49 protein-coding genes, 2 tRNA genes and 4 pseudogenes (1 of these 55 only partly in view) are annotated in these 57438 nt (G+C 60.1%); 32 read left to right on the forward strand and 23 right to left on the reverse strand.

Translation table 11 applies throughout. The features are described from left to right. Positions 1-406 (forward strand): annotated as a pseudogene (locus IM764_RS08285) (3'-5' exonuclease); the annotation flags it as partial. Between the two features lie 34 nt (positions 407-440). Further along, the gene (ilvA, locus tag IM764_RS08290; RefSeq protein ID WP_099297247.1) at positions 441-1952 is read left to right on the forward strand and encodes a threonine ammonia-lyase, biosynthetic; all 1512 of its coding nucleotides are present in this window, start codon (positions 441-443) and stop codon (positions 1950-1952) included. On the opposite strand, the gene IM764_RS08295 is transcribed toward ilvA, so the two are convergent. Further along, positions 1949-2611 (reverse strand): amino acid-binding ACT domain protein, encoded by a 663-nt coding sequence (locus IM764_RS08295; protein WP_099297246.1) that lies wholly within the window; start codon positions 2609-2611, stop codon positions 1949-1951. The genes ilvA and IM764_RS08295 overlap by 4 nt on opposite strands. A 73-nt stretch (positions 2612-2684) precedes the next feature. Between IM764_RS08295 and gatC the strand changes: the two genes are divergently transcribed. From gatC to IM764_RS08320, 5 genes are read left to right on the forward strand one after another with little or no spacing between them, the layout of a single operon-like run. Further along, the gene (gene gatC / locus IM764_RS08300; protein WP_099297245.1) at positions 2685-2990 is read left to right on the forward strand and encodes an Asp-tRNA(Asn)/Glu-tRNA(Gln) amidotransferase subunit GatC; all 306 of its coding nucleotides are present in this window, start codon (positions 2685-2687) and stop codon (positions 2988-2990) included. A gap of 11 nt (positions 2991-3001) precedes the next feature. Beyond that, positions 3002-4510, forward strand: coding sequence for an Asp-tRNA(Asn)/Glu-tRNA(Gln) amidotransferase subunit GatA (gene gatA, locus IM764_RS08305; protein ID WP_194187523.1), 1509 nt, complete (start codon positions 3002-3004; stop codon positions 4508-4510). Further along, on the forward strand, positions 4500-5450 hold the full coding sequence (locus IM764_RS08310) for a hypothetical protein (RefSeq protein WP_194187524.1): 951 nt from the start codon (positions 4500-4502) through the stop codon (positions 5448-5450). Before gatA ends, IM764_RS08310 begins: the two co-directional genes overlap by 11 nt. Positions 5451-5468: 18 nt before the next feature. Further along, positions 5469-6107, forward strand: coding sequence for an NUDIX domain-containing protein (locus IM764_RS08315; protein WP_099297241.1), 639 nt, complete (start codon positions 5469-5471; stop codon positions 6105-6107). 17 nt (positions 6108-6124) lie between these two features. Then, complete coding sequence (locus tag IM764_RS08320; RefSeq protein WP_228073657.1) at positions 6125-7486, forward strand: DHA2 family efflux MFS transporter permease subunit; 1362 nt, start codon at positions 6125-6127, stop codon at positions 7484-7486. 32 nt (positions 7487-7518) lie between these two features. Here IM764_RS08320 and IM764_RS10555 read toward each other — a convergent pair. Both IM764_RS10555 and IM764_RS10560 read right to left on the reverse strand, forming a co-directional pair. Continuing rightward, a pseudogene (locus IM764_RS10555) lies at positions 7519-7719 on the reverse strand (hypothetical protein); the annotation flags it as partial. Between the two features lie 40 nt (positions 7720-7759). Continuing rightward, positions 7760-8005 (reverse strand): annotated as a pseudogene (locus IM764_RS10560) (Dyp-type peroxidase domain-containing protein); the annotation flags it as partial. Positions 8006-8044: 39 nt separating this feature from the next. Here IM764_RS10560 and IM764_RS08330 point away from each other — a divergent pair. The 3 genes from IM764_RS08330 (at position 8045) to gatB (ending at position 12038) form a co-directional block, all read left to right on the forward strand. Further along, positions 8045-9073, forward strand: a complete 1029-nt coding sequence (locus IM764_RS08330) for an ATP-dependent 6-phosphofructokinase (RefSeq protein WP_099297240.1) — start codon at positions 8045-8047, stop codon at positions 9071-9073. Positions 9074-9531: 458 nt separating this feature from the next. Beyond that, entirely contained in the window at positions 9532-10470 is a 939-nt protein-coding gene (locus IM764_RS08335) for a bile acid:sodium symporter family protein (protein ID WP_099297238.1), read from the forward strand. Between the two features lie 50 nt (positions 10471-10520). Beyond that, the gene (gene gatB / locus IM764_RS08340; protein WP_194187525.1) at positions 10521-12038 is read left to right on the forward strand and encodes an Asp-tRNA(Asn)/Glu-tRNA(Gln) amidotransferase subunit GatB; all 1518 of its coding nucleotides are present in this window, start codon (positions 10521-10523) and stop codon (positions 12036-12038) included. Here gatB and IM764_RS08345 read toward each other — a convergent pair. Then, complete coding sequence (locus IM764_RS08345) at positions 12035-13024, reverse strand: glutathione S-transferase family protein (RefSeq protein WP_194187526.1); 990 nt, start codon at positions 13022-13024, stop codon at positions 12035-12037. The genes gatB and IM764_RS08345 overlap by 4 nt on opposite strands. 134 nt (positions 13025-13158) lie before the next feature. Here IM764_RS08345 and IM764_RS08350 point away from each other — a divergent pair, with 134 nt between their 5' ends. Continuing rightward, positions 13159-14049 (forward strand): DoxX family membrane protein, encoded by an 891-nt coding sequence (locus IM764_RS08350; protein WP_194187527.1) that lies wholly within the window; start codon positions 13159-13161, stop codon positions 14047-14049. Here the strand turns inward: IM764_RS08350 and ilvD are convergent. From ilvD to IM764_RS08365, 3 genes are read right to left on the reverse strand one after another with little or no spacing between them, the layout of a single operon-like run. Beyond that, on the reverse strand, positions 14046-15896 hold the full coding sequence (gene ilvD / locus IM764_RS08355) for a dihydroxy-acid dehydratase (protein WP_194187528.1): 1851 nt from the start codon (positions 15894-15896) through the stop codon (positions 14046-14048). The genes IM764_RS08350 and ilvD overlap by 4 nt on opposite strands. A 4-nt stretch (positions 15897-15900) precedes the next feature. Beyond that, entirely contained in the window at positions 15901-16473 is a 573-nt protein-coding gene (locus tag IM764_RS08360; protein WP_099297231.1) for a PH domain-containing protein, read from the reverse strand. A 44-nt stretch (positions 16474-16517) separates the two neighbouring features. Next, positions 16518-17990, reverse strand: coding sequence for a mechanosensitive ion channel family protein (locus IM764_RS08365; RefSeq protein WP_099297230.1), 1473 nt, complete (start codon positions 17988-17990; stop codon positions 16518-16520). 340 nt (positions 17991-18330) lie between these two features. Here IM764_RS08365 and IM764_RS08370 point away from each other — a divergent pair, with 340 nt between their 5' ends. The 5 genes and pseudogenes from IM764_RS08370 to serA all read left to right on the forward strand — a co-directional run bounded on the left by IM764_RS08370 (position 18331) and on the right by serA (position 24882). After that, the gene (locus IM764_RS08370; RefSeq protein ID WP_099297229.1) at positions 18331-20241 is read left to right on the forward strand and encodes an acetolactate synthase large subunit; all 1911 of its coding nucleotides are present in this window, start codon (positions 18331-18333) and stop codon (positions 20239-20241) included. Continuing rightward, positions 20241-20747 carry an acetolactate synthase small subunit gene (ilvN, locus tag IM764_RS08375; protein WP_099297227.1) on the forward strand — a complete coding sequence of 169 codons (507 nt, stop codon included), beginning with the start codon at positions 20241-20243 and terminating at the stop codon, positions 20745-20747. The genes IM764_RS08370 and ilvN overlap by 1 nt, the downstream gene beginning before the upstream one ends. 134 nt (positions 20748-20881) lie before the next feature. After that, complete coding sequence (gene ilvC, locus IM764_RS08380; RefSeq protein ID WP_099297226.1) at positions 20882-21898, forward strand: ketol-acid reductoisomerase; 1017 nt, start codon at positions 20882-20884, stop codon at positions 21896-21898. 237 nt (positions 21899-22135) lie between these two features. Further along, positions 22136-23186, forward strand: a pseudogene (locus tag IM764_RS08385) (GTP-binding protein). A gap of 100 nt (positions 23187-23286) precedes the next feature. Continuing rightward, the gene (serA, locus tag IM764_RS08390; RefSeq protein WP_370551578.1) at positions 23287-24882 is read left to right on the forward strand and encodes a phosphoglycerate dehydrogenase; all 1596 of its coding nucleotides are present in this window, start codon (positions 23287-23289) and stop codon (positions 24880-24882) included. Here the strand turns inward: serA and efeB are convergent. The 3 genes from efeB to efeU are packed head-to-tail and all read right to left on the reverse strand — an operon-like array spanning position 24879 to position 28121. Further along, entirely contained in the window at positions 24879-26135 is a 1257-nt protein-coding gene (efeB, locus tag IM764_RS08395; RefSeq protein ID WP_194187529.1) for an iron uptake transporter deferrochelatase/peroxidase subunit, read from the reverse strand. The two genes, serA and efeB, sit on opposite strands and share 4 nt — an antisense overlap. A gap of 2 nt (positions 26136-26137) precedes the next feature. Next, a complete protein-coding gene (gene efeO, locus IM764_RS08400; protein WP_194187530.1) occupies positions 26138-27277 on the reverse strand; it encodes an iron uptake system protein EfeO in 1140 nt (379 codons plus the stop codon). After that, positions 27270-28121 (reverse strand): iron uptake transporter permease EfeU, encoded by an 852-nt coding sequence (gene efeU / locus IM764_RS08405; protein WP_194187531.1) that lies wholly within the window; start codon positions 28119-28121, stop codon positions 27270-27272. The genes efeO and efeU overlap by 8 nt, the downstream gene beginning before the upstream one ends. Before the next feature lie 214 nt (positions 28122-28335). Here efeU and IM764_RS08410 point away from each other — a divergent pair, with 214 nt between their 5' ends. The 4 genes from IM764_RS08410 to IM764_RS08425 are packed head-to-tail and all read left to right on the forward strand — an operon-like array spanning position 28336 to position 32754. Then, complete coding sequence (locus IM764_RS08410) at positions 28336-29358, forward strand: 3-isopropylmalate dehydrogenase (RefSeq protein WP_099297217.1); 1023 nt, start codon at positions 28336-28338, stop codon at positions 29356-29358. Positions 29359-29397: 39 nt separating this feature from the next. Next, entirely contained in the window at positions 29398-31260 is a 1863-nt protein-coding gene (locus IM764_RS08415) for a DUF294 nucleotidyltransferase-like domain-containing protein (protein WP_194187532.1), read from the forward strand. Further along, positions 31260-31916, forward strand: a complete 657-nt coding sequence (locus tag IM764_RS08420; protein WP_194187533.1) for an exonuclease domain-containing protein — start codon at positions 31260-31262, stop codon at positions 31914-31916. The genes IM764_RS08415 and IM764_RS08420 overlap by 1 nt, the downstream gene beginning before the upstream one ends. Before the next feature lie 31 nt (positions 31917-31947). Then, positions 31948-32754 carry a fumarylacetoacetate hydrolase family protein gene (locus IM764_RS08425; protein WP_099297213.1) on the forward strand — a complete coding sequence of 269 codons (807 nt, stop codon included), beginning with the start codon at positions 31948-31950 and terminating at the stop codon, positions 32752-32754. On the opposite strand, the gene IM764_RS08430 is transcribed toward IM764_RS08425, so the two are convergent. The 3 genes from IM764_RS08430 to IM764_RS08440 all read right to left on the reverse strand — a co-directional run bounded on the left by IM764_RS08430 (position 32751) and on the right by IM764_RS08440 (position 35122). After that, on the reverse strand, positions 32751-33935 hold the full coding sequence (locus tag IM764_RS08430) for an isochorismate synthase MenF (protein WP_099297589.1): 1185 nt from the start codon (positions 33933-33935) through the stop codon (positions 32751-32753). The two genes, IM764_RS08425 and IM764_RS08430, sit on opposite strands and share 4 nt — an antisense overlap. A 31-nt stretch (positions 33936-33966) precedes the next feature. Then, a complete protein-coding gene (locus tag IM764_RS08435) occupies positions 33967-34272 on the reverse strand; it encodes a hypothetical protein (protein ID WP_099297211.1) in 306 nt (101 codons plus the stop codon). 124 nt (positions 34273-34396) lie between these two features. Then, a complete protein-coding gene (locus tag IM764_RS08440; RefSeq protein WP_099297587.1) occupies positions 34397-35122 on the reverse strand; it encodes an SDR family oxidoreductase in 726 nt (241 codons plus the stop codon). 51 nt (positions 35123-35173) lie between these two features. Here IM764_RS08440 and IM764_RS08445 point away from each other — a divergent pair, with 51 nt between their 5' ends. The 5 genes from IM764_RS08445 (at position 35174) to IM764_RS08465 (ending at position 38792) form a co-directional block, all read left to right on the forward strand. Then, complete coding sequence (locus IM764_RS08445) at positions 35174-35905, forward strand: TIM barrel protein (RefSeq protein WP_159460933.1); 732 nt, start codon at positions 35174-35176, stop codon at positions 35903-35905. 60 nt (positions 35906-35965) lie between these two features. Then, positions 35966-36928 carry a PHB depolymerase family esterase gene (locus IM764_RS08450; protein WP_370551579.1) on the forward strand — a complete coding sequence of 321 codons (963 nt, stop codon included), beginning with the start codon at positions 35966-35968 and terminating at the stop codon, positions 36926-36928. Between the two features lie 52 nt (positions 36929-36980). Further along, positions 36981-38471: a glutamate--tRNA ligase gene (gltX, locus tag IM764_RS08455; RefSeq protein WP_099297207.1), complete on the forward strand. Its 1491-nt coding sequence runs from the start codon at positions 36981-36983 to the stop codon at positions 38469-38471. Between the two features lie 175 nt (positions 38472-38646). Continuing rightward, positions 38647-38718 (forward strand) — tRNA-Gln (locus tag IM764_RS08460). A 1-nt stretch (position 38719) separates the two neighbouring features. After that, positions 38720-38792 (forward strand) — tRNA-Glu (locus IM764_RS08465). Between the two features lie 3 nt (positions 38793-38795). Here IM764_RS08465 and IM764_RS08470 read toward each other — a convergent pair. The 4 genes from IM764_RS08470 to IM764_RS08485 all read right to left on the reverse strand — a co-directional run bounded on the left by IM764_RS08470 (position 38796) and on the right by IM764_RS08485 (position 42224). Then, positions 38796-39791 carry an SGNH/GDSL hydrolase family protein gene (locus IM764_RS08470; protein ID WP_099297205.1) on the reverse strand — a complete coding sequence of 332 codons (996 nt, stop codon included), beginning with the start codon at positions 39789-39791 and terminating at the stop codon, positions 38796-38798. 71 nt (positions 39792-39862) lie between these two features. Then, on the reverse strand, positions 39863-40756 hold the full coding sequence (locus IM764_RS08475; RefSeq protein WP_099297203.1) for an SGNH/GDSL hydrolase family protein: 894 nt from the start codon (positions 40754-40756) through the stop codon (positions 39863-39865). A gap of 77 nt (positions 40757-40833) precedes the next feature. Continuing rightward, the gene (locus tag IM764_RS08480; RefSeq protein WP_099297201.1) at positions 40834-42006 is read right to left on the reverse strand and encodes a type II toxin-antitoxin system HipA family toxin; all 1173 of its coding nucleotides are present in this window, start codon (positions 42004-42006) and stop codon (positions 40834-40836) included. 2 nt (positions 42007-42008) lie between these two features. Next, entirely contained in the window at positions 42009-42224 is a 216-nt protein-coding gene (locus IM764_RS08485) for a helix-turn-helix domain-containing protein (protein WP_099297199.1), read from the reverse strand. A gap of 253 nt (positions 42225-42477) precedes the next feature. On the opposite strand from IM764_RS08485, the gene IM764_RS08490 reads away from it, so the two are divergent. Further along, entirely contained in the window at positions 42478-43386 is a 909-nt protein-coding gene (locus tag IM764_RS08490; protein WP_099297197.1) for a VOC family protein, read from the forward strand. A 147-nt stretch (positions 43387-43533) separates the two neighbouring features. Further along, positions 43534-44118, forward strand: coding sequence for an LGFP repeat-containing protein (locus tag IM764_RS08495; protein WP_194187534.1), 585 nt, complete (start codon positions 43534-43536; stop codon positions 44116-44118). Between the two features lie 76 nt (positions 44119-44194). On the opposite strand, the gene IM764_RS08500 is transcribed toward IM764_RS08495, so the two are convergent. Continuing rightward, positions 44195-44482 (reverse strand): Rho termination factor N-terminal domain-containing protein, encoded by a 288-nt coding sequence (locus IM764_RS08500; RefSeq protein ID WP_194187535.1) that lies wholly within the window; start codon positions 44480-44482, stop codon positions 44195-44197. A gap of 209 nt (positions 44483-44691) precedes the next feature. Here IM764_RS08500 and IM764_RS08505 point away from each other — a divergent pair, with 209 nt between their 5' ends. Both IM764_RS08505 and pntB read left to right on the forward strand, forming a co-directional pair. Further along, entirely contained in the window at positions 44692-46248 is a 1557-nt protein-coding gene (locus tag IM764_RS08505) for a Re/Si-specific NAD(P)(+) transhydrogenase subunit alpha (protein ID WP_194187536.1), read from the forward strand. Between the two features lie 2 nt (positions 46249-46250). Continuing rightward, a complete protein-coding gene (pntB, locus tag IM764_RS08510; protein WP_194187537.1) occupies positions 46251-47732 on the forward strand; it encodes a Re/Si-specific NAD(P)(+) transhydrogenase subunit beta in 1482 nt (493 codons plus the stop codon). A gap of 39 nt (positions 47733-47771) precedes the next feature. Here pntB and malP read toward each other — a convergent pair whose 3' ends face one another. The 3 genes from malP to IM764_RS08525 all read right to left on the reverse strand — a co-directional run bounded on the left by malP (position 47772) and on the right by IM764_RS08525 (position 53531). Continuing rightward, entirely contained in the window at positions 47772-50156 is a 2385-nt protein-coding gene (gene malP, locus IM764_RS08515) for a maltodextrin phosphorylase MalP (protein WP_194187538.1), read from the reverse strand. A gap of 45 nt (positions 50157-50201) precedes the next feature. Further along, positions 50202-52139, reverse strand: a complete 1938-nt coding sequence (locus IM764_RS08520; RefSeq protein ID WP_194187539.1) for an OPT family oligopeptide transporter — start codon at positions 52137-52139, stop codon at positions 50202-50204. Positions 52140-52334: 195 nt separating this feature from the next. Further along, positions 52335-53531 carry an MFS transporter gene (locus IM764_RS08525; RefSeq protein ID WP_194187540.1) on the reverse strand — a complete coding sequence of 399 codons (1197 nt, stop codon included), beginning with the start codon at positions 53529-53531 and terminating at the stop codon, positions 52335-52337. Positions 53532-53670: 139 nt separating this feature from the next. On the opposite strand from IM764_RS08525, the gene IM764_RS08530 reads away from it, so the two are divergent. The 3 genes from IM764_RS08530 to IM764_RS08540 all read left to right on the forward strand — a co-directional run bounded on the left by IM764_RS08530 (position 53671) and on the right by IM764_RS08540 (position 55476). Beyond that, positions 53671-54210, forward strand: a complete 540-nt coding sequence (locus IM764_RS08530) for a MarR family winged helix-turn-helix transcriptional regulator (RefSeq protein WP_228073658.1) — start codon at positions 53671-53673, stop codon at positions 54208-54210. A 123-nt stretch (positions 54211-54333) separates the two neighbouring features. Beyond that, positions 54334-55005: an SDR family oxidoreductase gene (locus IM764_RS08535; RefSeq protein WP_194187541.1), complete on the forward strand. Its 672-nt coding sequence runs from the start codon at positions 54334-54336 to the stop codon at positions 55003-55005. Between the two features lie 39 nt (positions 55006-55044). Continuing rightward, complete coding sequence (locus IM764_RS08540) at positions 55045-55476, forward strand: carboxymuconolactone decarboxylase family protein (RefSeq protein WP_194187542.1); 432 nt, start codon at positions 55045-55047, stop codon at positions 55474-55476. On the opposite strand, the gene IM764_RS08545 is transcribed toward IM764_RS08540, so the two are convergent. Together IM764_RS08545 and IM764_RS08550 are read right to left on the reverse strand one after the other, a co-directional pair. After that, on the reverse strand, positions 55463-56629 hold the full coding sequence (locus tag IM764_RS08545) for a YihY/virulence factor BrkB family protein (protein WP_194187543.1): 1167 nt from the start codon (positions 56627-56629) through the stop codon (positions 55463-55465). The genes IM764_RS08540 and IM764_RS08545 overlap by 14 nt on opposite strands. 73 nt (positions 56630-56702) lie before the next feature. Next, positions 56703-57438, reverse strand: partial view of a winged helix DNA-binding domain-containing protein gene (locus IM764_RS08550; protein WP_194187544.1) — the 3' portion only. 326 nt of this gene lie beyond the right edge of the window; 736 of the gene's 1062 nt are visible here — the last part of the coding sequence; the start codon falls outside the window, past its right edge; the stop codon is at positions 56703-56705.

Consider the following 57438-nt stretch of genomic DNA (forward strand, 5'->3'; position numbering starts at 1 on the left):
GTGGGAGGGCGGGGCAACTCTCATCGTCTACAACGCGACATATGACCTCAGCGTCCTACGGGCACTCGAACCCTCCTTCACGGTAGATGGGCCGGTGTTTGATCCGTTTGTCGTCGATAAGGAAAAGAACAAGTTCCGTAAGGGCAAGCGCACGCTGGAGAATGTGTGCGCACACTACAACGTGCCTCTGGACAATGCGCACGAGGCCACGGCCGATGCCGTTGCGGCGGCTCGCGTGGCGTGGAAGCTCACCCGGGAATTTCCTGAGCTTGTGGAGATGACTTCGGACGAGCTGACGCTGGCGCAATCCACGTGGTACTACCAATCGCAAGTGGAGCTGCAGGCGTGGTTCGAAAAGCAGGGGAAAAATACATCTGTTAATAACAATTGGCCGATTGCGAGTTAACGCTCACTAAGCCACGTAGCTAAGATTGTCTTCCATGACAGGCGCAGACTACTTGAAGAGCATCGTGGCAGCTCCCGTGTATCGGGTCGCCAAGCACACGCCCCTGGAGAGCATGAACAGTTTGTCCATGCGCAGCGGCAACTCGGTGTTGATTAAGCGCGAAGACTTGCAGACCGTGCACAGCTTCAAGATCCGCGGCGCGTTCAACCGGATGGCGCAGCTCAGCGAGTCCGAGAAACAGCGCGGGGTAGTAGCCGCATCTGCTGGTAATCACGCGCAGGGCGTGGCTTTGTCCGGCACCGAGCTGGGCATCCGGACCATTATCGTGATGCCGGTTACTACGCCGAGCATCAAGGTAGACGCGGTGCGCGGCTTCGGGGGAGAAGTGCTGCTGCACGGCAACAACTTCGACGAGGCCAAGGCCAAGGCCATGGAATTGTCCGAAACTGACGGCATGGTCTGGGTCGCTCCTTTCGACGACGAAGCCGTCATCGCTGGTCAGGGCACGATCGGCCTGGAGATCTTCCAGGACCGTTCGGATGTGGACCGCGTATTCGTCCCCGTTGGCGGCGGCGGGTTGGCCGCAGGCATCGCCGTGCTGCTCAAGCAACTGCGCCCCGAGATCCAAGTCATCGGCGTGGAGCCGGTGGAGTCCGCGTGCCTGAGCGCCGCCCTCGAGGCCGGACATCCCGTCCCGCTGGATCATGTGAGCCTGTTCGCCGAGGGCGTGGCCGTGCGCGAGATCGGTGCGGAGACGTTCCGGGTGTGCCAGGAGTTTCTGGACGACGTCATCACCGTCACCTCCGATGAGATCAGTGCCGCGATCAAGGATATTTTCGACGACACCCGCGCCATCGCCGAACCAGCCGGCGCAGTCGCACTGGCTGGCCTCAAGCGCTACGTGCACGAGCATGGCATCCAAGGCGAGACGCTCGCCGCAGTGCTCTCTGGCGCCAACATGAACTTCCACTCCCTGCGCTACGTCTCCGAGCGTGCGGAGATTGGCGAAGGAGGGGAGGGCATCTTCGGCGTGACCATCCCCGAGCGCGAAGGCGCGTTCTTGGAGTTCTGCCAAGTCCTGGGTGGACGCGCGGTCACGGAGTTCAGCTACCGCGTTGGTTCCCGCAATTCCGCGCGCATTTTCGTGGGCGTCCAGCTCAAGCAAGGCTCCCAGGAGCGCGAGGCCATCACGAGGGACTTGGAGGCCGCAGGTTACGGGGTAGTGGACCTCTCCACAGATGAGATGGCCAAGGAGCACGTTCGCTACATGATCGGTGGGCAGCCGCCGGTAGAGGTATCAGAAAACACGCTGAGCTTTGAGTTCCCAGAGCATCCCGGTGCTCTGCAGCACTTCCTGGAGATCCTCGGCACCCGATGGAATATCACGGCGTTCCACTACCGTAGCTTCGGCATGGACTACGGCCGTATCCTCGCCGCGTTTGAGAACGTGGAGAATGATCCCGAGTTCCAACATCACTTAGAGCAGCTGGGATACCACTTCAAGGATGTCACGGACTCCCCGGCGTACCGCTTCTTTATGCGCTAGTTGAAGAACGCGCCCACGATGGTGCTCAGCTGTTCCAGTCCCTCCAGTTCGGAGAGCAGGAAGTCCGGACCACCCGGGCGGCCGATGACCAGCAGCAGGTCCGTTCCCTTTATGGGGGTCGCGGCCAAGGATGAGTCCATGACCGTCCAGTTATCCGGGATCCATTCCTCGCGCTCTGGGTTGAGCACGCGGGTCTCGGTCACGGGGGCAGAATCCAACACCTTGCCGTTATCAGCTGGTGCCGCAGCGGAAGCCGCCACGCGGGTGGTGGTGGGCTCGCTGCGCAAAACAATCGCCCAGCCCGCAGTCATGGACTTAGGCAAACCGTCCATCATGATGTCCAGCGCTTGATTGACATCGTGGCGTCGGGAAGCAACGGCAGCAAGCATCTGCACCTGGCCGCGACGATCCACCGTTCCCGAATACGGACGGATGGAATCCACGTACACACCGGCGATTTCTTGGGAGGCCGTGATCAGTGCGTCCGGGAGATGCTGGCTGGGCAGCTGGACGATGATGTCATCGACAACCACGCCGTCAGCATCGTGCCCCACGATATCCACGCCAATAATATTGGCGCCCACGTTGCCCAAAGCGACAGCCAGCAGTCCCAGAGAACCGGGGGCATCGGGCATACGTACGCGCATGAGGTAAGACATGCGCCCGAGTTTAGCCATCTCCCAGACACCCCGTGAGACCGCACCCCAACCAAGTATCGCTAAACTAAAACGCATGTCTGAGATTTCGCGCGATGACGTAGCACACTTGGCCCGCCTGGCCCGCCTGAGCTTGAGCGATGCCGAACTAGAGGAATATGCCACCCAGATCGACGGAATCGTCGATCACGTGGCCGCCATTCGGGACGTGGACACTGCCGATGTGCAGCCACTGAGCCACCCCACGCAAAACGTGGACGGCGACGTATCCGTGATGCGTGACGACGTGGTGATCCCCTCGCTGACCGCCGAGCAGGCCCTGGACCAGGCGCCCGCCAGCGACCAGCAGCGTTTCCAAGTTCCCCAGATCCTCGCCGACTAACAGGAGATTCCATGACTGCCCAAAACCAGTATGTCGTCGGCGCACAAGATAGCGCGGACTACACCACGTGGACTGCCGCTGACCTGGCGGAAAAGATCCACGCTCGCGAAATCAGCTCCGTCGAGGTAACCGAAGCGCACCTCAACCGCATTAGCGAGATCGACGGAGACATCAACGCTTTCCTGCACGTCGGTGCGGACGAGGCCATCGCCGCAGCGACCTCCGTGGACGAAGCCCTGGCGGCGAGGGAGACCCCTACTAGCCCGCTGGCCGGTGTGCCGCTTGCGCTGAAGGACGTCTTCACCACCACGGATGCGCCCACTACCTGTGGCTCCAAGATGCTCGAGGGCTACATGAGCCCTTATGACGCGACCGTCACCATGTCGCTGCGCGCCGCCGGAATTCCCATCCTGGGCAAGACCAACATGGACGAGTTCGCGATGGGTTCCTCCACGGAGAACTCCGCATACGGCTCCACCAAGAATCCTTATGACCTCGAGCGCACCCCAGGTGGCTCCGGCGGCGGTTCGTCCGCAGCGCTGGCCGCAGGTATGGCTCCGTTGGCTATCGGCACGGACACGGGCGGTTCCATCCGCCAGCCGGCCGCGCTGACCAACACCGTGGGTGTGAAGCCCACCTACGGCACAGTGTCCCGCTATGGCTTGGTTGCTTGCGCTTCCTCCCTGGATCAGGGTGGCCCCACCGCGCGCACGGTGCTGGACACCGCGCTGCTACACTCTGTCATTGCAGGTCATGACCGTAACGATTCCACCTCCTCCCAGCGCCCCATCGCGGACGTGGTGGGTGCCGCTAAGGCTGGCGCCTCCGGCGACCTCAGCGGCGTGAAGCTGGGCGTGGTCAAGCAGTTCGAGCGCACCGAGGCAATGCAGCCAGGCGTGCTGGAGGCCTACCATGCCAACCTCAAACAGCTGGAGTCCCAAGGCGCGGAGCTGGTGGAGGTCGATTGCCCGAACTTCGACCACGCCATGAACGCCTACTACCTGATCCTGCCGTGTGAGGTCAGCTCTAACCTGGCCCGCTTCGACGGAATGCGTTACGGCCAGCGCGTAGGCGATGACGGAACGCACTCCGCCGACGAGGTCATGAGCCTCACCCGCGCCCAAGGCTTCGGCCCCGAGGTCAAGCGACGCATCATGCTGGGCACCTACGCTCTGTCCGTGGGCTACTACGATGCCTACTACCTGCAGGCACAGCGCGTGCGAAATCTCATCGCCCGCGATTTCCAGGAGGCCTTCAACAAGGTCGACGCCATCGTGGCACCGACCACCCCGTCCACCGCGTTCAAGCTCGGCGAGAAGATCGACGATCCCCTAGCGATGTACATGTTCGACTTGTTCACCCTGCCGCTAAACCTCGCTGGAGTATGCGGAATGTCCGTTCCTGGCGGCATGGCCAGCGATACCAACATGCCAACCGGCCTGCAGATCATGGGTCCGGCACACGGCGACGATCGTCTGTACCGCGTCGGTGCTGCGTTCGAGGCTGGTCGTGGACGATAAAGTCCAGGAATTCTGGACCTGGTGGAACGGCAGTGGAGCGGAACAGCTCGCGAAGATGTTTCGCGAGGAGATCCCGCAGGATGAGGCAGTGTTCGCCGAATTAACCGACCGCGTCCAGGCCATCGCTCCGGGCTTGACGTTCGAGTTTTCCTCCGGCGAGAGTTCCGAGTTTGTGCTCACGGTGACCTCCGAAGGCGTGGCCGAGTTCCGCGGCCCCGCGCGTCGATGGTTGGACGCCGCCCCCGCACCGGATGCCACGTGGGCATATTCCGATCTACGCCTGCCCAAGGATGACTTCGGCATCCTCATGGGCGATCTCGATGTAAAATCCAGCGACCTCCGCTTCACCATCGAACCCGGCCAATCGGTACTCAACATCGGCATGTATCACCCGGCATTCGAGCAGCTCAGCGAGGACACCCAACCGTCGCTAGCACAGCTGGGATTCGTACTGTTAGATAGCGTGCTCGGCGAGCGCAACGTGGAACTGTGGGTCGGGCAGATCGACTGGCTCCAGCACCCTGGTCCGGAGCTTCTTGTTTCCGACGCCAAGGCCGTCGTCGCCCAGCTGGAAGCCCGATTCCCAGTAGAAGGCGAAGGCAACTGGGTGGTATTCGAGTCCCACCAGGGCGAAGAGCATTACGTGGCGCGCGTTCGCCCACCCTTGAAGCCGCTCGCAGATCCCCTCAAAGACATTCACGTTCGTATTGAGGTTCCTTGCGTCGAAAATGAACTCGATGACCTCTTCGAACTCGAAGATCGGCTCATGGAGGTTCAGGGGGCGCGGCTCGTGGCCGTGGAGACGTTGGCAGGGGTGCGCACGTTCCATCTCTACACCTCGGGCGAACACATCGAATCGCTTCACGGCCTGACGCAGGAGCACTCTGGCGAGGCCGTTGTAGATCCCGGCTGGGTGCGCGTTTCCCACTTACATTTTTAAGTAGCTACGCTGGCGGGCATGGACAATCACGCTCACGATTATCGAGGCGATGGCTGGGCAGTCATGGCAGATGGAACGCGCTTTTGGGGCGTGCTTGGAGCCGCCGGGCTTTTTTTGGTCTCGCCGGATGACTACGTGCTGGTGCAACTTCGCGCCGCATGGACCAACCGGGGCGGCACATGGGCTGTTCCCGGCGGAGCGCGAAACCCGGGGGAGAGCGCAGCAGAGGCAGCTTTGCGTGAAACGTGGGAGGAAACGTGTGTGGAATCCGGGCACGTGAAGATTCTCGGAGAGTGTGTGACTGCGGAGTTCCCGCTCTCGCACGTGCTGCGACGGGAGCCGTTGACGGAAAAGGCACTGTTGGAGCGTGTGGAATTGGGCGACGAGGTCTTCCACCCAGACCACGGCGGTCAGGGAATCATCGGACTGGGCAACCACGGCTGGTGGGAAATCAAAGATGAGAACTTCGCCGAAGAGTGGACTTACACCACAGTGATCGCGGAGTGCGATGAGCAGCTGGCGTTCACCGCGACCAGCGAGTCTTCGGATCTGGCGTGGTATCACATCGACAAGCTGGAGGAGCTGGATCTTCTTCCCGCGTTCAAGGACGCGCTGCCCACTCTGCGCCGGGAGCTGAAGCGGCTGAGTGCCAAGTGACGTATCCCGCTCTACCTTTGGCTTTGCCCCAGGCATGGCGTTGTGTCATCGCGCTGTGCATCGGCTTTTTCATGATCCTGCTGGATCAGACAATCGTCACGGTGGCCACGCCTGCGATTCAGAAAGACCTTGGAGCTGACTACGGGCAGATCGTATGGATCACATCGGTATACCTTCTGTGCTTTGCCGTTCCGCTACTGGTCACGGGACGTTTGGGGGACAGGTGGGGGCCGAAACGCCTCTACATCGCGGGCATGACGCTCTTCACGGTGGCTTCTCTGTGGTGCGGCCTAGCGGGCTCTATCGAACAACTCATAGCTGCTCGCGCGGTGCAGGGATTGGGCGCCTCATTGTTGAGCCCCCAGACGATGAGCGTGATCAATCGGGTGTTCCCGCGCGAGCGACGCGGTTCCGCGCTGGGTGTGTGGGGTGCGACTGCCGGTCTGTCCACCCTGCTCGGGCCCATTCTGGGTGGCGTGATCACCAGCGCGGCCAGTTGGCACTGGATCTTCTTCATCAACGTGCCCATCGGTGTGGTATCCGTGGTGATGGTGTACCTGTGGGTGCCGCGCTTTAAGCCTTCGGACAAGCCCATCGATGGGGTCTCGATTGGGCTATCGATCCTGGCGATGAGCGCGTTAATCTTTGCGATCCAAGAGGTGCAGCGGGCGTGGTGGATCTGGATTCTGTTCCCCGTTGCTGCGGTGTGTGCCTTCTTTTTCATTCGACGCCAAGCTCGTGTCACCGGCAGGGATCCTTTAGTTCCACTGTCGCTATTTGAGCGGCGTTCGTTTACCTTCGGCAACGTGTCCATCTTCACAATGGGCTTTGCGATTGCCGGAATGATGATCCCCATCATGCTCTACGTACAGCAGGTGCGCGGTTTGGATCCGCTGTACGCGGGATTGTTAATGACCCCAATGTCCGTGCTGAGTTTCCTGCTCAGCCCGTTGGTGGGGCGGGCGACTGACCGGATGAGTCCGCGGCCGTTGGCGATGACTGGTTTTGGGCTGATGGCCGTGGGCGTGGCGATGATCGCAGGAATGATTGCAGCAGGAATTAACGTGTGGTGGATTTTGCTGGCCAACGTGGTCTTAGGCGTGGCAAGCCCGCTGATCTGGGCACCGAATTCCACCTCTACCTTGCGGGACTTGCCCGGCTCCATGGCTGGTGCTGGCTCTGGTGTCTATAACTCCACGAGGCAGCTAGGTTCCGTGACGGGCGCTGCGGTCATCGGTTTGATTTTGCAACTGCCCATCGGAGATTCACCCGGGATTGCCTTCGCCGTTTCGCTTGTGCCTGCCGTGATTCTGCTGGCTGTTGGCATGTGGGGCGCTACAGCGAGCCGAGAAATTCCTAAGAACAACCCGCCGGTGTGAGCAGTGGAGAAATCCAGAATGCGGTCGTGATCAGGATTGCCAATGAACATGTTCCGAAGCATCCGCTCGATGCGGCCAAGGTTCTTGGTATAGCCGATGAAGTAGGTACCGAACTCCTTGTCGCCGATGGATCCGAACGGCATGTTCGGCCGCAGCGAATTCTGGATTCTCCGAACCATCCACGACACCCAGCAGGTCTCGATCATCGAATAACTTAAAGCCGTGCGCCTCATCCACAACCTCTGCACGGCCTTCCAAGCGTTGGCTGATCAACGTTGCCAACTGGAAACACAGATCCAAGTGATTGGTTCGCAAGTGGGCTAGCAGGTCACCCAGCGTGGATACGGCGGCGTGTTCGGCGTCGGGAAAAAGACGGTCCCACAACCCACTACCGATTCCCACCACGCTCAAAAGATTGTCCGCAGGAGCGCGGAACTCTACGCTACGGGTGAGACCAGGCAGAGCGCGCTGGGGCGGGGCAGGCCTTTTGCGATGGTGTGGCGGGAGTATAACTTGCATACCCAGCGAAGGCAGAGGGTTGTCGCTAGACTGAAAAGTATGCGAATTGCGACCCTGACCAGTGGTGGAGATTGCCCCGGCCTCAATGCAGTGATCCGCGGCATCGTACGAACGGCAACTGGTTACGGTGCCAACGTGGTGGGGTTTGAAGACGGTTGGCAAGGGTTGCTGGAGGACCGTCGAGTGCAGTTGTACGACGATGACTACATCGACCGGATCCTCCGACGTGGCGGAACCATCCTCGGTACGGGTCGCCTGCACCCGGACAAATTCAAGGCCGGCATTGAGCAGATCAAGGCCAACCTGAAGGACGCGGAGATCGACGCGCTGATCCCCATCGGCGGCGAGGGCACACTCAAGGGGGCGAAGTTCTTAGCGGACAACGGCATCCCTGTGGTGGGGGTGCCGAAGACTATCGATAACGACGTCAACGGAACCGATTACACCTTTGGTTTCGACTCCGCTGTGGCGGTTGCCACGGATGCCATCGACCGTCTGCATACCACCGCAGAATCCCACGACCGCGTGATGATCGTGGAAGTCATGGGGCGGCACGTGGGATGGATCGCTCTGCACGCGGGCATGGCCTCCGGTGCGCACGACATTCTGATTCCCGAAGTGCCCTTCGATATCGACGACGTGTGCCGGAAGATGGCTCGCAGGTTCCAGCTGGGCGAGAAATACGGAATCATCGTGGTGGCTGAAGGCGCACTTCCTAAGGAAGGCACACTAGATGTGGCCGAACGCGAGGTGGACCAGTTCGGTCACGAGAAGTTCGAGGACATGAGCGGTCTGATCGCCCGCGAGATTGAAAACCGCCTGGATACCGAAGTGCGGTCCACCGTGCTGGGGCACGTGCAGCGCGGCGGCACACCCACCGCATTCGACCGCGTTCTGGCGACTCGCTTTGCCGTCAATGCCACCAAGGCGTGTATTCGCGGGGACTTCAACAAGGTGGTCGCACTCAAGGGTCAACACATCGAGATGATTGGCTTTGACGAAGCAATCGGCTCGCTGAAGCAGGTGCCGATGAAGCGCTACGAGACAGCGCAGTCACTGTTTGGCTAAAAGTTACCGGCAGTTTACTCGCGGAATCCCGTGGGCCATTACCTGCGGCAACCGCGACGAAGATTCCAACGAAGATGCAGGTACCGGCGTGTACGAACGCCACATGGTAGATTTCGTTCGCCAGTACAAGCACAACCTGAACCCGGAAGCACCTGACAGGGAATACGGTCACTCTGATGCCCAACTGCTTGTGGGTTCCTCCAGGCATGGCAACCGTGCCGCGTTTGCCATATGGTTGCTAGATTCCGGCAACTACTTGCCCGGGCACGGGCTTCGCTCCATACGGGTTGCACGACGGCACGTGACAGCAGAACACCTTGCGCGGGGCGCGCGTGTTCGAGCTCAACGAGAACTCGGAGCGCGTTTACGAGTCCCACCCGCGTGGACATGAACCCCAAGAAGCAGCCAGTGGATAGCCCTGCGGAACTTCCGGAGTACGTGAAGCTACCCTGAGTCTCATGACGTCTTCAGGTTCTACTCAGCCCAGTATCTTAAGCTCTCTTGGTTTTCCCATCCTGGTAATCATCGGGGGAGTAATTGGTTACTTGACGGGAGACGGGGCCGCATCCCTGAGCTCGTGGGTCACTCCGCTGCTGGGACTGATCATGTTTGGCATGGGGCTAACCATCAAACCTGGAGACTTCGTGGTGGTTGCCAAGCGTCCCTTGCCGGTGCTCATCGGCGTAGTGGCACAGTTTGTCATCATGCCGCTGGTGGCGGTTCTCGTGGTGTGGATGCTGAGTTTGCCTCCGGAGATCGCCGTGGGCGTGATTTTGGTGGGCTGCTGCCCAGGCGGAACCAGCTCGAACGTGGTGAGCTACTTGGCTAACGGCGACGTGGCGCTATCGGTAGCGATGACCACCGTGTCCACTCTTCTAGCACCCCTGCTGACACCTGCGCTGATGCTCATGTTGGCAGGGCAGTACATGGATGTATCCGTGCAGGCGATGGCACTGAGCATTCTGCAGGTGGTCCTCCTGCCGGTGGTTGCAGGGTTGGTGATCGCACGCTTTGCTCCGCGGGTAGTGGAACTGGTGGGGCCGGTATTGCCCTGGGTATCCGCGCTAGCTATCTCCACGATCGTGGCGATCGTGGTGGGCGGAAGTAAGAGCAACATCGTTACCGCGGGCGCGCTGGTGTTCGGTGCCGTGATTTTGCACAACGCGATTGGTTACCTGCTGGGATACCTGACTGGCGTTGCTACCAAACAGCCGATTCCGGCACGCCGCACCATGGCTGTGGAAGTGGGAATGCAGAACTCCGGGCTGGCGGCTTCCCTGGCCAGCTCGTACATCAATCCGCTGGCAGCCCTTCCCGGTGCCGTGTTCTCCGTATGGCACAACATCTCCGGCGCGATCCTTGCGGCCACGGTTCGCTATAGCGATATGCGCAAGTAACAGTTGGGCGCTGCATTACAAGATGTAGCCGACGTATTAGGATGGCTTGCATGACTGCGCCTGTCTACGACTACTCCGATGACGTGATGGACTTCGACGAAGTGCTGGAGCGCTTCGACCCAGTAATGGGTATGGAGGTCCACGTTGAGCTCGCAACGAAGACCAAGATGTTTTCCACGTCTTCCGCCGAGTTTGGCGACGAGCCAAACACCAACGTGGACCCCTGCAGCCTGGGCCTTCCAGGCGCGCTGCCCGTGGTGAACAAGCAGGGCGTGGAGTGGGCTATCAAGATTGGCCTGGCTCTGAACTGCGATATCGCGCCGTTTTCTCGCTTCGCCCGCAAGAATTACTTCTACCCGGATCAGCCGAAGAACTACCAGATCAGCCAGTACGATGAGCCCATCGCTCACGACGGCTACCTAGACGTCACCCTCGAAGACGGCACCGAGTGGCGCATAGAGATCGAGCGCGCGCACATGGAGGAAGACACAGGCAAGCTCACCCACCTCGGTGGCGCCGGTGGCCGCATTCACGGCGCTACCGCGTCTCTGGTGGATTGCAACCGTGCTGGCGTGCCGTTGATCGAGATCGTCACCAAGCCCATCGAGGGTGCTGGGGAACGTGCTCCCGAGGTGGCCAAGGCGTACGTGTCCGCGCTGCGTGATTTGGTTAAGGCGCTGGGTGTTTCCGACGCCCGCATGGACCAAGGATCAATGCGCGTAGACTCCAACCTCTCCCTCCGGGAAAATGGCACCACCGAGTTCGGTACCCGTACTGAAACCAAGAACATCAACTCGTTGAAGTCTGTAGAGCAGGCTGTGCGTTTCGAGATGCAGCGCCAAGCCGCCTGCCTGGTTAATGATGTAGAGATCATCCAGGAGACCCGTCACTACCAAGAGACGGACGGAACCACCTCCAAGGGTCGCCCCAAGGAGACCATGGCGGATTACCGCTACTTCAACGATCCGGATCTGCCACCCGTGCTGGCTCCTGCAGAATGGGTAGAAGAAATTCGTTCTACTCTGCCCGAAATGCCATGGATTCGCCGTGCCCGAATCCAGAAGGAGTGGGGACTCAAGGATGAGGAGATGCGTGACCTTGTCAACGCTGGTGCGCTGGATCTCATCATCGAGACCGTAGAAGCTGGTGCGGCTCCCGGCGAAGCTCGTTCGTGGTGGGTTTCCTACCTGGCAGGCAAGGCCAACGAGGCAGGTGTAGAGCTCACGCAGCTGCAGATCACTCCTGCGCAGGTGGCTCTGGTAATCGCTCTGGTCAGCGAAGGAAAGCTGACCACCAAGCTCGCCCGTCAGGCGGTGGACGGAGTGATTGCCGGGGAGGGTGACGTCGATAAGGTCGTTGCTGAACGTGGACTGGAAGTTGTCCGCGACGACGGCGCCATCGAGGCGGCAGTTGACGAGGCCCTCGCCGCTAACCCAGACGTGGTGGAAAAGTACAAGGCCGGCAACACAAAGGTCACCGGCGCTATTGTGGGAGCGGTCATGAAGGCAACCCGCGGTAAGGCAGACCCAGCGCAGGTCAACCAGCTGATCGCCAAGAAACTGAGCTAGGCGAAAGCGCCCTTCTCATCATCGGAGAAGCTCTCTTCTGACGGGTTAGGGCCAGGCGCGGTGCCGTTGGCACCCCAGGTCTCGCCCGGGAGTTCGGTGCGATCGTGCACCGCATAGTAGCTCGCAGGATTCGGCCCCACGGGAACCACACCCGTGGGGTTGATGTCTGTGTGGACCAGGAAGTAGTGGTCTTTGATCTGCTGGAAATTGGTGGTATCGCCGAATCCAGGAGTCTGGAACAGGTCACGGAGGTATCCCCACAGGTTGGGCATCTCGGCGATCTTGTTCCGATTGCACTTGAAGTGGTTGTGGTAAACCATGTCGAAGCGAATCAGGGTGGGGTAGAGGAAAACGTCTGCCAAAGTGAGTTGGTTGCCCACGAGGTAACGACGATCGCTGAGGCGCTCCTCGAGCCAATCGAGGGATTCAAAGAGCTCGTTGAATGCCTTTTCGTAGGCCTCCTGGGAGCCTGCAAAGCCTGCCTTGTACACGCCGTTGTTGACAGTGTGGAAGACGCGATTGGCTACTTCGTCGATTTCCTCACGGAGTTCTTCTGGGTACAGGTTCGGGGCGCCTTCGCGGTGGAAATGAGTCCACTCAGTGCAGAAGTCCTTGACCATGGTGCGGAAATCATTAGTGACGACTGCCTGGGATTCGATCTCCACGAGCACCGGAACTGTGATGCCCTTGGGGTAGTCCGGGTAGCGATTGAGGTACGCGCTGCGCAGCTGGCCCATCTTCAGGACGGGATCGATGCTGTTGGGGTAGAGGTCGAAGGTCCACGACTTCCAGTCGTGAGTGGGCCCGGTCAAACCCAGGCTGATGGATTGCTCGAGGCCGAGGAGCCTGCGAGTGATAATCGCGCGGTGGGCCCACGGGCAGGCTCGGGCGCCGATGAGACGGTACGTGTCCGCTGCAGGCTGTGCGCGGTCGTCGATGTAGTTCATGTCGCGGTCGTAGCTACCGCCGGTGGCAACGTAGGCCATGGGGGACTCCTTGTGGTTGAGGTGATGTAGTTCCAGCCTACGTAGGATTTAGTTGATACGTCAACCATTTGCGAGTTTCGACGCGCCGACCTTGCTTCCTGCCACTGTACAAATGTGGCACTTAGGCTAGGGGCGTGAATAATTCATCGAATTCCCGTGACAGCAATCCGAACTCGACGCAGGCGGACAGCGAATTTTTCGATGACGCCAACTCTGACATCGATGTCCCCGTCTACCGCCGTGACGCCGAGCGCGAGAAGAAGCCGGAGCCACGCGACCCGTACACCATGACCGGACGAGCCCGTCCCCAGCGCATCGAGGCGGCGAAGCCGGAACCTCAATCAGTGGAGGTAGCGCCAGCCGCTGAACCGGAGCCAGCGCCAGAACCAGTCATCCGTGAGGATCCGGCGTTCGCGGAGCCTGCGAAGGCCGTCCCGGTCAGTGCAACAGAGACCACGGGCGAAACTCCCGTGGTACCCGCTGCTGCTGCGGAGCCAGAGGTTGCCACCGACAAGCCCGTGCGGGAAAAGCGCGGCACCCTCGGCTTTGGTCTGCTGCTCCTGCGCCTCGTTGTGGGCGGCTTGCTGCTGGTCCAAGGCTTGCAGACGCTATTCGCATTCGGCGGCAACGGCGGCCTGAACGTTTTGGAACGTCACCTGACGGATCACTCCCATGCGGATCTGTTGGCCGTGGGACTCTCCGCGGGTGCGGTGGTTGCCGGCGGACTATTGATCCTCGGCCTCCTGACCCCGTTTGGTGCCGCGATCGGGGCCGTGGTTGCCGGTTTCTTCGCCCTGCACTTCCTCCGCAAGTGGGACGGTGGCTACTGGCCATCCGCTCTCGATACAGAAGTACAGATGTGGGCAATGCTCGCTGCGGTCGCCGTGGCTATCCTATTCACCGGCCCTGGGCGAATCTCCTTCGATCGCTCCCGTGGATGGGCCACTCGACCACTGGCATCCGCTTGGCTTTTTGCCATCATCGCCGGCGGCGCGCTGGCTGCGCTGTGGTTCCTAACCGCTTAGTTAACTTCGCGGACTGCGCCGCGATCAGCAGACGTAGCCATAGATGCGTAGGCGCGCAGAGCCTTGGTCACCGTGCGCTGGCGAGTGGTAGGAGACCACGGCTTGCCGCGAGACTCCATCTCTTCCTTACGACGCGCGATTTCCTCGTCAGAGACCTGCAGCTCCAAGCGGCGCTCGTGGATGTCGATCAGGATCGGATCGCCGTCCTGAACCAGACCGATGAGTCCGCCGTGAGCAGCCTCGGGGGAGATGTGGCCCACGGAGATTCCCGAGGAGCCTCCTGAGAAGCGACCATCGGTGATCAGCGCACACTTCTTGCCCAGGCCAGCGCCCTTCAAGAAAGCGGTGGGGTGCAGCATCTCCTGCATGCCCGGGCCACCGGCGGGACCTTCGTAGCGCACAACCACCACGTGGCCAGGCTGAACCTTTTTGTCCAGGATCACGCGTACTGCTTCTTCTTGAGATTCCACGACCAACGCGGTTCCCTCGAAGTGCCACACCGATGGATCCACACCAGCGGACTTAATCACAGCGCCGTTTTCCGCGAGGTTGCCGCGGAGGATGACCAAGCCGCCGTCGGACGTAAAAGCATGTTCGACGTCACGAATGACACCTTCAGCTGCATCCGTGTCCAAAGACGACCAGCGGTTGCTCGTGGAGAATGGCTTAGTAGTGCGCACACCACCTGGCGCGGCGTGGAAGAGCTCGATGGCTTCCTCGGACGCCTCACCGGAACGGATGTCCCAGTTCAGCAGCCATTCCTTCAGCGTGTTGGAGTGCACGCTGTGCACACCCTCGTTGAGCTTTCCGCCCCGGTAGAGCTCGCCCAAGATGGCGGGGATGCCACCACCGCGGTGCACGTCTTCCATGTGGTAATCGGAGTTCGGGGAGACCTTGGACAAGCATGGAACACGCTTGGACAGATCGTCGATGTCCTGCAGGTTGAAGCCCACTTCACCCTCTTCGGCAGCGGCCAAGATGTGCAGCACGGTATTGGTGGAACCGCCCATGGCCATGTCCAGAGCCATGGCGTTCTCGAAGGCCTCGCGCGTGGCGATGTTGCGAGGCAACACGGAGGAATCGCCCTCGCCGTAGTAGCGCTTACACAGATCCACGATGGTGGTTCCGGCCTTACGGAAAAGCTCCTTGCGGGCCACCTGAGTTGCCAGAGTAGAACCATTGCCCGGCAGGGAAAGCCCCAGAGCCTCGGTGAGACAGTTCATGGAGTTTGCCGTGAACATACCGGAACAGGAACCGCAGGTAGGACAAGCGGCGGATTCCACATCTAACAGTCCTTGCGCATCCACCTTGTCCGATGCAGAAGCAGAGATGGCGGTGATCAGGTCAGTGGGAGCCTGCACCACACCATCAACAGCCACGGCTTTGCCGGCCTCCATCGGTCCGCCAGAGACGAACACCACGGGGATGTTCAAGCGCATTGCGGCATTGAGCATACCCGGGGTGATCTTGTCGCAGTTGGAGATGCACACCAGTGCGTCCGCGGCATGACCGTTGACCATGTACTCCACGGCGTCGGAAATGACCTCACGAGAAGGCAGGGAGTACAGCATGCCCGCGTGACCCATGGCGATGCCGTCATCCACGGCGATGGTGTTGAATTCGCGTGCCACGCCACCGGCTTCAGTGATGGCCTCTGCCACGATGTCGCCAACGTCCTTGAGGTGCACGTGACCCGGCACGAACTGCGTGTACGAGTTCGCGATGGCGATGATGGGCTTGTTGTCGAAGTCCGCGTCGGTCATGCCCGTGGCGCGCCACAGTGCGCGTGCGCCTGCAGCGTTACGGCCCTGGGTGGTTACAGCGGATCTCAATGGGATTGCGTTCATCGTTTTAGTCACTCTTCTCTACTTCGGCGCGACGCTGAGCTTCGTATTCAGCGTATTCGTCCTTGTCCATCAGCACTGCGTGGCCATCCTTGTGGACAACCTGCACCTTGCGATCTGCGGCTTCTCGTCCCGGGGTCACCGGATCGGGAATTCGGCCGTCAGATGCCACGCTGAGGGTGATCAGCGAATTAAAGGTTACTCCCGGGAGCCAGAATCGGGTGTCGTCGGCTCCGTCTTCGTGAGTAACCGCGTAGGCCTTACCTGCCTTATTAAACTGCACACCGGAAAATTTATTCCAGCTCATCTTCCGGTTCTTGCGCAGGGCGTAGCGGGTAGCGATGCCCTGAGGCCCCACCGTGGTTCGCACGTAAAAAGTCCACGCCAGGAAGATCAGCGGTAGCAGTGGAACCCAGAAGAACCAAGAGAACTTGAATCCCGCAAAGATCAGACACAGCACCACCATGAAAGCCACGCCGAGCAAATGCTCGCGGCTCGGGGAGAGGTACACCGTGTCGCCACGCCACTTCACTCCAGGCCCTGCAGTAGGTGGAGTGCTTCTTTTTGCCTTTGCGCTCATGGTTGCTATTTAAACAGGTTGGTCTGTGGTTGTTGAATCAGGTGCTATTGCGAGGGCTGGGTGTTGTCCGCCGTCGATTGCTCTTGGGTGGACGAGTCAGGCTGTTGCTGGCTCGATTCGCTCTGAGGCGTCTGTTCATAGGTCTGTTGGTTAGTTGTGTCCGTTGGTTGCTCGGTGTACTGAGGTTGTTCCTCGGTCGGCGTCTCCATTACCTCAGACTCAGTAGCAGAAGGGGTGGTCTCGGAAATCTCCGTGGTTTCCTCTGTGGACTGCCAGCGAGCTGGGTTGAGCAGGCCTGCCTGGCCGCCTTCTGGATTCGACGCCGCCAGTGCCAGCCCGCCCACGAAGATCAGCGCAATGAACAGCAGGGTAGTAGACACGCGAGTGCGACCACCGATGCTCAAGAAGTTTTTGAGCTTCGTGTCGTAATCATGGCGCTCGAAGGCTGCCTCGTCGAGGGAATCGCCGAAGTCTTCCTCGCCAACAATAATGTCGCCGCGCTCGTCACGTCGCCGACCGGGACGCTGCGGATCGAACGTGTGATTTGACGGGGAGCCTGGGCCATCGTCCTTAGGCTCAGAACCGCTTGCCTGCTCAGTAAGGGCAGCGTTCTCGTCTCGGTTGGCGGAGACGGAATCGGCGGGGGTGGTGGCGTCGGAAAAAGAAGAAGGACCGAACGCGGGCGCATGCTGCATACGCTCCCAGAACTCATTGGCCACCGCGGCACGAATAGCACGCTCCACGGCCCACTGGCGCGCAGGATTGACGTCAGCCGTGATACGGAACTGCACCGACCACGGCTGACCGGCGGTCGCGGGCTGAACCAAGCTCATGGCAGGCAAAACGTCCAGCTGATCGGTGACATCCTTGGCGACCTCAGGATCGCGGACGGCATGCTGAGCGGCCTGCTCCACGCCGCGGGTGAGCTCGGCCATGGACTCGCCGTGCTTCATTGGAATTTCGATGTCCACAACAGCACGGGACCACTCCTGAGAGAAGTTAGTGATCACGCCGGTGGTGCCGTTAGGGACGTTGACCATCTCGCCGGACGGGGTGCGCAAGCGGGTGGCGCGGAGGGTGATCGCTACCACCGTGCCCTCGACGGGATTGCTGGGTCCATCGAAGCTGACGTAATCTCCCAAACCGAACTGGCGTTCCGAGATGATGAAGAAACCAGCCAGGAAGTCACCAATAACGTTCTGCGCGCCGAAACCAATGGCAGCAGAAACCACAGTGGCGGGCAATGCCGCGCCCATGGCGGGAACGCCCAAGTTAGTGAGGCCGACCATGACGATGAAGAAGAAGGCAACAGCTTCTACCACGTAAACCAGCGCGCCAATCAGCGCCAGGCGGGTCTTGGTTGCCTCTTCGCCCTTGGAGAGCTGGCGCTCGGCCATGCGCATCGCCAAGCGTCCCAAGCGTGGGATGAGGATCGCTGTAAGCACGAGAGCAGTGAGGGGAATGCCGTGGTGGATTAACCATCCCCAGACCTCGTAGAGGAAAAACTTCACATTCATGCGCTCCACCGTAATGAAAAATTTCAGTGAGTCACACTCTTGGAATGAGCTTGGCAAACGCTGAATTTCACGGTGTTAAGTGGTCACCTAGTGGGATAGTGACGTTCATAGTTTGGGAAAGTTGTGCTCAGTGACTTGCATGACACAGCACCGCTAGTTATGATGACAACCATGATGAGCAACCTAGTTATTCGCGTACTCGTAGGCTGAGGGGCGCAACCCTCACTCGAGATCCTCGAATACACACCGCGCCCTCGGTACCGACTCGCTCGGTTACTCGGGGGCTTTTTGATTGCCGTCCTCTTCGACAAAGACCATTGACCCAAGGAGCGAATGACACGTGACTGACACATCACGCTCGCAACCCACACCAGCCATCCTGGCGAACAACTCTCGCGGCAAGCGACCCGAGCGCATTAACGGCGCAGAAGCTGTTGTCCGCTCCCTCGAAGAGCTGGGCACAGACGTTGTCTTTGGTCTGCCTGGCGGCGCAGTGTTGCCACTGTACGAGGCGCTCTACTCCTCCGAAAAGCTCAATCACATCCTGGTCCGTCACGAGCAGGGTGCAGGCCATGCAGCAACGGGCTTTGCGCAGGCGACCGGTCGCGTTGGTGTGTGTATCGCCACCTCCGGACCTGGTGCCACGAACCTGGTCACCCCCATTGCCGACGCCAACATGGACTCCGTTCCACTGGTGGCCATCACCGGCCAGGTAGGCCAGCACATGCTCGGTACGGATGCCTTCCAGGAGGCTGATATCCGTGGCGTGACTATGCCCATCACCAAGCACAACTTCATGGTGACCCATCCTGATGACATTCCTGCAGCCATCGCGGAGGCCTTCCATGTGGCATCCACGGGCCGTCCCGGCGCCGTGCTGGTGGACATCCCCAAGGATGTGCAGAACGCTGAGCTGGACTTTGTCTGGCCGCCGAAGTACGAACTGCCTGGCTACCGTCCGGTCACCACTCCGCACTCGCGGCAGATCGATGAAGCCGTGCATCTGATCAATAGCGCCAAGAAGCCAGTGCTGTACGTCGGCGGTGGCGTGGTCAAGGCTGAGGCTCACCGTGAGTTGATGGCTTTCGCTGAGGCCTACGACATCCCCGTGGTCACCACTTTGATGGCTTTGGGAACCTTCCCGGACTCCCACCCACTGCACATGGGCATGCCCGGTATGCACGGAACCGTGCCTGCCGTGGCCGCGCTGCAGCGCTCTGACCTGCTGATCACCATCGGCGCTCGCTTCGACGACCGCGTGACTGGTCATCTGGGCAGCTTCGCTCCGAACGCACAGGTTATTCACGCGGACATCGACCCCGCGGAAATCGGCAAGGTGCGCGAAGTGCAGGTGCCGATCGTGGGCGACGCTCGCGAGGTACTGCAGGCGCTCAGCGACGCGATGAAGTCCAACAAGCTGGAGGGGCCGGACACTACGGGCTGGCTGAAGTACTTGGGCAAGCTGGTCGAGGACTTCCCACGCGGCTACAGCGAGCAGCCTAATGAGAAGCTGGCGCCACAGTTCGTCATCGAGACGCTGTCTCGCGTGATTGGACCAGAGGCCATCTACGTGGCTGGCGTGGGTCAGCACCAGATGTGGGCGGCGCAGTTCGTGGACTACGAAAACCCCCGGACCTGGCTGAACTCCGGTGGGCTGGGAACCATGGGCTACGCGGTGCCCGCCGCCATGGGTGCGAAGGCCGGAAAGCCAGAGACCAGCGTGTGGGCCATCGACGGCGACGGCTGCTTCCAGATGACCAACCAGGAACTGGTGACCTGTGCGGTGGAGAAGCTGCCGATCAAGGTCGCTCTGATCAACAACGGCAACCTGGGCATGGTGCGCCAGTGGCAGACGCTGTTCTACGACGAGCACTACTCTCACACCAACTTGAAGCCCGGCGAGAACTACCTGCCAGACTTCCTGATGCTGGCGGAGGCCATGGGCTGTGCCGCATTCCGCGTGACCCGCAAGGAAGACGTGGAACCGACCATCCGCAAGGCCGAAGCGATCAATGACCGTCCCGTGGTGATCGACTTTATCGTGGGTGAGGACGCGCAGGTTTGGCCAATGGTTGCCGCTGGTACCTCAAACAATGAGATCCAGTACGCGATGAATCTACGTCCACTGTTCGATGATGAATCCTCGGCAGGGGAGGATCCTGCGGAGATTCATGGCGTCGTCAAAGAAGAGATGGAAGAAGATCTCCAGGACCAGATCGCAGAGCGCACCGACAACGAGGAGAAGAACTAATGTCTCAAGTCCATACACTGTCCATCCTGTGTGAAGACGTAGACGGCATCATCTCCCGTATCTCGGGGATGTTTACGCGTCGCGCGTTCTCGATCCTGTCCATCAGCTCAGGCCGAACTGAGGTAGAGGGCGTCAATCGAATCACGATCGTACTAGAGGGTGAAGACCAGGTGATCGAGCAGATTACCAAGCAGCTGAACAAGCTGATCCCCGTGCTCAAGGTCTCCCGTCAGGATCCGGACACTACGGTGGCCCGCGGGCTACTGATGGTGAAGGTTTCCGCCGATGCCACGAACCGTACGCAGGTGGTCGAATCCGCCAAGCTGTTCCGCGCGCACGTCGTGGACGTGGGTGCTGAATCCGTGATCATCGAGGCCACAGGATCTCCGTCTAAGCTGCAGGCTTTGCTGGACATCCTGGAGCCATTCGGTATCCGTGAGCTGGTGGAATCCTCGATCACGGCGATGAGCCGCGGACCGAAGGCTATGTACCCAGCGAAGCTCTAGTTTTGGCGGATGGAGTGAGGTTCACTATATGGACACCCCATCCCATCAACTGAAACGCGCGGCTGGTATAAAAGAAGATATTGACGGCTGATTCATTCACGAACAGCTCGTTCCCAACGAAAGGAACTATTCCCATGGCAATTGACGTGTTGTACGACGACGATGCAGACGTGTCCATCATCCAGGGTCGCAAGGTCGCTGTTATTGGCTACGGCTCCCAGGGACACGCACACTCCCAGAACCTGCGCGATTCCGGCGTGGATGTAGTCATCGGCCTGCGCGAAGGCTCCAAGTCCCGCGCCAAGGCTGAAGAAGCTGGCTTCAAGGTGATGAATAACGCCGAGGCATCCGAGTGGGCAGATGTCATCATGCTGCTGGCTCCTGATACCTCCCAGGCGTCCATCTTCGAAAACGACATTCAGCCCAACCTGAAGGACGGCGACGCGCTGTTCTTCGGACACGGCCTGAACATCCACTTCGACCTGATCAAGCCAGCGGATAACATCACCATTGGCATGGTTGCTCCAAAGGGTCCAGGCCACCTGGTGCGTCGCCAGTTCGTCGATGGCAAGGGCGTTCCCTGCCTGATCGCCATCGACCAGGATCCAAAGGGCGAGGGCAAGGACCTGGCACTGGCTTACGCTGCTGCCATTGGTGGAGCTCGCGCCGGCGTGATCCCTACCACCTTCGAAGCGGAGACCGTGACCGACCTGTTTGGTGAGCAGGCTGTGCTTTGTGGCGGGACCGAGGAGCTGGTCAAGACAGGCTTCGAGGTACTGGTTGAGGCTGGCTACGAGCCAGAGATGGCATATTTCGAGTGCCTGCACGAGCTGAAGCTGATCGTGGACCTCATGTTCGAGGGCGGCATCGCCAACATGAACTACTCCGTGTCTGACACCGCCGAGTTCGGTGGCTACCTCTCTGGCCCACGCGTGATCGACGCGGACACCAAGAAGCGTATGAAAGACATCCTGACCGATATTCAGGACGGCACCTTCACCAAACGCTTGGTTGCCAACGTCGAGGGTGGCAACAAGGAGCTCGAGGATCTGCGTGCTTCCTACAACGACCACCAGATTGAGACTACCGGCAAGAAGCTGCGCGATCTCATGAGCTGGGTTAAGGTCGACGCCCGCGCTGAGACTGCCTAAGTTTTTCCTCAGTCGGTTCGCTTAAGCGCCGTTCACCGTTTCTGGTGGGCGGCGCTTTTTGCTTGTTTATTTGAGGGGGATTCACAATTCTTCCCGAACTCAAATCGTGCCCATGCAAAACCCCAAGACAATGTTGCAGATGGGATTGGCGCGGAGCAGTTGGGGAAAAATTGTGAAAGTCGGTAGGCCGGCAACCCCTAATGAAAACAATTATCAGTAAGGTGTAGAGTTGCTCGCATGTCACACGAACATGCATCAACTCCCGTCACCGTTATCTCTGGGTTCCTCGGCTCCGGCAAGACAACCCTGCTCAATGATTTGCTTGCAGACCGCGAAGGCCGGCGCATCGCGGTCATCGTCAACGATTTCTCCGAGGTCAACATCGATGCCTCGCTTATCGCGGGGGAGGGGCACCTCGAAAGGGGAGAAGATCGCTTCGTTGAATTAACCAACGGCTGCATCTGCTGCACGTTGCGAGAAGATCTCATCGAGTCCGTGGGAAAGCTCGCCAAGTCCGGGAAATATGACCACATCGTGATCGAATCCACCGGCATCTCCGAGCCCATGCCCGTGGCTGCCACGTTTGAGTGGCAGTGGGAAGACGGAACCAGGCTGGCGGATGTCGCGCCCATCGATACGATGGTCACCCTCGTGGATGCCTCCCAGTTCCTGCAGCTTATAGGCCAAAAGCAGCTGCTGCGCGAAGCAGACATGGAAGCCACACCAGAAGATGAACGCACCATCGCAGACCTGCTGGTAGACCAGATTGAATTCGCAGACAAGATCTATATCACCAAGCCAGATCTGACCACCCCTGGCCGCTACAAAGCCACTGAGGCGCTGATCAAGAAGATGAATCCGCGAGCTGGCGTCGAGAAAATGACCGAAGGAAAGGTCAACGGGCGCAGCGTCATCGAGAACATCCTCGGCGCGCACCTCTACGACGAAGACACGGCACGCGCCTACGAGGGCTACCTCGACGAACTCGCCAACCCGCACACGCCGGAGACGGAAGAATACGGCATCAGCTCAGTAGTTTTCCGTGGCCATCGGCCATTCGACCGCGGCCGCCTGCTAGAAGCACTCCGCGGACCGGCCTGAACTCATCCAAGTGTGGCATCAAGCTGGACCCGATTTGCGCATCCAACCAGCTGGTTCGTGGCGCAGTGCCGGTCTCACGCCAGCCAATGAGGTGGTGCTCATCGGCGTGAACTTTGATGCCGCTGCGGCGATAGCCAGGTTCCAGGATGCAATGCTGAATGATTATGAAGTAACAGCTATGCTGTAATGCGTCGCACGCCACACTTGGACGGCGTGGTCCCTCTCGGCGCCGGCGCGGTCGTTTCGGCGCGGACGAGGCACTACTTTTCCACTCAGGAGAAAATATCGTGAGCAGTAATCGCCCGGTAGTCCTCATTGCCGACAAGCTTTCCCAGTCCACCGTGGACGCCCTCGGAGATTCCGTAGAGGTGCGTTGGGTGGATGGCCCGAACCGCCCCGAGCTGCTGAAGGCAGTCGTGGACGCAGATGCTCTGCTGGTCCGTTCCGCAACCAAGGTTGATGCCGAGGTTCTGGGAGCCGCACCGAAGCTGCAGATCGTCGGACGTGCAGGCGTGGGCCTGGACAACGTGGACATCGAGACCGCCACCTCCCGTGGCGTGATGGTGGCTAATGCTCCGACCTCCAACATCCACTCCGCATGTGAGCACGCAATCTCCCTGTTGCTGTCCACCGCCCGTCAGATCCCAGCCGCGGATAAGACCCTGCGCGATGGCGAGTGGAAGCGCTCCTCCTTCAATGGCGTGGAGATCCTTAACAAGACCGTCGGCATCGTCGGCTTCGGCCACATTGGCCAGCTGTTCGCTCAGCGCCTGGCTGCCTTCGAGACGGACATCATTGCCTACGATCCTTATGCTAACGCTGCGCGCGCCGCTCAGCTGGGCGTGGAGCTGGTGGACAATCTCGAGGACCTGATGGGTCGCGCGGACTTCGTCACCATCCACCTCCCTAAGACCAAGGAAACGGCCGGCATGTTCAATGCTGACCTGTTGGCTAAGTCCAAGAAGGGCCAGATCATCATCAACGCCGCCCGCGGTGGCCTGGTTGACGAGCAGGCTCTGGCAGACGCCATCAAGTCCGGTCACATCCGTGGTGCCGGCTTTGACGTCTACGCCTCCGAGCCTTGCACCGATTCCCCTCTGTTCGAGCTGGATGAGGTTGTTGTTACCCCTCACCTCGGCGCGTCCACCGAAGAGGCTCAGGACCGTGCAGGCACCGACGTGGCTGCCTCCGTTCTGCGCGCACTGTCTGGCGATTTTGTTCCCGACGCCGTCAACGTCGCAGGTGGCAAGGTCTCCGAGGAAGTTGCGCTCTGGCTGAACCTGGCAACCAAGCTGGGCCGCGTGGCAGGTTCCCTGCTGGGTGCCGCTCCGCAGGCTGTCACCGTGGAGGCTCGTGGCGAGCTGTCCTCTGAGTCCGTTGATGCGCTGGGACTGTCCGCACTGCGCGGCGTGTTCTCCGGTGTGATTGACGAGCAGGTGACCTTCGTCAACGCTCCAAAGATCGCCGAAGAGCGTGGCGTATCCCTCGAGGTCAGCACCCAGGATGAGTCCGTGACTCACCGCTCTGTGTTGGAGGTCAAGGTCGTTTCTGCCGACGGACAGTCCGCGTCCGTCATCGGTGCCCTGACCGGCCTGGAGCGCGTGGAGAAGATCGTGCGCCTGAACGGTCGCGGTCTGGATCTGCGAGCCACCGGTCACAACCTGTTCCTGGTCTACGGCGACCAGCCAGGCGCTCTGGGCTCCGTGGGCACCGCGCTGGGTGCCGAGGGCATCAACATTGACGCTGCTGCACTGTCTCCCTCCGAGGGCGACGAGCAGGCAACGCTGGTTCTGCGCGTAGCTCAGGACCTGGACGAGCAGCTGGTGGAAAAGATTCAGGGTGACCTGAACGCCTCCACCGCTGTGGTCCTGGATCTGAACTAGCCGAACAGCTGCGTGCCCCAGTCCTGGCCCTCTTTGAGGCCGGGAGGGCACGCGAAGATGGCTTTGGACTCGTAGCGAACGTACTCATTCATACGGTCGTTACGAGACAGCTTCATCTGGATAGGGATGAACGTCTCTTCCGGCTTGCCAGCGAAAGCGATAAAGAACAGGCCCGCTGACAAGTGACCGAAGGTGTCCGAACCTTCGATGAAGTTATACGCGCGCCGCAGGATGCGCGCACCGCTGTTGTTCTCTGGGTGGGAGAGGAACACGTGCGAATCTTCGGGGATGACTGGTTCCCGGCCGTAGATCAGGTCAAACGGAACTTCCGCGAATTCTTGATCGTCCGTATCCTCCGTGCCTAGGGGAGCGCCGGACTTGCGGAAGCGCGCGAACGTGGCTTGCTGCTCGCCGAGGTTCTGCCGATCCCACAGCTCCAGCAGCATGCGGATGCGACGGGCGCACAAGTAGGAGCCGCCGTTCATCCATCCGGCTTCGTCCGCCCACACGTAGTCATCCACGGCTTCGGTCTCGCTCGAGTGGATGTTGCGGGTACCGTCTTTGAAGCCAAAGAGGTTGCGGGGAGTGGCCTGCTCGGTAGTCGTGGAACTAGCGCGGCCGTAGCCCAGCTGAGACCAGCGCACCTCCACCACACCACTGCCAGCACGCACCAAGTTGCGTACCGCGTGGACCGCCACCTGTGGATCGTCCGCGCAGGCCTGGATCACGATGTCGCCATCGCAGAGCTCGTCCTTGAGCTGATCACTGGGGAAGGTGGGAAGAGGATTGAGCTGTGCAGGCTTGGAGTTCTTCAGCCCGAATCTGTCGTCGAAAAGAGAAGGACCATAACCGACGGTCACGGTGAGGTTCTTGGCGCCCAGGTCCTGCGCCTCACCGGAATCGGTGGGCACGGCGTAATCGGACTCGCCGGATTCATCTGCGGCGGGTAAGCCCTGAGTCATGCGCTCGGCCATGGTGGTCCAGGTGGCGAGCATGTCCATGAGCTCGTCGCGATCCTCGGTGAGCACGTCCATCGCCACGATGTGCAGGTGTTCCTGCTGTGCCGTGACAATGCCCGCCTGATGCGCGTCGCGGAAAGGAATGGAAGAATCCTCGCCGGTGGAATCCGTTTCTGCGGAGTACGCCGCAACACCGCCGCCACCAGCGAGAACGCCGGCACCGGCGCCGATGCCCATTCCCGCGAGGAAACCTCGCCGGGAGACTCCGGACTTGTTCTTGTTCTCAGAGGTCATGACTATTCGGAAATTACGCTTGGGACCTTGGAGACTTCCTCGGTGAGGTGATCCAAGGCGGTGGACAGGGCCTTGCGCTCGGAATCGGAGACAGTGTCATAGCTGACAAAGCCATCGCCCTCGCGGTGCTTGTTGAGTTCGTCCTGCACGGCATCGAAGCGGGAGTTGATCTCCTTGAGCATGCCTGGCTTGCGCTCTTCCAGCGGCTTTTCCAGAGAGGCGATGGCCGCGCGGCTGCCCTCCAGGTTGGCCTGGAAATCGTAGAGGTCGGTGTGGGAGAAAATGTCCTCTTCACCAGTGATCTTGGAGGTGGCGATCTCATCCAGCAGACCCTGGGCACCCGTGGCGATCTGCACGGGGCTGAGCTGGAAGTCATCAGAGTTGATGCCATCCACCAGCTCCTTGATGTCCTGCGACAGCTGATCGGCGTTCTTCTTGGTCTGGCCGGTGATCTTGCCGCCTTCCCACAGGTCCTTCTCGATGGTGTGGAAGCCGGTCCACTCGTCGCCCTCGGCGAGGTCAGCCTCGCGCAGGTCGATGCGTGGGTCTAGATCGTTAGGGAAGGACTCTGCGACGGGCTCGATTCGCTCGTAGGGGGTGCGGACCTGGGGGAACAGCTCCTTGGCCTTGTCCACGTCGCCGGCCTTGACGGCGTCTACGAACTCGGCGGTGACATCTTGTAGGTTTTCGGTCTGGCTGCGCACGTAGGAGGTGTAGTTCTCCACGGCCTCGGTCAGGGCGGCATCGCCTTCTGCGGAGTTCACGGACTCGCCGGTGACCTTGATGGTCCCGGAGATGCCTTCTCCCACCATGCCGGGCTTGCACAGGGTGGTGTAATCGCCAGCGTCTTGGAACTCGACCACCAAGGTGCGGGAGGCGCCGGGGCCGATGTTTTCCACTTCGCCCAGCACGCGGCCGCCGCTGGTCATGACGTAGAACTCGTTGGTCTTGGTGCCGTTGTTGACCACCTTGAACGTAGTGGATCCGGTGCCGGTCTCGGAGCTTCCTACCTCGCAGGCGGTGTCATTAGCATTGACGTCGATTGAAGAAGCGCCTTCTTCGGCTTTATCGGCACAACCGACCAGAACTAGGCTGAGTGCGACAGCAGGGGCGAGGGCTCGGACGGAAGAGTACTTAGACATTGGCGGGTGCGGCTTTCTGTGAGGCAGAGGTGGAGGTGACGTTCTTCTTTGAGGCGGGCTTGCCTGCGCGCAGGAACAGCGCCATGACGATGATGAGGTAGGCAGCCCACGCCACAAAGGAGAGGACGGAAGGGTTAGGCACGAAATTGAACATGCCCTCGATGGCCGTGGCGTACCAGGTGCCCGGAGTGAGGATTCCGGAGATGTCGAAGGCGTGGGTGTTAAGCCCTGGCAGCACGCCAGCTTCTTGCAGGTCGTGGATGCCGTAGCGCAGGATGCCCGCCGCCACCAGCACCAGCAGGATGCCGAGCAGGCGGAACAATTTGCCGATGTCTACGCGAATGGCGCCCTTGTAGATGAGGAAGCCGATGACCACGGCGATCGAGATACCTACCGCGAGTCCGATGAAGGGTGTGCTGGAATTCGACGTCAGGCTGTCGAAAGCCAGCAGGATCGTCTCAATTCCCTCTCGACCGACTGCCAAAAACGCTACGAAGAAGACGGCTTTGGGGCCTACTGCAGCTTCCATGCGTCCCTTGAGCTCGGCGGACATGCTCTTGCCCGCGCTGCTCATCCACAGCAGCATCCAGGTGATCATCGCGACGGTTACCAGTGACGCGATGCCACCGATGAGCTCCTGGCCTTGGGTGGTCAGGGTTTTGGTGCCGAAGTGGAGAATGGCGAAGCTGATGGCGGTGAAGATCAGTGCAGCAAGCACGCCACCGAACAGCCATGGCCGCTCGTGTTTTCTGCCGGTTTTGGTCAGGTATGCAGCCAGAATGGTGACCACCATGGTGGCTTCCAGACCTTCGCGCAGTCCGATAAGGAGGTTGGCGTAGAGCACAAGTACCCCGGTTCAGTAGGAAAGTAGGCTGGAGGCGTGGCGACTTAGGTAAGGCCACATAAAGTTACCGAAGCCTAACTTTAGTGATGATGTAAACGAGTTGACTGTAGCGGTTGAGCAGTATTTAAGGCAACCGCTTGTTGCGAAATTAGGGTGTATTGGAGGCGTGTTACACTAATCGCAATCCAACTAGTGAGACAAAGGAGTTCACACAATGAAACTCGCTGTGATTGCCGGAGATGGCATCGGCACCGAAGTTGTTCCGGAAGCGCTGAAGGTTTTGCAGGCCCTGCGCGATGACGTGGAAACGACTGATTTTGACCTCGGCGCCCGTCGCTACCTTCGCAATGGCGAGACTCTCACTGACGCTGATCTGGACTCCCTCCGCGAGCACGATGCCATCCTGCTGGGCGCCATCGGTGATCCCCGCACCGTGCCCGCGGGCGTGCTGGAACGCGGGCTGCTGCTGCCGCTGCGCTTCAAGCTGGATCATGCGGTGAACCTGCGCCCATCCAAGCTCTACCCGGGAGCTACCAGCCCGCTAAGTAACCCTGGCGAGATCGACTTCGTGGTGGTCCGCGAAGGCACCGAAGGCCTGTACTGCGGCAACGGAGGAACGCTGCGCCAGGGAACCGACCAGGAGGTGGCCTCCGAGGTTTCGCAGAACACCTATTACGGCGTAGAGCGCGTGGTGCGCGATGCGTTTGAGCGCGCACAGTCTCGACGCAAGAAGCTGACCTTCGTGCACAAAACCAACGTGTTGGTCAACGCTGGCGGCCTGTGGCAGCGCGCGGTGGATACCATCGGCAAGGAATACCCCGAGGTCACGGTTGATTACAACCACATCGATGCCGCCACCATCTACATGGTGACCAAGCCTTCAGTCTACGACGTGATTGTCACCGATAACCTCTTCGGCGATATTCTCACCGACCTCGCGGGTGCGGTCACTGGCGGAATTGGCTTGGCTGCCTCCGGCAACATCGACCCTTCCCACAAGAGCCCGTCGATGTTTGAACCAGTCCACGGTTCCGCGCCGGATATCGCGGGGCAGGGAATTGCCGATCCGTGTGCCACCATCCTGTCCGTGGCACTGATGCTGCGCCACCTGGGAGATGAAGAGAACGCGGACAAGATCGAGCGCGCCGTGCTCGAGGAAGCCGCCAACCGCGACGGTTCGCCCATCAACACCTCCGAGGTCGGCGACCGCGTGGCAGCGGCGGTGCAGAAGCTCTAAATCGCAGATGTAGAAACGTTTGTGGGCTAAACTAAGTCCATGAACGTCGAGCTAGACGAGGTGCGCCGTTTCCTCGCAGAGCATCACCCATTCCACTCCTTGGATCCGGAGATCCTCGATACAGTTCCCGGCTCCATGACGATGCGCTACGTGCGCAAAGGCACCACACTCATCAGAGCCGGCGAGCCCAACGACTATCTCTACGTGGTGCGTTCCGGCGCGGTGGACGTGATGGATGCCGACGACGTGCTGCTGGATAGACGAGACACCGGGCGCAGCTTCGGGTACTCCACCCTGGTTACGGAGTCCACCTCGAAGTACACAATCGTCACGGTGGAGGACTCCCTGTTGCTCCTGATGGAGCGCCAGGCCTTCGCCGAGCTGGCTGCCTCCAGTCCAGAATTGGTGCGGTACTACTCGGGGCTGTCCGCACGCATTCGCGCTGAGGCTCAACAGCTGCATGGTGAATCCTTTTCCGATGTGCTTCGTACCCGCCTCGATAACTTCGCCATTCCCAATCCCGCGCACATCGCGCCGGAGATCACGCTGCAGGAATCTGCCCGCATCATGCGAGACAAGAACGTCAGCTCTCTGTTGGTCATGGATAACGGCAGCTTAGACGGCGAACTGCTGGGGATCATCACCGACCGCGACATGCGCAAGGCCATCGCCCAGGCCATCGATCCGGCCACACCCGTGAGCGAGCTGATGACGCGCGAGGTGCACACCGCCAGCCCGGATCAGCTGGTCATGGAAGCCATGCTGGTGATGGCAGAGCTAAACATTCATCACATCCCCATCGTGGAACGTGGGCGCACCACCGGCATCATTGCCTCCGCGGACGTCATGCGCTTGCTGCAGGCTAACCCCATGTACTTCGCAGGGGATTTGGAACGTAAGAACTCTCAGGAGGAAATGCGAGAGGTCTACGACGATGCACAACGCGTGGCCTTGCGTTTCATCGAACGCGGCGCTTCCGCGGACGAGATCACCAGCCTGTTAACCGTGGTGGCCGATTCCATGGCGCGCCGCTTGCTACACCTGGCTGAAGAGAAACTAGGGCCTCCACCAGTGCAGTATGCCTTCGTCGTCTTGGGATCGCAGGGTCGCAAGGAGATGGGTTTGGCGTCGGACCAAGACAACGCATTGGTGCTCTCAAACGAATACGACCTTATCACCCACGGCGAGTATTTCGCGCAGCTCTCCGAGTACGTCTGCCACGGACTGGATACCGCGGGACAAGTGCTATGTCCTGGTGAAATGATGGCCAGCAATCCCGAGTGGCGGATGACCGCCTCGCAGTGGGCCGACACTTTCCACCAGTGGATCACCGCTCCTGAGCCTGATGCGCTCCTGTACGCGCAGACGTTCTTCGACATGCGCCCGATCCACGGGGACGTTCAGCTCGCGGAATCCGTGCACGCGCAGGCGGTCGCTACCGCTCAGAACTCCTCGCGCCTGCACGCCCACCTCGCGGCTCTGGCTGCCCGGCGCGAACCGCCGCTCGGATTCTTCCGCGGCCTGGTGGTGGACCGTAGCGGGGACTACCGCAACACGTTGGACGTGAAGAAGGGCGGAACGGCGGCGATCGTGCAGATGGCGCGGCTGGTCTCTATCACCGCAGGAAAAGACGCGCTGGGCACACTGCAGCGGCTCGAGCGAGCCAAGGACGCCGGGCTGTCTGCTCGCTCAGTCTCGGACCTCACAGACGCGTTCACATTCCTCAACAACATCACACTCCAGCACCAGGCAGAGCAGATTCGTCAGGGCGAGAAGCCGGACTATCACATCGCGCCTGGCCGCTTGTCCAAGATGGATCGCGAGAACCTGCGCGACGCGTTCCAGATCATTAAAAGCATGCAAAATTCCTTGAATCTCAAGTATCCCATTCGGAGCATCTGATGTTTAAGATGTTTCGACGCCATGGCACAGCGACTGGTGCGCTACGAGATTTCTACGACGCGCCGCGCCCGGCAGCCGATACCTCGCTGGAGCAGTTGCCGTTGCTGGCCGTGGATGTTGAAACCACAGGACTCGATGCCGCGAAGGATCGCGTGCTGTCCATCGGATGGGTGCCAGTCAATGGAGGGGAGATTGATCTTTCCGGCTCAGGCTACGAGCTGATCAACACCGCAGGGGCGGACAGCGTTGGGCACTCCGCCACCATCCACGGGCTGACGGACGAGGAGCTCTCCTGGGGCACACGACCGGACGTGGCCGTGGACAGGCTGCTCCGTGCACTCGCCGGACGGGCTCTGCTAGCGCACTACGCGTCCATCGAACGGGAGTTCCTCGGAGCGCTGTGCCGCGAGCATTACGGATCCGGATTGTCCGTGCCGGTGGTGGATACGTTTGCGATTGAGCGTCGGCACATGGAAAGGATGGGAACGTTCCCGCGGGGAGAAGACCTGCGACTTCCGCGCGTACGCGCCCGCTATGAGCTGCCGGAGTACCGCAGCCACAATGCCTTGACGGATGCTCTCGCGTGCGCGGAGCTCTACCTCGCGATGAAGGCGCGTGCACAGGCAAGCACCTTAAAGGCCATGCAGCCCCTGTGAGTAAGACAAGCGTGCGCTAAGATTACGATCCATGCGCATTGCTCGAATAGCTCACCCAGAAGGAATGACATTTGCGGTCCTCGAAGGGGGACAGCCGGATGGAACCGGTGCCACCTGCCGCCAAATTGCCGGGCACCCTTTTGGGCAGCCCGAGTTCACAGGCAAGGAATGGCCCATTGAGGAAGTCCGCCTGCTGGCGCCAATTCTTCCCTCCAAGGTAGTTGCCGTGGGGCGCAACTACGCGGACCATGTTGCCGAGGTCTTCAAGCAGGGCGCGGAACACCTGCCTCCCACAATCTTCCTCAAGCCACCCACAGCCGTGGTGGGCCCCGAGGCTCCCATTCGCATCCCCGAGTGGGCTACGCGCGTGGAGTTCGAGGGCGAGCTGGCCATCGTGATTGGTCGTCCATGCAAGGACGTCAAGGCAGAGAACTGGAAGGACGTGGTGCTGGGATTCACCATCGTCAACGATGTCTCCTCCCGCGACCTGCAGTTCGCCGACGGCCAGTGGGCGCGCGCTAAGGGCCTCGATTCCTTCTGCCCACTGGGCCCGTGGATCGAGACCAACGTGGGCGAGATGGAGATCGATAACCTGTCCATCAAGGCGCACCTGACTCACGACGGCGAGACCGAGACCAAGCAGGATTCCAACTCCAACCAGATGATTAAGTCCATCCCGGAGATCGTGGAGTGGATTTCCTCTGCATTCACCCTCCTGCCGGGCGATGTCATCTGCACCGGTTCTCCAGCTGGTACCGCAGAGATGACCCCAGGCGATCGCATCGCCGTGGAGATTCCAGGATTGGGAACTCTGGCCAATCCGGTGGAGCGCTACTAGCTCAACCCGCTCAACAGCTCTATGGGAACGTTCAACGCCCGTAGGGCTGTTCGCATTTTTGCGGCGGTTTCTTCTGCCTCGGCATCGGGATCAGAAGACCCCACGATGCCACCGCCAGCCCACGTGCGGGCGGTGCGCCCATCGGCGGCGATGTCTGCGCTACGAATGGCGACCATGTACTCGCCGTCGCCGTTGGCAGAACACCAGCCCACGAAGCCCGCGTACATCCCGCGGCTTTCGGGCTCCGCGGCGGAGATCACGCCCATTGCCGCCTCCGTGGGCGTCCCGCCGACCGCCGGGGTGGGGTGGAGCAGCAGGGCGAGGTCCAGCGCGGAGTAATCCAGATCCTTCAGCACGCCTTCGATCGGCGTGCCGAGGTGGATCATTTCCTTGGTCAGGTGGATCTCCGGGGTTTCGGGGATCTCCAACTCACGGCTGAGTGGCTCGAGGACGCGGCGGTAGTGCTGGACGACCAAGTGGTGCTCGTAGAGGTCCTTCTCCGAATTCAAAAGGGCATCGGCGGCTGCTTCATCCACCACGCGATTGCCGGAGCGGGGCAGGGACCCGGCCAGGGGAAACGCGGAGAACTCCGCGCCGTGGCGCTTGATAAGCATCTCCGGACTGGAGCCCGTGAAGAACGAGCCGCCCAGCTCCTCCGGCAACTGCATGCCATAGCCGTCCAAGTTGGCGGAGAGATCGATCATCCGCGCGGAGACCAGCAGGGGATCGATGGGATGGGCGAAATGAACGTCGGCGAAGCGGGCCAGCACCACCTTTTCCAACTGGGTGGTCAGGATAGTGTGCGTGGCGGCGTTGACTACTTCGGCGTGTTCTTCTGCCGTGGCGGAGGTGATGACCTCGGAGACGTTGATCCGGTCAGAGATATCGTGGCCACGGAAGAACGCAGGTGGTTCCAGCGGCCCTTCTGACCACCACGTTTTCTCAGGAATAACCAGAGCTGCGGGATCGCTGAGAGCAAAGGGAACGCAGCCGACGATGACTTCGTCCGCAGCGGAGTTCGCAGCGCTCGCCATGAGGTTGCGGATGTGCGTGGAAGCATCATACGCGCTGCTAAACAGCTCCTTTACACCTTGCGTACGCAAACTCCCCGTGGGCCGCGACAGCAGAAAATCAGGTGCTGTTGACGGCCGCGATGGGGAGTGTGGGCTGGGCTGAGTCATGAACACAGCCTAGCGAACGTCTAAGAAAACGTTACTTTTGCGTGAGGCAGTAGGTGGTTGTGCCCATACCGCGCTTCCACTGCAGCTCGAGGGTGGCTTCGGGCACGCTACGGCACGTGAAATCATCGGATTTGCCTACGCTCAACATCTCGTAAGCGGCTGCGGGATCCTCGCAGTTCAGCGACTGCGGTTTCTGCTTGTTGTCCGTATTGGTGGATTCCTGCGAGATGCAATCGCCAGTCTGCGCGTTGTGGTTAAACGGTATCCAGTCCTCATAGCGCACGATGGAAAGAAAGCCCAGCACCAGCACGATGGACACGATGATGACTTTGATCACCAGCCAAATAGCCGACAGTGCGCCAGATCTCTTGCTAGACTTCCCGTTTTTCGTCGCTGAGACAGATTAGATGTTCCGGGTCTTAAGAGTTGAGTTTCTGCAAGATGGAGGGGGTATATCCCGGTTAACCGCGCCCCAGATATGGCATGCCAGCGGCCGTTACCGTCACGTGGTCCACCGAAACATTGGCGGGAAGCTGGGCCACGGCCACGAGTAGGCGGGCGGCGTGGTTGGCGTCGAACATAGGCTCGCTGCCGGTAAACGATCCCAGCAACTCCGTGCGAGCGTTGCCAATGTCTAGTTCGGTGGCGGTAATTCCGTGATCGCGGCCATCTAGCGTGGTGGAGACGGTGAGGCTGGACACGGCCGCCTTGGAGGCTGCGTAGGCGGCGGCACCCGGGCGAGGGGAGTGGGAGGCGATGGAGCCGTTGTTGATGATGCGGCCGCCGCCGTTGTCCTTCATCCAAGCGAAGGCGTACTGCGTGCACCAGAGCGCGCCCAGGAAATTGGTGTTGATTGTGGCCTGAGCGTGGGCTGGGTCGATTGTGTCTAGCTGTCCGGTGGGGCCGGGGATGCCCGCGTTGTTGACCAGCAGATCTAGGCGGCCGAGACGCGTGGTGATGGTTTCGAATGCAGTGGCCACGGCTTCCGGGTCCGTGACATCGCAGGTCAGGGCGAGATGATGTTTATTTCCGACGCCACCACAGACCGATACGGTTTCCTCCACCGTGGCCTGCGTTCTTCCCAGCGCCGCGATGACCCATCCGGCCTCGGCGAGAGCTAGGGCGAAGGTTCGCCCTAATCCGCCGCCGGCGCCGGTGATGATTGCTACTGGGTATTCGCTGTTCATGGTGCTCATTGTTGCATGAGGCTGTCTCTGGGGGTCTCTAGACTGGGCGGCATGGGAAGTATGGGCCAGTGGCTGACGGCGAAGAACTGCTCTATTGGGCGCGAGGATCTGCTGATCATGGAGAAGCTGGATGCGGCTGCAGATGAGGGATACGCGCGGGTAGAGCTGTGGTGGCCGTTCGGTACGCCCGAACCGGCTGCAGAAGAGATGGATGAGTTAGTGGCTGGCTTGGAGAAGCGAGGGCAGCAGTTGGTGGCGCTCAACGCCTGGGCGGGGGACATGGCTGGTGGGGAGCGGGGGATTTTGCACCAGCGGGATATGCCGGTGGGGCATATTGATGCGCTGGACTACCTTCATCAGCGCACGGGGGTGCGGAGGTTTAACGTTCTGCTGGGAGCGGATGGGCGCGAGGCGAGCGCGGCGCAGGTGGCGCGGTTTGGTCAAGTGCAGAGTCAGCTGGAGCGGCGGTTTGGGGGCGTGGCGATGGTGGAGCCGCTCTCCGGCATGGAGAACTACCCCGTGCAGACGGTGGTGGACGCAGAGTGTGTGATTGCCCAAGTGGGCGGCGGGCTGCTGCTGGATGTGTATCACTTGGCGGTGAATACGGGTGTCTCGGGCGTCGACGAGATTGTGGATTCGGTCCGCCCGGAGCATGTGCAGGTGGCGGATTCGCCTGGGCGTGGGGCTCCGGGGACGGGTGAGCTGCCATTGGGTGAATGGATGCGCAGGTTGCGCGATGCGGGCTATGCAGGGGAGATCGTCGGGGAGTGGTTGCCGAGTTGAGACGCGCCGAGTCGGAAATACATCCCTCGCGCAGCAGCTATTGTGATTAAAGTTGCCTGTGTGACTCCTGTGACTGATGTTAGAGCTGTGACGCGCGCACACGCCGTCCGATTCCGCTACGTCCTCGGCCTATTGTTGGCTCTGCTACTTGGGCTTGCGGCCAGCCCTGCGGCGTCGGCTCAAGACGCTCCGCCGCCACCGCCCCGCTCTTTGGCAGCATTAGCGCCCGGCCTTCCCGGTAATCCCACCAACGTGGAATTTTTCCGCCCTAACCAGGAGATCCGCAGCGCGATCATCAGCGTGACCTCCAACTATGACCCGAACCATCCCATCCCGGTTCTCTTCGGCTTCGGCGGTTGGCACGATTCCCCGGAGAACTACCGCAACTACTCTCGCTTCGCGAACACCGGTGCCGCACAGGAAGCCATCGTGGTCTACCCGCGCGGGCGGGAAAATGCTTGGGAGGGCGCACCCTATGCACGCACACTCCGCGGGGGAGACGTGGCATTTGTCCGACAAATCGTCGCCGAGCTGCAGCACCACTTCAACGTGGACATGAACCGCATTTACGCGGCCGGCATGTCCAACGGCGGCGGGTTCGCGGCCAACCTCGCGTGCCAGGCCCCAGATCTCATGGCGGGTGTGGTGGGAGTCTCCGGCGCGTATTACAACCCCGTCAACGAGGGTTGCGCGCCAGGTAGCGTGCCCACCTTCTTGGTTCATGGTGCCGACGACAAGCTCACCCACTACAACGGTGGTGCTCTCCACGAAGCCCCGTACCTTCCCGTGATTGACCTCATCCACAATCGCGCTCAAGCCAATGGCTGCGCACCCCAGCCTGTGGTGCAAAACCTGCAGGGCGGGGTAGTCACTCAGTTCGGCTTCCTAGGATGTCAGGACGAGGCCGTGCACTGGCGTATCAACGGACAGGATCACAACTGGTTCTTCTCGCCAGATATTGCCAATGAGACTTGGAACTTCCTCGCCCGGCAGAACAAGGCTTTGCAGGGTCCGGCTGAGTAACAACGGGGAGAGTTTGGCGTCGAATAAAAAACAGCCGCTAAACTGGGGCGTTATGAGTGAAATTCGCGTACGATTCTGTCCTTCGCCCACCGGAACGCCGCACGTGGGCCTGGTGCGCACCGCACTGTTTAACTGGGCGCACGCGCGCCACAATGACGGCAAACTCGTGTTCCGCATCGAGGACACGGACGCCAAGCGTGATTCTGAGGAGTCCTACCAGGCGATCATCGACGCGCTGAACTGGCTCGGACTCGGCTGGGACGAAGGAGTGGAAGTCGGGGGACCACACGAGCCATACCGTCAGTCTCAGCGCATGGACATCTACGCGGACGTGCTGGCCACGCTGAAGGAGGCCGGCGAGGTCTACCCGGCATACTCCACCGCCGCTGAGGTGGAAGAGCGCCACAAGGCCGCCGGTCGCGACCCAAAGCTGGGCTATGACAACTACGACCGCGACCTGACCGACGAGCAGATCGAAGCGTTCAAGGCCGAGGGCCGCGAGCCTGTGTGGCGCCTGCGGATGCCGGACGACCGCATCTACGAGTGGACCGACCTGGTGCGCGGCGAGATGACCGTGGACGGCAAGACCATTCCGGACTTCGTGGTGGCGCGCTCCAACGGGCAGCCGCTATACACGCTGGTCAATCCGGTAGATGACGCGCTGATGGAGATCACTCACGTGCTGCGCGGCGAGGACCTGCTGCCGTCCACTCCGCGCCAGATCGCGTTGTATGAGGCTTTGGAGCGCATCGGTGTGGCCAAGCAGGTTCCCACCTTCGGCCACCTGCCGTTCGTGATGGGCGAGGGCAACAAGAAGCTCTCCAAGCGAGATCCGCAGTCTGACCTGTTCCTGCACCGCGAGAACGGCATCATCCCCGAGGGCATGCTGAACTACCTCTCGTTGCTGGGATGGTCCTTGAGCGCGGATGAGGACATCTTCGGCATGGATCAGCTGATCGCCAACTTCGACGTGGCGGACGTGAAGCCGAATCCGGCGCGCTTCGACCAGAAGAAGCTGGAGGCCATCAACGCCGACCACATTCGCCTGCTGGAGCTGTCCGACTTCACTGAGCGACTGCGCAGCTACCTAGAGGAGTACAAGGGTTTCCCAGTGGACTACCCGGCGGACAAGTTCGCGTTCGCTGCTGAGCTGGTGCAGACGCGCATCAAGGTGCTCGCGGACGCCGACGGCCTGCTGAAGTTCCTGATCACCGCAGATGAAGACCTGGTGCTGGACGAAAAGTCCGCCAAGAAGAACCTCAAGGAAGACGCGGTGGAGGTGCTCAACGTTTCCATCGAGGAGGTCGAAGGGATCGACGCCAACTCGTTCACTGCCTCGGCACTTGAGACCGCCCTGCAGGGTCGACTGATTGAGCAGATGGAACTGAAGCCTCGTAAAGCGTATGGAGCGCTGCGCGTGGCTGTCTCCGGCGCTGCTGTGTCGCCTCCGCTGTTCGAGTCCATGGAGTTGCTGGGTAAGGAGTCCACGCTGGCACGCCTGCGTTCTGCCCTGGCGCAGACGCCTTACGCTGCTGCGGAGTAATGGGGGTGTCGGGGAGAGTCTCAGCTAGTTACACAGCTGTGATTCGCCCTCGCTCCGTGATGGCCGCGGAAAGGTGCCCTGAGCAGGCGATTTGCTTGTGAACAGGGCATCTGGTTATATTACATTCCGTTGCGAGCGAGGTTCACCGCCAAATGAACCTTGAACAAGCGAACAATGGCCTATGGTGTAATTGGCAACACAGCGGTTTCTGGTACCGTCGTTCTAGGTTCGAGTCCTGGTAGGCCAGCGCCCCGTTCGTCTAGCGGCCTAGGACGCTGGCCTCTCACGCCGGTAACACGGGTTCAAATCCCGTACGGGGTACAACTAAAAGCGGGCCCTCCCGTCACATTGAGTGATTGGGAGGGCTCGCTTTTTGCTGCGTGGATTTTCGGCAGCCTCGGATCCGACACTTGCACAAATATCCCCAACCACCGCATCGGCCATGACCTTCTGGCCCAGCGCAGTCGGGTGCATCGAGTGGGAATTGGTGAGGCGTCCGGATCCATCGACCCAGCGCTGGGCGGGATCAGCGCACGCGGTGTGCTGATCAGCATTTGCTGGCAGGACGAATTTCGCGCCGTGGCGAGAAGCGGCGTCGGACATAAGAACGTTCAAACGATCGGTGAGATCGACAATCCACGCCCTATCCGTCAACGACATCGCGCCTGCCTCAGAACACGCACCCGAATCCGTGACCAGGGTGTAGTAGCCCGTCACGATGACCTGTGCGTTGGGGGAGCGGCGGTCGATCTCCGAGTGCACCGCGTCCAGCTTGGCGGGCAGCGCCGCGTACCGCTGGTTGATGTCATCCTCCAGGCGGCCCTTGCACGGTGTGGCGTTTGGATCCTGGGCGACCTCGAAGAAGCAGCTGGCGATGGCGCTGAAGTTGATGTCGTTGCCACCGATGGACAGCGTGACCAGATCCGTGCCCGCGTTCAAGCTATCCGCCTGCGCCGGAATCACCAGGCCGCCGCCACGATCCCACGGGCGCAGCACGTTGTCCGTGACCGCGCCGCCGCACGATGCGTCCGTTCCTTGGATGTTCGGTTGGCTGAGCACGCCAGATGGGTAGTTGTCATTTGCCCGACGACACGGCTCAGGGCCAGTAGTTGGAGCCGTGACCGAACCGTAGGCGGCGTAGGAATCACCGAGTGCTACGTAGTCGACTGCATTCTCGTTCGGCGCGGAGGAGCCAGGAAGGCTGGATCCCAAGGAGCCGAAGATGTCGAGGGAACCCATCGACGTTTGAGCGGCGGCCTGACCGACGCTGAACATGGCGGCGAGCAGCAGGGTGGCAGTGGCGAGCGTGTTGTGTTTCATAACGCTGATACGACGGGTAGGGAAACTATCGGCCTAGATAAATGCGCAAACCCGCGCGATTCTCCCCGCGGCTAGCCCTGGTGCACGGCCGCCAGCACCGCGGTGCCCATCGCCTTCTGCCCGGCCGCAGTGGGGTGCATCGGGTAGGAATCCGTTTGGTCGCCGAGGATATTCACCCAGCGCTGGTCGGGACTCACGCATGCGGTGTGCTGATCGGCATCAGCTGGCAGAACGTATTGAGCGTTGTGGCGAGAAGCGGCGTCTGAAACAATCTCATTAATACGGTGCGTCACATCAATCGACCACACACTATCCGCATGGCTGATCGCACCCGATTCCGAGCATTGGACGTCCGGTTCCAGCATCGTGAAATAACCCGTGGCGATGATGCGTGCATCGGGTGAGCGGCGGGCGATTTCCTCGTAGACGGCGTCCAGCTTGACGGGTAGGGATTGTAACTCGCGATCTGTCACGGCGCCGAGTTCACTCTCGCAACTGGGGCCGGCATCCTCCGAAAGTTTGCCGTAGAGGCAGCGGGAGATCGCACCGAAATTGGTATCGTTGCCGCCGATGGACAGGGAGACCAGGTCAGTGTCCGGGCGCAGGCTATTGGCCTGGGCGGGGATGTTCGTGCCATTGGCCCAATCGTGGATGATGTGCCGTGATTGCGCGCCCGAGCACGACGCATCCACGCCCTCAATATTGGGATCCTCCAGTACCACCGACGGGTAATTGTCCGCCGAGCGCACGCACGGCCCAGGCCCCGTAGTGGGCGCGCTTTCCGATCCCATCGCTGCATAGGAATCGCCGAGCGCCACATAGTGCAGAGGTTGTTCTGGAGTTGCAGTCTGCGTGCTGGTTGCGGGAGCGCTTGCTGGCTCTGGTTCCTCGTTTTTCGACGCCGAACAGGCGGCTAGCAAAGCTGCTGAGAGGAGGGTCGAGGTGGTGAGGGCAAAACGCTTCATGGAGTTGAGTCTACGAAGTGACGAGACATTTATTCAGGAACTGGGCAAAGTGGGGCGACGCGGGAATGGCGCGGATTTTAATCCAACAGTTCGTTTCGGCGGAATCTCAGTTCGCGCTGGGCGCCATGCAATGGAGAGCCTGAGAATGGAAGATCTGCGAGGTCTATCTTTGTGGCGATGGAAAGAGCTAAGCTCATGACACTCCGTGCTGCTGATTGTGGAAGGCCAATTGAGTCTGCACACTCGTCCCAGTGCTTCTTCCGGACCCTTTTAGTTCTTCCCGCAATGGGAAGTGCGAGTGAAAAGTCCCTGTAAATCGCAGTGCACGGAATATCGTAGACCGGTGAAACTCCCCAATGCGCGGAGGGATCTTGCAGGATGGCAACATTTTTCGCATGCAGATCTCCGTTGCCGGTCAGCCATGCGAACAGAAACTGAAGGTATAGATTCCTCTTGGCGATCATGGGAGCCCTCGTGCGTTGTGCAAGCCCCATGATGACTTCTTCGGTATCTACTGCGTATTTCCTCCCTGGGTAAATTCCAAGTACTTGGCCGGCATCTTCCATTGCGAGCCGTGAACCGTCTTTTGTCCGATCAAATCTCGAGACGAGTAGCCCCGGAATTCCGGCGCTGTCTTGGACTATTGAGAAATCGCTGATTGGTATCCCTAGCGAACGTGCGTGGCTCAAATGAAGAGCTTCGTTCTTTACTAAATGAGGGTGGTCTGGCGGATCAATCTTCAGAATTGCAGCATGGCCCTGAGTGCTTACAGGGGTATTGATCATGGAAGCAGAGGCTTTGTCTTGCACTCCGGGAATGCCCGTGCGGTCCACGCTTTCCGTAATCATCTGAAAGTCCGTTGTTCCGCTGTCCAAATCTAGTTCGGGAGTGATGTTTTTTGGTGTGCGTCCTGCTGGGACAATTTGGACGTCTCCGGGTGTGTCTTCTCCGATGGCGAGAAGAAGCGTGAGTTCATCATCGAAACTAGATTTTGTTGCCCGAGATAACAGGGTGAGGCGGTGGCCTTCGGGAAGTAGTCCGCTGAAAAATGGTGGCAAGCTACCGCCTGCAGACGCAATTGGCTCGGTGATTTCGGTCTGGGGGAGAGTGGTCGCTATGTCTGGTCCGAAGTAACCATCCGTATATCTAAATTCAACTAGTCCGTTATCGAGCCTTTTTAGATGGCCGGCAATGTTGCCTCCTTTGTAAACATCTGCGTGGGTCGTGTTCTTGAGTGATTCAAAATCCATCGTTAGTTGACTCCGATGTCTAGCCCGAGCACGTCAAGGGTGTGAAGTACACCAGCGAAGCTAGGGGAGCCCGTCCCGTGCTCGATGTCCCGAATCGTCTTATCGGAGAGTTCGGCCAATTCTGAAAGTTGGCGCTGCGTGAGGTTATAGCGCTTTCTGGCAGCGCGAACGTGCTTGCCGACTTCTACGGCTACTGGATGGTGAGGCGCAACGCTCATCGGAAGAATCCTTCGGAAACGGGGCAATGTTCTGACTATTCTACCCAATTTCAGACCAAAAGCGCACAATAGTTCGGATTTTCCTTGAAGTTGGCCACCTGCTCCTCCGGAAGCGATTAAATGCGAACTATTCTTCGTTTTTCGACCCGGATAAGACCTGTTGGAATACCCCCGGGCCTCATCAGTTGAAAGTAGTTGACATGACAACTACTTGTGGTTAGATGGAGACCATAAGCACAGAAAGGATTCCGCCATGCCGCGCTTCCTGCAGCAACTTCACCCCGATTATGTCGCTGACCGCCCTGCCGATCAGCTCCTCGCTCCGGCAACTCAGATGGGTGCCGTTGAGTTGCTCGTTCGCGACCTCGACAAGGTCCTTAAGTTTTACATCGAAGGCGCTCTGCTCGACGTCCTAGAGCACCATGGCACCACGGCCACGTTGGGCAAGCATGGCGTTCCAAGTGTCAAACTCGTGCAGGTCGGAGACTTACCGCCATTCAATCCGCGCGGCGCGGGCCTCTTTCATACCGCACTGGTTTACTCCACCAAGGCCGAGTTGGCTTCAGCGTTGTATAGCGTGGCCCGCAATTACCCTCACTCGTTCACCGGCGCCGGAGACCACATCTTCTCCGAGGCCTTCTATTTCGATGACCCCGAGGGCAATGGCGTGGAATTGTATGTCGACCGTCCGCGTGAGCAGTGGGAAGTTGAGCCTGACGGCAAGCTCTACTCTCAAGCCACTCTGGCCCTGGATCCGAATGAATTCCTTCGCGCCAATCTCCGCGAGGACAGCGCGGACCAGGCAACCTCGACTCTGGGCCACGTACACCTCCAGGTCGGCGACATCGATACCGCCCGAGATTTCTACGCCGGCACCCTGGGATTTGAAATCACCGGCGAGGTCGGTCCTGCGCTATTCGTTTCCGCAGGTGGCTACCACCATCACATGGCGCTGAACGTTTTCCGCTCCCAAGGCGCTGGTCCTCGTGCTGCTTCCTATGGATTGGGACGCGTGAACATCGACGTACCTAATGAAGATGATCGTTTGGCTCTCGCCGCGCGACTCGCTGAGCGGCAGATCTCCATGCGGGATGACGGTCGGGCTCTGGAGTTCAACGATCCATGGAACTCTCTGATCCGCGTGAAGGTCGGCGAGAAGTAGCCACACTGAGTAGCTGAGCACAATGCGTGACAGATCACGTTTTGGTAGCGATTTGATATAGATTCCGCAGGGGCAGTGCACCTGAGTAGAGAATTCGGTACATAGGAATACGTAGTTGACAATTCTTCACGAGGAGATTGAACAATCATGGCTTTGAACAAGATTCTGACCCGCCGTTCCGCAGTTGCAGTTGCAGCCGGAACCGCACTCGTTTTCGGTGCCGCAGCTTGCTCTGAGGCAGAGGACGCATCCAATAATGCAACCTCCGCCGCCAACGATGCGACCGACGCTGCGGGTTCCCCAGCCAATGATGCAACCGATGCTGCCGGAAGCGCTGCTAACGACGCTTCCGAGGCTATGTCCAGCGATGACAACTCTGAGGGCAATTCCCAGGATCTGCCTGCAGAAATCCAGACCCTGTGGGACAACGAGGGTGGCGAGTCCGGTGACCTGGGCGCGCTGAAGAACGTTGAGAAGACCGACAAGGGCACCCTGGCAACCTTCGACAACGGTTGGGTTACCCACTCTGACGAGACCGGCGCCGTGAAGCTCGTCGGCAAGATCGGCGAGACCTGGGCTAACGATGGTGCTCTGGACAACGAGATCGGCCTGCCAACCGCTCCTGAGCAGGGCGATGCGATGAATGGCTGGACCCAGTCCTTCCAGAACGGCACCATCTCTTGGACTAAGGACGACGACGGCGAGTTCGAAGCCGACGTTGAGGACAACTAAGTCCTAGCCCATAGAAAGCTCTAGTTCTTAGAACTTTCACTGCCGTCCGCGCTCACTGCGAGCGTGGACGGCTTTTTTAATGCTCGCGGAGCGCGGCGATCAGTTCGTCCTTGTTCATCGTGGAGCGACCTTCGATGTCCAGTTCGGAGGCCCGTTCGTATAATTGGTCCACGGTCCGGTCTTGGTAGTCGCCGGATTCCCCGCCCTTCTTTCCGGCGCCACCGCGGCCCGACTGTGCCGCAGCATTCGCAATGCGCGCAGCTTTTTCCTTGCTTGCGCCGTCTTCGCGAAGGGACTCGTAGAGCTCGCCATCTTTCACGGATGCGCCGCCCGGGGTGCTCTCTGGATGCTTATCTTTAGCCATGCTTCTCGAGTGTAATAAGAGCCTAGACATGTCAGCTGGATCCCAACGTATGGGACAAGGGGGTGGCAATTTTCTCAAAAAGTGGGACTTTTGCGGGTTCTTCGCCTATGGTTTTAGAACTAATGAAAAATTTCATTGACTTGCCCATATTTGCTGGCTTTTCCAAGTACTAGTCAGCATCCGCACAACCCTCAGTGAGGAGCCAAACGTTGCTCATCGGCATCCCCAAAGAGCCGCTCGCACTGGTTTCCGCCACTCCAGACACTGTATCCAAGCTCATCAAGCTCGGGTACGACGTGTCAGTGGAATCCGGAGCCGGCGATAACGCCAATTTCCCAGACAGCCAGTATGAAGAGGCTGGAGCCAAAATTGTCGGTGACGATGTATGGACAGCAGACATCATCACCACTCTGGACCCTCCCACGGCTGCACAGCGCACCGCGATGCAGCCCGGCGCCACCATCGTCTCCCGCCTGGCACCAGGCCGGAATGAAGAGCTCATCGAAGAGCTGGCAAGCCGCAACATCACCTCGGTAGCAATGGACACCGTGCCACGCATCAGCCGTGCACAGTCCATGGACGTGTTGAGCTCGCAGGCCAATATCGCCGGCTACCGCGCTGTCGTGGAAGCTGCGAACACGTTTGGTCGCCTGTTCACCGGACAGGTCACCGCCGCAGGCAAGGTGCCACCCGCCGTGGTCTATGTCATCGGCGCTGGTGTGGCTGGTCTGGCCGCGATTGGCACGGCAAACTCCATGGGCGCCATCGTCAAAGCAACCGACCTGCGCCCGGAAACCGCCGAGCAGGTGGAATCCATGGGTGCGGAGTTCGTAGAGATCCCCGTGGCCACCGAAAAGTCTGAGGATGGCTACGCCAAGGAGATGACTCAAGACCAGGCCGAGGCTGCAGCAAAGCTCTACGCTGCAGAATCTGCCAAGGCTGACATCGTCATTACCACCGCGAACATCCCCGGCCGCAAGTCTCCCGTACTGCTCACTGCAGCAGACGTTGCAGCTATGAAGCCCGGATCGATCATCGTGGATATGGCCGCCGCTAACGGTGGCAACTGTGAACTCACCGTGCCTGGAGAGATCACCACCACGGATAACGGCGTGAGCATCATCGGCTACACCGACCTCGCAGGCCGTCTGCCCGCACAAGCTTCCCAGCTCTACGGACAGAACATCGTCAACCTGCTGAAGCTGATGACTCCGGAAAAGGACGGACAGATCGTCTTCGACCTCGACGATGTGATCGTGCGCGGAATTACCGTCACCAAGTCCCAGAATGACACTGCCGGCGCAGCGCAGGCAGATATCCTCTGGCCACCGCCGCCGGTGAAGGTTTCGGCGGCCCCGGCGCCGAACCAAAGCAACAATGCGAACGCAACCGCCGCAAGTTCGGAGACCGAGGAAGAGGAAAAGAAGCCCTCCGGTGCGTGGAAGTGGATCGCCGGTGCCCTCGGCCTGGCACTGATTCTGGCCAGCCCCATGCAGGTGGCAACCGAATACATGCTGCTCATGCTTGCAATTGTGGTGGGCTTCTACGTGATCACCTCGGTGACCCACAAGCTGCACACCCCGCTAATGGCAGAGACCAACGCGATCTCCGGCATTATTCTCGTCGGCGCGATCCTGCAGGTTGGTTCGTCCAACATCGCCGTGGCAGCGCTGGCGTTCCTGGCCATCGTGGTGGCCTCAATCAACATCTTCGGTGGCTTCTTCGTCACGCGACGCATGCTGACCATGTTCGACGGAGGTAACTAGACATGAACACTCTGTACTTGGCTAACGAACAAGCCATCGTGAATCCCAACGTCCTGGAATGGACGGACAAGATCACCAACCTGGCCTACATCGTCGCTGGTCTGCTATTCATTTTGGCTCTGGCAGGACTGTCTAAGCAGCAAACCGCCACCCGCGGCAACAAGTTCGGCATGGCAGGCATGGGCATCGCCCTTATCGCCACCATCGCCAAGGCTGTGGTCAACTCCATCAACGCTGGAGACGATTCCAACGGCCCGCTGGTCACCGTCCTGTTGATTGTGGTGGCTATGCTGCTGGGCGCGGCCATTGGTATCCCGCGCGCCAAGAAGGTGGAGATGACCGGCATGCCGGAGCTCATCGCGATGCTGCACAGCTTCGTGGGCCTGGCCGCCGTGCTGATCGGCATCAACTCCTTCATCGCTCCGGATGAAGAGTCCGAAGCTATCGAGGCCTTCCACTTGGGCGAGGTCTACCTGGGCATCTTCATCGGGGCCGTGACGCTGACCGGTTCCATCGTGGCGTACCTGAAGCTGTCCGGAAAGATGAACGGCAAGCCACTGGTGCTTCCTGGACGTCACCTGCTGAACCTGGCCGTGATCGTGATCTCGCTGGTGGGCATGGGTGTCTTCATTGCCGCTGGTCACGAGAACACCACCGTGGCGTGGATCGCGCTCGTTGTAATGCTGGTGCTCGCACTGTTCCTCGGCTTCCACCTGGTGGCGGCCATCGGCGGCGGCGACATGCCGGTCGTCGTATCCATGCTGAACTCTTACTCCGGTTGGGCCGCGGCGGCCGCTGGCTTCATGCTGGCTAACCCACTGCTCATCATCGTCGGCGCGCTGGTGGGCTCCTCCGGCGCCTACCTGTCTTACGTCATGTGCCAAGCCATGAACCGTAGCTTCATCTCCGTGATCCTCGGCGGCTTCGGCGGAGACGCCGCAGTCAGCGATGATCGCGAGTACGGCGAGCACACCGAAGTGTCTGCGGAGGACACCGCAGAAATGCTCAAGAACGCCAGGACTGTCATGATCACCCCGGGCTACGGAATGGCCGTGGCTCAGGCGCAGTACCCAGTGGCATCGCTGGTGTCCAAGCTGCAGGAGCAGGGCGTGGAAGTCACCTTCGGCATCCACCCAGTGGCCGGACGCCTGCCAGGACACATGAACGTGCTGCTGGCGGAAGCTAAGGTGCCGTATGACATCGTTCTGGAACTGGACGAGGTAAACGATGACTTTGCTGACATCGACGTGGTGTTAGTCATCGGCGCAAACGATACGGTCAACCCCATCGCCGAAGAGCCCGGCTCACCTATCGCGGGTATGCCCGTGCTCAAGGTCTGGGAGGCTGACAAGGTCGTCGTGTTCAAGCGCTCCATGGGCTCCGGCTACGCGGGCGTGCAGAACCCACTGTTCTTCAACGAGAACACGGACATGCTGCTGGGCGATGCCAAGAAGTCTGTCGACGAGATCATCGCCGCGCTCTAACTCGCTCTAGCTTGCTTTAACTCGCAGCCCATCCCACCGTTAATAAACGGCAGGGGTGGGCTGCAACTTCCATACCTCGGTGGCGTAGTCGCGAATAGTGCGATCCGAGGAGAAACGGCCGGATTCGCAGATGTTGATCCACGCCATCCGCGCCCACTCCAAAGGATGAGAAGCGTAGTCCGCGGCCATCCGATCCCGCGTTTCCCGGTAGTCGGAGAAATCGCCGAGCACGTAGTAGGAATCGCTGGCATCCTCGCCGTAGCCGTCCAACAAGGACCGCTTGAGATCGTAGAACCAGCCCGAGTGATCGTCATGCAATGTGCCGTTATCCAGCGCATCGAGCGCACGCTTCAGGCCCGGCACCGTCTCGTAGAGCTGATACGGATTGTATTTACGCCGCAGCTCCGGCAGATCTTCCACGCGAGCGCCGAAAATGTACGCGTTGTCCTCGCCGACGGAATCCACGATCTCCACGTTCGCGCCGTCCATCGTGCCCAGCGTGAGCGCCCCGTTCATCATGAACTTCATGTTCGACGTGCCCGAGGCCTCTTTGCCAGCCGTCGAGATCTGCTGCGAGATATCCGACGCCGGAAGGATGTGCTCAGCAGGAGAGACGTTGTAGTTCTCCACGAACACAACCTTGAGCAGCGGAGAGACAACCGGATCATTGTTGACCAGCTCTGCGATCTGATTGATCAGCTTGATGATCGCCTTGGCCCGCGTGTATCCCGGTGCGGCCTTCGCACCGAAAATCACCGTGCGTGGTGCGATATCGCGCAGTCCGTCCTCCTTGATGCGGAAGTACAGATCCAGCACATACAGCGCGTTCATCAGCTGTCGCTTGTATTCGTGCAGTCGCTTGATCTGGACGTCGAAGATGGAATCCGGATCCACCTCCACGCCCTGTCGCTCCACGATCCACGCCGCGAAGTCCCGCTTGTTCGCAGCCTTGATGTCCATCAATTCGCTCATCGCGGCATCGTCTTCGGCGTAGTGGCGCAGGGTCTTTAGTACGTCCAAGTCCGTCACCCACGAATCATCGCCCACCAGGCGCGTGAGCAGTGACGACAGCCGCGGATTGATCATGCGCAACCAACGCCGCGGGGTCACTCCGTTGGTCTTGTTGTTGAACTTTTCTGGCCAGCGATTGTGCCAATCCGCCAGCGTTTCTGCCTTGATGATCTCGGTGTGCAGCGCCGCCACTCCATTGATGGAATACGCTGCGTAGCAGGCGATCCATGCCATGTGGACGGTGCCGTGCTGGATCGGCGCGGTGCGTTGAATCGTTTCTTCGTCGACGCCAGCAGCGGCGCTTTCCATGCGGAATCGACGATCAATTTCCGCGATGATCTCCCACACGCGCCAGAACAGCTGTTGGAAAATCTGCTGATCCCACTGCTCCAGAGCTTCTGTCAGCACCGTGTGGTTGGTGTAGGCGAAGGTCTGGGTGACGATCTCCCATGCCTGTTCCCATCCCATGCCGTGCTCGTCCATCAGGATGCGCATGAGTTCCGGGATGGCCAGCACCGGGTGGGTGTCATTGAGTTGAATACTGTTGAACTCGCCGAACGTCGACAGGTCACCGTGGTTGGCTAGGTGTGAGGCGATGATCGCCTGCAGGGAGGCTGAGGTGAAGAAGTACTGCTGGCGGACGCGCAGCTTCTTGCCCTCGTAGGTGGTGTCATTGGGGTAGAGCACCCTACAAATATCGGAGACGCGCTCGCGCTCCACGATGGCCTCGGTGAATCGTTGGGAATTGAATGCGTCGTAATCGAACTCCTCCCACGGCTCGGCCTTCCACAGGCGCAGCGTGCCTACATTGTTGGTGCCATAGCCGGTGATGGGCATGTCGTAGGGAATGGCACGAGCTTTCATGTCGTCGAAATGAACGACAAGCTGATCCGATGCACGGCGAATGGTGAAGGGATACTCTTCCTCATGCCACGGATCAGGGCGCTCGATCTGAAAGCCGTTATCGAAGGACTGGCGAAACAGGCCGAATCGGTAGAGGATGCCGTAGCCGGTCACGGGGTAGTCCTGGGTCACGGCGGAATCGAGGAAACAGGCAGCCAGGCGGCCCAGGCCACCGTTTCCCAGTGCCGCGTCATTTTCCACCTCGAGGATGTCCGTGAGCTCCTGGCCGAACTCGCGGGTGGCGGCGGATGCATCTTCCACCAGACCTAGGTTGGTGAGGTTGTTCAGAAGCGCGCGTCCCATGAGGAACTCCGCGGAGAAATAGTGCTGCTGGCGGGTTGCGACGTATGCCTTACGGGTGGATTCCCAATCATCGGAGATACGGTCTTGCACTGCGCGGGACAGACCGGTCCAGAATTTACGAGGGGTGGCGTGTGGTGCGGGGGCGCCGGCGGCAGCCCTCACGTGACTGCCGACGGTGGTGGACGTGAGTGGATGCTCAAGGCTCATAAAAATGAGTCTAAAACCCGCCGAGACAAACTGCTGGTTAGGCAGTTAGGACTTGCGGCCGAGACCTTGGACGAAACGGTAACAACCTGCCACGGCCAGCACGAAGACGATCGGGCCGAGCCAGTTGGCGGCGGTAGACCAGGACTCGGGGAAGACGGCGAGGGCGTCGCCGTCACCGGCGGCAGCGATGATTCCCGCGTTCAGCACGCCGAACAGGGACTCACCGACGATCAAGCCCGTAGCCACCAAAATGCCCAAGCGCCTGGTGGATTCTGGATTGCGCTGCTTGCCAGCCCAACGGTCGTAGTACATGCCCACCACGGCACCCAGCGGAATAATGAGAGTCAGGGTGACTGGCAGGTACATGCCCATGCCCACGGCCAGCGGCGGCAAGGAGAAGCTGGTGGTTTTGCGGAGGATTTCGTCGACGAGGATCACTCCCACACCAATCAGCGCGCCCAGCCCGATCAGCGACCAATCCAGAGAGTTACCAAAAATTCCCGAGGCCACTGAGGATAGCAATGCCGCCTGTGGTGCGGCGAGGGCGTCATCGCCAGCGCCCGGCGCGCCGACGAAGCCGAAGCTGGTCATCATCAGTTGCAGCACGGGCGGGATGATCGCGGAGCCAAATAGCACACCGATGATCAGCGCTACCTGCTGTTTCCATGGGGTGGCGCCGACGATCTGGCCGGTCTTGAGGTCCTGTAGATTGTCGTTCGAAATGGTGGCGATACCGAACACCACTGCGGCGGTGAACAGCGTGTATGCGACCAGTGCCTCTGGGTTGGACTGGGACTCCGTGCCGGTGATGGCCTTAATGAGCAGGGCAGCGGAGAGCACCACGATGATGCCCACGCCGGAAATAGGGGAGTTCGAAGCGCCGATCAGACCGGCCATGTAACCGCAGATGGACGCGACAATTAGGCCCACCAACAGTACATACACGATGGAGACAATGACCAAGCTGGTGGCGTGGTGCATGATCGACGTGTCCTCGACGAATAGCCACAGCAGAATACCCACGGGCAGCATCGATGCCACCGTGACCCCGGCGACGACGGGGAAGGGGATATCGCGCTCGGTCAAGGCAACCTGCTGGCCGTCGTGGCGGGCGCGGAAGGAAGTCAGCGAATCCTTGATGCCCTTGATGATGGGACCGATGATCTTCAATAGTGTCCAGACGGCCGCCACGGCCATCGCGCCGGCGCCAATGAAGCGCACTTCGCTAGAGAAGGACGTATCCACGATGTCCGCGAGAGCGTCCGAGCCGCTGAGTCCGTCCACCAATCCGGAGGTCTTCAGAGGCAGAAGAACCACAAAGGATATGATCAGGCCCACGATCATGGCGATGCCCACGGACATGCCCACCAAGTGGCCCACACCAATCAACGCCAGCGAGAGGGAACCGCCGATGGTGGTGGCACCTGCGCCCACCTTGAAGTAAGTGGACAACGAACCTGCCACACCCTTGAGCGCCGCCAAGAGGGCGAAACCGGCAGAAGCCACAGCGCCCACCACGATGGCGTGAAGGCCGCGCTTGTTCTCTTCGGCGGATCCTTGCTCATCGCCGACTTTCAGCACCTCGCCGGCAGCGCGACCCTCTGGGTATGGAAGGTCAGAGCCCGTGACCAGTGCACGGCGCAGCGGGATGGAGTACGTCACGCCCAAAATGCCACCCACGGTGCAGACAAACGCTGTGGTCCAGTACGGGAATCCTGACCAGAAGCCGATCATGATCAGGCCAGGAAGCACAAAGATGATCGCGGACAACGTGCCAGCCGCCGAAGCAATGGTCTGCACGATGTTGTTTTCCACGATGGTGTGATGCGCGAACCGGCGCAGAATCGCCATGGAAATGACGGCTGCGGGAATCGACGTGGCGAACGTCAGACCAACCTTCAGGCCCAAATAAACGTTTGCTGCGGTGAAAACCAACGTGATGATGCCGCCCAAAATGATGGCGCGGACAGTCAACTCTCGCATGGACCCGGCCACCCGGCGGAGTGCTGGGAGTGTCGTGAAGCGAGGAACTGGCAGAGCTGGCGGGTTGGGCCGGTTCGGTCATGATGTGAACTTTCTAGCAGGGGATCCCAGCAGTGTGAGCCGAGATGAATGTAACCAAAGGAACGTTACTCCTTGTATCGCGCAATTCGGCCATTTTCCCCGTCATTTTGGTTGTTAGGGCTGGACTTGTTGGCGTCGAAAATCTTGATGACGACCGTGAACCACCACGTACAGCGCGCTGGCAACCACCAATACCGCGGCCAAGAACATGTACATCGCGCCGTAGCCAGCCGTACCCACGAGCATGCCTAGGAACACCGGACCCACACCGAGGCCTACGTCCATGAGCAGGAACATTGTGGAAATGCCCGTGCCTAGCTCGTGCGCCTGCACCAAGCGCACGCTGATGGCCTGGCAGGCGGGCATTAATGTGCCATAACCCATGCCCGTCAACGCGCCCGCGAGCACGACCATCCAATCCGCGCTCGCTACTGCCAGCAGAAGCAGTGCGCAGCAAAAGGACACTAAGCCCAGTGCGATGACAAGGTTATCTCCGCGTACATCTTGAATGCGCCCCAAGAAAAAGCGCATGATCAGCATGACCACCGAGTAGGCCACGAAGAACAACCCGGCGCCCATGGTCAGCCCGCGATCCACCGAGTAGCCGTTCAGGTACGTGATTACGCCCGAGTAACACAGGCCCACGAGCAGCATGAACAGGCCGATCGGGAGCACCGAAGGATGGATGATGGACGCCAAGCTGAACTTCTCCTGCGCTCCCGCCGAAGGGTTGGCGGGGATGCGCAAGAACAGGGCGAGCAGTAGACCCGCCAGGGACGTCGCGAGTGTCACGCCGAACAGCACGGCGTGGGAGTATGAGTCCACCAGGAATAGGCCAGCTGCCGGGCCCACCGCAGTGGCGAGCGTGGAGCTGAGAGCGAAGAATCCGGTACCTTCTGCGCGCCTGGATGAGGGCATGCCGGTCTGCACGACCGCCATGATCGCGGTGCTGGCGAAGGCATACGCGAAGCCGTGTAGGATGCGCACGGCAATGAGCAGCGGCAGCGAGTTAGTGGGGAAGTAGAGCGCCGAAGCTACCGCCACGACCGCCACGGCGGTGAGCAGGATGGGGCGCTGGCCGAGCAGATCAGTGAGATAGCCGGAGAAGATACGGGCGATGGTGGCGCCGATCACGAAGGAGCTGGCGGCCAGGCCGCTGGCGGCCTCGGAGGCTGCGAATTCTTTGACCGCGTACAGTGCGATGGTGGTGATGAGTAAGTAGAAAAGTAGATATTGGATGAAGTTGATCAGCCAGGCCACCACGAAGGTGGGGGTGATTAGTTGTGGTTTTTCGGAAGATTTCGGGGTCAATAGATGTCCTTCCGGGTTGAGTCTTCTGGGGACGGACGGGCGATTATGCACCCGGCCTGCGAATTTGCATAATGCAAACTGTACGCTTGGTGGGGTGAAGAGTCACATCGCCACCCAAGATTTCGTGCACAATGGAGCCATGGCATCTGACAATCACACTGAACGTCAAACTCCTCGCGGGTCTTTCGGTTCGGATGCACGGACCGATGACTCTGTAGGGGCAGACATGCGGGTCGCCATCGACATGATGGTCTACGAGCACATGCTGCTGTCTCGAATTCCCCTGCATGGAGTGGAGCCTTACGGCCGCCAAGCGCTGATGGACCGTAGCGCCGCTGTGTTGCTCTCCCGGTTGACCGCGGAAGGACCCATGTCCGTGGCGGAACTCGCGGAAGCCTTCGACGTGGACGTCTCCACGGTCCACCGGCAGATCGCTGCCGCAATGAAGCACGGACTCGTGGAAAAGATTGCAGACCCGGACGGTGGAGCCGCGAAGAAGCATCAGCCCAGCAAAGAGGGGGCAGAACTGCTGAAGCAGGAGTTTGCCGCACGTGCAGTCAGCGCCGCCACAGTCATGGATGATTGGAGCGCCGAAGACGTGGCGACCTACGCACGGTTGCTGCGTCGCTTCAACCAGAGCGTGGAAGAAAAACGCGGAAAGCCCTGGCCACGGCCGTGATATCTGCCCGCGGGAATTATCACTGTTAATGTGCGTTGTAGGCGGTATAGGCCCGTGAGGCCAAGCCGACCTTCGGCGAGCTACAACCTACGTCAAGACGACGGGAAATGGAGATTTATCACCATGTCAACAGTCACGATCGTTGGTGGACACGGTAAGGTCGCCCTGCGTGCGGCCCCACTTCTAGCGGACAACGGCCACACCGTGCGCTCGCTGATTCGTAAACAAGAGCAGGCAGATGATGTGCGTGAGGCTGGCGCGGAGCCTGTCGTCGAAGATGTTACGCAACTCGATGAAGACCAGATCGCCGACGTCTTCCGCGGCTCCGATGTGGTGGTATGGAGTGCTGGCGCGGGCGGCTCCGGAGAGGAAGAAACGTGGGCAATTGACCGCGATGCCGCCATCCGCACCATGGAGGCAGCCAAGAAGGCCGGAGTGCAGCGCTACGTCATGGTCTCCTTCTTTAACTCACACATGGTGGATGGCGAATTCCCCGGAGTGGACAAGAGCGAGGACATGTACGCCTACTTCAACGCCAAGGTGCAAGCAGACGAGCACCTGCGCAATAGTGGGCTGGACTGGACAATCGTCGGCCCATCTACGCTGACTTTAGACGAGCCTACGGGCAAGATTGACGTGCAGGAGGGTACGGAACTGTCGGACGTGCCTGCCACGTCCCGCGCTAACGTTGCCCAAGTGGTTGCGGCTGCAGTGGATGAGGATAAGACGATTGGCAAGCAGATCAACTTCCACGACGGTGAGACCCCCGTGGCTGAGGCGCTGGCTGCGGTGTAGTTGCGAAGAGGTGTCTCGCTCCTCACTAGAGTGAGGGACATGAACTACAGCAACCAGAACAATGAAGCGAATTTCGGGAGCGAAGACTTCCGATTCGATGACGGCATCCAGGTGCGGCGTGAAGTCATGGGGGATGACTTTGTGGATGCCGCCCTCGAACGAGCAGCAGGATCCGACGGCGAAGAGCTGCAAAAGCACGTTACGGCTACCGTGTGGGGATCGGTGTGGACGCGTGAAGGCCTCTCTCGACGTGACCGTAGCCTGCTGAACATCGGCATGCTGGTGGCACTGCGCGCCACCGAAGAACTGCGCGGGCACGTGCGGGGTGGGCTGAACAACGGGCTCACCCGGGAAGAAATTACCGAGGCAGTCATCCATTCCTCGGGCTACTGTGGCGCCCCGGCCGCACTGTCTGCGATGAAGGTAGTGCAGGAAGTCCTCGAAGCAGAACTTGGACCTAAGGCGCAGTAGCTGGCGATTCAGTAGCGGGCCGAACCGTATCGCCGTATCGTTTGCGGTAGCGAGTGGCTTGCTCGACCAGCTGCGCGTTGAAGACATTGTTGACGTTCGCGCCTACCGAGGACCGTGGGGGAACCTGAATCAGCGCCTCTGAGTGCATGCCGGCTTGGAGTTCGCGAACGCGGGTGACCTCGGCGTCGATCTTGAGACCACACAACAACAGTGAGTTAATCAGGACGAGCCCCACGCATCCGGCGATGAGTCCGCCAAGTGCCCCGTACATGCCGACGTGCAGGAAGTTGTTCAGGTAGATCCGCACACCGATGCCCACCAGCGTCATCGTGATCAGAGCGAATACGGAACCGCTGGTCAGCCACCGCACTCGGCCGTATTTCACGTTCGGGGCACCGTGGTAGAGCAGCGCGATCATCACCATGGACATCGCGAAAATTACCGGCCACCGCACGTAGCCCCAAATCGGCAGGAACGAATCTAGGAAGAAGCTGGTGAAGCCCTCCCAGCCCAGTGGTTGGGAGATGGCGTTGAGCAGTGGAGTGAGGATGTCATCGCGCAAGAAAAACCCAAACGCGATGAGCGAAAGACCCATGACCAGCAGGATCGTTAGCCCCCACATGGTCAGCCATGTCCTCACCAGGCTTCGGCCTTCTTCTCGGCCGTACATGAGGTTCGCTGTGCGGGAGAATGCACGCACATAGGCTGAAGACGAAAACAGCGCGATGAGTACGGAAATCAGCAGGGTGATCACCGATTGTTCGGTGGAACCGATGATCGTATCAATGAACTTGCGTGCCTCATCAGTGAAGTTTTCCGGGATGTTTTCGTTGATGAACTGGTCGGTGATCTCGATGACCTTGCGTCGATTCTGATCCAGCACCAGCGTGGTGATCGCGTAGAACGCCAGGAGGGTGGGGACGGCGGTGAGCAGGGAGAAGAACCCTAGCGTCGCGCCTCTATCCATCAAACCGCGAAAGAACGTCTCCACGTATACGCGCCGCAAAATCAATTTCCACGCAGAGAAGTGGAGGAAGCGCTGCTCGCGGCTGACCTCGCGGTAGTACTCGCGATACGGCAGCGTCTGAACTGGGTCCCCACCGGCGGCGGGAACCACGAAATCTGTCACGGGGAGGGCGCTGTTCTTGGACATCGCCTTTAAAATACCTGTTTGCCACCTTTCCCAAGGTTTCACGCGCGGGGAAAGTGGAAAGAGACGGGCGTGACTAATCCGACGCCCGCCCCTGCACCACCCCAGCGTGCACAACGAACGGCCAACACATTCCGTTCTTCGACGGCCCGACCTCCGGAATCAGCGCCGCATCCATGACTTGTGAGCGGTCCTTGTAGCCCAGGATGTATTCGTCGAAAGCGGGTAGGCGGAGCGTGTGTGTGAGGGCGTGGATCAGCTCCTCTTCCGTGACCGTGGATTGCCACGCGCCCATCCAGTAGGTGACGTTCTCGCAGGTCACTTCGATGGGCGGAGTGCTTGTGGTGTGCGCCTCCGCGAAGCCGGCCTTGGCCTCCCTGACCGTAAGCCCGCTCCACCACGCGAAATCCTGCGCCGTGGCCGGGCCGTGCGAGTTGATGTAGCGCGTCGCAAGCTCGCCGATAGCACGCTCCCGTCCCAATTTCTTATCGACGTCACGCGCCTGACCAACCACCTTGTCATGCAGCACAAACGATTCCAGATTGCCGTGGGGAGGGCCCTGGATAATCTCGCCCTCCCCGCCGAAGTGCCGCAGCATGTGCGGGCCGCGCTGTTCATCGGGATCCACGCCAGCTTCGCGGAAGACCTCGTAGCACTGCGTTCTGGACAGCGGTTGTTGAGCTTGTTCGAGAGCCTTGATGAGCGCAGTGCGAGCTGTGTCTACTGCGTCGTCCGTGAGACCCAACCCCGCCCGTCGCTTACTCGAAGCTGCCTGGACTCGTGGCGTGCACACGCGAGTCACCCAGCTGACA

It is taken from the genome of Corynebacterium sp. ED61, from assembly GCF_015233855.1.
GTDB lineage: Bacteria > Actinomycetota > Actinomycetes > Mycobacteriales > Mycobacteriaceae > Corynebacterium > Corynebacterium dentalis.

Bases quoted from the DNA above. Each gene is read 5' to 3' on its own strand.
- ilvA (WP_099297247.1), top strand. From the start codon at position 441: ATGACAGGCGCAGACTACTTGAAGAGCATCGTGGCAGCTCCCGTGTAT.
- IM764_RS08295 (WP_099297246.1), bottom strand. From the start codon at position 2,611: ATGTCTTACCTCATGCGCGTACGTATGCCCGATGCCCCCGGTTCTCTG.
- gatC (WP_099297245.1), top strand. From the start codon at position 2,685: ATGTCTGAGATTTCGCGCGATGACGTAGCACACTTGGCCCGCCTGGCC.
- gatA (WP_194187523.1), top strand. From the start codon at position 3,002: ATGACTGCCCAAAACCAGTATGTCGTCGGCGCACAAGATAGCGCGGAC.
- IM764_RS08315 (WP_099297241.1), top strand. From the start codon at position 5,469: ATGGACAATCACGCTCACGATTATCGAGGCGATGGCTGGGCAGTCATG.
- IM764_RS08330 (WP_099297240.1), top strand. From the start codon at position 8,045: ATGCGAATTGCGACCCTGACCAGTGGTGGAGATTGCCCCGGCCTCAAT.
- IM764_RS08335 (WP_099297238.1), top strand. From the start codon at position 9,532: ATGACGTCTTCAGGTTCTACTCAGCCCAGTATCTTAAGCTCTCTTGGT.
- gatB (WP_194187525.1), top strand. From the start codon at position 10,521: ATGACTGCGCCTGTCTACGACTACTCCGATGACGTGATGGACTTCGAC.
- IM764_RS08345 (WP_194187526.1), bottom strand. From the start codon at position 13,024: ATGGCCTACGTTGCCACCGGCGGTAGCTACGACCGCGACATGAACTAC.
- ilvD (WP_194187528.1), bottom strand. From the start codon at position 15,896: ATGAACGCAATCCCATTGAGATCCGCTGTAACCACCCAGGGCCGTAAC.
- IM764_RS08360 (WP_099297231.1), bottom strand. From the start codon at position 16,473: ATGAGCGCAAAGGCAAAAAGAAGCACTCCACCTACTGCAGGGCCTGGA.
- IM764_RS08365 (WP_099297230.1), bottom strand. From the start codon at position 17,990: ATGAATGTGAAGTTTTTCCTCTACGAGGTCTGGGGATGGTTAATCCAC.
- ilvN (WP_099297227.1), top strand. From the start codon at position 20,241: ATGTCTCAAGTCCATACACTGTCCATCCTGTGTGAAGACGTAGACGGC.
- ilvC (WP_099297226.1), top strand. From the start codon at position 20,882: ATGGCAATTGACGTGTTGTACGACGACGATGCAGACGTGTCCATCATC.
- efeB (WP_194187529.1), bottom strand. From the start codon at position 26,135: ATGACCTCTGAGAACAAGAACAAGTCCGGAGTCTCCCGGCGAGGTTTC.
- efeO (WP_194187530.1), bottom strand. From the start codon at position 27,277: ATGTCTAAGTACTCTTCCGTCCGAGCCCTCGCCCCTGCTGTCGCACTC.
- IM764_RS08410 (WP_099297217.1), top strand. From the start codon at position 28,336: ATGAAACTCGCTGTGATTGCCGGAGATGGCATCGGCACCGAAGTTGTT.
- IM764_RS08415 (WP_194187532.1), top strand. From the start codon at position 29,398: ATGAACGTCGAGCTAGACGAGGTGCGCCGTTTCCTCGCAGAGCATCAC.
- IM764_RS08420 (WP_194187533.1), top strand. From the start codon at position 31,260: ATGTTTAAGATGTTTCGACGCCATGGCACAGCGACTGGTGCGCTACGA.
- IM764_RS08425 (WP_099297213.1), top strand. From the start codon at position 31,948: ATGCGCATTGCTCGAATAGCTCACCCAGAAGGAATGACATTTGCGGTC.
- IM764_RS08430 (WP_099297589.1), bottom strand. From the start codon at position 33,935: ATGACTCAGCCCAGCCCACACTCCCCATCGCGGCCGTCAACAGCACCT.
- IM764_RS08440 (WP_099297587.1), bottom strand. From the start codon at position 35,122: ATGAACAGCGAATACCCAGTAGCAATCATCACCGGCGCCGGCGGCGGA.
- IM764_RS08445 (WP_159460933.1), top strand. From the start codon at position 35,174: ATGGGAAGTATGGGCCAGTGGCTGACGGCGAAGAACTGCTCTATTGGG.
- gltX (WP_099297207.1), top strand. From the start codon at position 36,981: ATGAGTGAAATTCGCGTACGATTCTGTCCTTCGCCCACCGGAACGCCG.
- IM764_RS08470 (WP_099297205.1), bottom strand. From the start codon at position 39,791: ATGAAACACAACACGCTCGCCACTGCCACCCTGCTGCTCGCCGCCATG.
- IM764_RS08475 (WP_099297203.1), bottom strand. From the start codon at position 40,756: ATGAAGCGTTTTGCCCTCACCACCTCGACCCTCCTCTCAGCAGCTTTG.
- IM764_RS08480 (WP_099297201.1), bottom strand. From the start codon at position 42,006: ATGGATTTTGAATCACTCAAGAACACGACCCACGCAGATGTTTACAAA.
- IM764_RS08485 (WP_099297199.1), bottom strand. From the start codon at position 42,224: ATGAGCGTTGCGCCTCACCATCCAGTAGCCGTAGAAGTCGGCAAGCAC.
- IM764_RS08490 (WP_099297197.1), top strand. From the start codon at position 42,478: ATGCCGCGCTTCCTGCAGCAACTTCACCCCGATTATGTCGCTGACCGC.
- IM764_RS08495 (WP_194187534.1), top strand. From the start codon at position 43,534: ATGGCTTTGAACAAGATTCTGACCCGCCGTTCCGCAGTTGCAGTTGCA.
- IM764_RS08500 (WP_194187535.1), bottom strand. From the start codon at position 44,482: ATGGCTAAAGATAAGCATCCAGAGAGCACCCCGGGCGGCGCATCCGTG.
- pntB (WP_194187537.1), top strand. From the start codon at position 46,251: ATGAACACTCTGTACTTGGCTAACGAACAAGCCATCGTGAATCCCAAC.
- malP (WP_194187538.1), bottom strand. From the start codon at position 50,156: ATGAGCCTTGAGCATCCACTCACGTCCACCACCGTCGGCAGTCACGTG.
- IM764_RS08520 (WP_194187539.1), bottom strand. From the start codon at position 52,139: ATGCGAGAGTTGACTGTCCGCGCCATCATTTTGGGCGGCATCATCACG.
- IM764_RS08530 (WP_228073658.1), top strand. From the start codon at position 53,671: ATGGCATCTGACAATCACACTGAACGTCAAACTCCTCGCGGGTCTTTC.
- IM764_RS08535 (WP_194187541.1), top strand. From the start codon at position 54,334: ATGTCAACAGTCACGATCGTTGGTGGACACGGTAAGGTCGCCCTGCGT.
- IM764_RS08540 (WP_194187542.1), top strand. From the start codon at position 55,045: ATGAACTACAGCAACCAGAACAATGAAGCGAATTTCGGGAGCGAAGAC.
- IM764_RS08545 (WP_194187543.1), bottom strand. From the start codon at position 56,629: ATGTCCAAGAACAGCGCCCTCCCCGTGACAGATTTCGTGGTTCCCGCC.